This window comes from Ectothiorhodospira marina (assembly GCF_900109495.1).
Lineage (GTDB): Bacteria > Pseudomonadota > Gammaproteobacteria > Ectothiorhodospirales > Ectothiorhodospiraceae > Ectothiorhodospira > Ectothiorhodospira marina.
The window spans coordinates 1-56,566 of sequence record NZ_FOAA01000013.1 but is presented as its reverse complement, the minus strand read 5'-3'; the positions used below and the strand labels follow the sequence as shown (position 1 = coordinate 56,566).

Sequence of the window (56,566 nt, the reverse complement as noted above, 5' to 3'; positions counted from 1 at the left end):
CACCATCCGTCACGGTAGCCTGGCGCTGGGTGCCACCAAGGCGGAGACCCTGTGGAAGGTGGTGGTGCCCCTGGCCACGCCGGCCATGATGACGGGGTTGATCCTGGCCATTGCCCGGGCGGCGGGCGAGGTGGCGCCACTGATGCTCGTGGGGGTGGTCAAGCTGGCCCCGACCCTGCCCATCGACGGCCACTTCCCCTTCATCCACCTGGAACGCAAGATCATGCACCTGGGCTTCCACATTTATGACGTGGGCTTCCAGAGCCCCAACGTGGAGGCGGCTCAGCCACTGGTCTATGCCACGGCCATGACTCTCGTGATACTCATCGTGATGCTGAACCTCACGGCCATCAGTATTCGCAACCGGCTGCGGGAGAAGTACCGCAGCGAATCCGATTGATCCACCGCCCCAGGTCCGATACATAAAGAGTGACTCCAATGGATGCCACAATGACCCAGACTGACAACAATGCCCCGGCCTCGAGCCATGGCATTGCCTCGAGCCTGTTCGAGAACCCGAACGCCAAGCGCCTCAGACTCTCGGATGAGCGTATTGCTCTGGAGGTGGAAAATCTCAACCTCTTTTACGGGGAAGAGCAGGCCCTCAAGAACATCTCCCTGAGACTGGCCGCCAACCGGGTGACCGCCTTCATTGGCCCTTCCGGCTGCGGCAAGTCCACCCTGCTGCGCTGCTTCAACCGCATGAATGATCTGGTGGACTCCTGCAGCATCGAGGGGGCCATTCGCCTGGAGGGCAAGGACATCTATGATCGCAAGGTGGATGTGGCCGAGTTGCGCCGCCGGGTGGGCATGGTGTTCCAGAAGCCTAACCCCTTCCCCAAGACGATCTATGAGAACGTGGCGTATGGTCTTCGCCTGCAGGGCGTGCGCAACCGCAAGGTACTCGACGAGGTGGTGGAACGTTCCCTGCGTGGGGCGGCCCTCTGGGACGAGGTCAAGGATCGTCTCAACCAGAATGCCTTCGGCCTCTCCGGTGGTCAGCAGCAGCGTCTGGTGATCGCCCGGGCCATCGCCATCGAGCCGGATGTGATCCTGTTGGACGAGCCGGCCTCGGCCCTGGACCCGATCTCCACGGCCAAGATCGAGGAGTTGATCTACGAGCTCAAGGAGGATTACACCATCTTGATCGTCACCCACAACATGCAGCAGGCCGCCCGCGTCTCCGATTACACGGCCTATATGTACCTGGGGGAAATGGTGGAATACGGCGATACCATGACCCTGTTCACCAATCCGAGCAAGAAGGCGACGGAAGATTACATCACCGGTCGCTACGGCTGATGACCCCGGTAGGGTCAACACATGACACAGCATTCTATTGAGGCATAAGGCGATGGATCAGAGCAGTCTGGGTGGTCACTACCTGGAAAAGTACAACGAAGAGTTGGAGACCCTGCGTCTTCGGGTGCTCAACATGGGGGCCTTGGTAGAGCAGCAGGTGGCCAACGCCGTGAAGGCCCTGGCCACGGCGGACACGGCCCTGGCTGACGAGGTGATCCAGGAAGATGTGCGGGTGAACAGCCTGGAGGTGGTGATCGACGAGCATTGCTCGGAGATCCTGGCGCGGCACCAGCCGGCGGCCAGTGACCTGAGGTTCATCCTGGCCATCATCAAGACCATCACTGACCTGGAGCGCATCGGCGACCAGGCCGAAAAGGTGGCTCGCATGGCATTGCACCTGGCGGAAAAGGATCGACCACGTAACCAGTACAATGATGTGAAGGCCCTGGGAGACAAGGTGACGCAGTTGGTGCACAACGCCGTGGATGCCTTTGCCCGCCTGGATGTGGACACCGCCGTGGCCACCGCACGGGAAGACATCAATGTGGACCGGGATTACGAGGCGGTGATGCGTCAGCACATCACCTTCATGATGGAAGACCCCCGCACCATTTCCCGCGCCCTGGATGTGGTCTGGGCCATCCGCGCCCTGGAGCGCGTCGGCGACCATGCCCGCAACATGTGCGAGTATGTGATCTACCTGGTCAAGGGCAAGGATGTCAGGCACATCAGTCTGGATGAGATGGAGCGCATCGCGCGGGGAGAGGATGTGAAGGACAAGAACGCGGAGTAGCTGAGACTTCTCTCTCCTGTGGGGAGAGGGGCGTTATTGCCCCTCTCCCGCAGGCGGGAGAGGGATTGGGGTGAGGGCGGTCATGGGCAGGGTGCCCGCGGTTCCCCTCATCCCCGCCCCTTCTCCCCCAAGGGGAGAAAGGAGTTCAGGAGAGAGGGGTTGGGGTGAGTGTGAGAGCGGGCGCCGGGTGCAGCGCCTCCTCCCGGCTATGGTTTGACCAGTGCAGTAGCCGGATATTGCCCTGAAAATCCTCTGTCAGTGCCGTGCAATGCTCCACCCAGTCGCCATCGTTGCAGTACAGCACCCCATCAATGCGCTCGATCCCCGCCTTGTGGATGTGGCCGCAGATATAGCCGTCATAGGCCCGCTCCGACGCCCGTCCGGCTGCTGCCTCCTCGAATCGCCGGATATACTCCCGAGCCTTGCCCACGCGGGTTTTGACGTGTCCGGACAATGACCAGTAGGGATGGCCCATGCGCATGCGCCAGGCGTTATAGGCCTGATTGATGCGCAGCAGCACCTGGTAGGCCCCGTCACCCAACGCCTTGGCCAATCGGTTGTGCTTCACCAGGGTGTCGAACTCGTCCCCATGGCTGACCAGGAAGCGACGACCATCGGCGGTGATATGTTCCGCCTGACGCTGCACGCTCACGCCCTGGAAAACGGTGCCCACAAAGGCCCGCAGGGCCTCATCATGGTTGCCGGGGATATAGATCACCTGCGTGCCTGCCTGAGCCTTGTCCAGGATGCTCTGGATCACGGCACTGTGATCGGCGCTCCAGTAGACGCTGCGTTTCATGCTCCACAGGTCAAAGATGTCCCCGACCAGGTAGAGGGATTCACACTCGGTGGACTCGAGAAAATCCAGCAGATAATCGGCGCGGGATTGACGTGTACCCAGGTGCACGTCGGAGAGGAAGATGCTGCGGCAGTGAATGCTACCCATGACAGGATGTCCCGTTTGAAACCTGCCCTGATTATCCTCGTGTCACATGACCACCGGATCAACGGCAGATGGCATCCGCGTGACGATCCAGGCGAGATGCGCTGACGGGTGATGCGCAGCCACTCCCAGGGGCCTGCTAAACCACCGGTCGGACGGTTGCAGTGGGGACGGCGCGCAGGAAATGGCGTTGATAGCGGGCGGGCAGGTCTTCCCGGTTCAGCAGGATGAAGACATCCGCCACCCGGAAGTCCGGATCCCAGCAGGGTTCACCGCCGATGCGGGCGCCCAGGCGCAGGTAGGCCTTGAGCAGGGGGGGCATGACGGTTTGACCGGGCCAGGTGGCCGTACCGGGCGGAAGCGGCAGTCGAGGCGCAACTCGCAGTGCTTCGGGAACCAGATGCTTTTCCCGCAACCGATCCATGATGGCACGGGCCTGGCGACCCCCGTCGTGCATGGGTATGCTGGCGCAGCCAATGAGATGATCCACGCGATGTCTCGACATGAACTGGGCCAGCCCTGACCAGAGCACGCCGATGGCGGCGCCGTTGCGATAATCGGGGTGGACGCAGGTGCGGCCGACTTCCATGACCCGGCCCTTCAGGTAAGCCACATCGCCCAGTTGAAACTCGTTCTCGGAATAGAAGCCACCAGCCAGACGAGCATGCTGATCCAGCAGGATTCGGGTACTGGCCACAGCCGCCCCCGTTTGGGTATCCCGGACCAGCAGATGGTGGCAGTAGCGGTCGTAGCGATCCTGATCCAGGCCGCAGGTCACCGAGGTTTGACTCAGTTCGGCCCCCATCTCCTCAGCAAACACCTGATAGCGCAGCCGCTGTGAGGCCATGATGTCGGCCTCATCCCGAGCCAGCTCGGCCCGAAGCTGATGCCGGGGTACGTTCCACTGACTGTCGTTGAGGATCGCCGTCTGCATATCGTCTGTTTTCCCAAGAGATCATGCGTGAGAGCGGAGCCGTGCCCCGCCCAGTGAGCCTGGTATCCCGGGTTGATCCCCAGGACAGGTTTCCATCCTGAATGAGGCATCTTTCAGGATGGTGAAGCTGCTGTGATCGTTCTGTTGCAAGCCCATAAAAAAGGCCCGGGGGTGAGACCGGGCCAGGATCGCCATACTTGCACTTGCAGAGGAGTGGGGCATCCCTGCCCCGATCACAGGGGGTGATCAGAAGTCGTAACGCATGCCCAGGGAGAAGGCGGTGGCGGTTTCGCCAGCCTCACCCGGGGGGGTTGCGGAGCGAGCCTGACCCCAGGGCGTGAGGGCGGCAGCGTCGTCGTTACTCACGGCTGCCAAGTTACCGTAGAAACGCAACGCCTTGTCCATGCGGTATTCCAGGCCAAGCGTGTACATATCGGCATCGCTATCGTCGCAGTCGGAGTCCAGCGTGAAGTAATGCGCCTTCAGGTACATGCTGGGGGAGAGCTGATATTGTCCACCCACGCCAAACACCTCGCCTTCGGGGCCATCCAGCCAAGGCCCGTTCTTTACCTCTTGAACCCTGCCCTCGGTGCTTTGGAAGAAGCCTGCGAGGGTGAACGCTGGTGTGACCTCGTAAGCTCCGGCGAGTCTCCAGCCATCTGGGTTCGGGCTGTCCTGGTAGTTTTGCCGTTCATAGGCAACGATCACGTTCATGGGGCCTTCCTCGAAACCCAGGGAAGTACTGAATGCACTATTTTCACTTTCTTCCTTGGTTTCTTCACTGGTGTTCTCGGGGGAATAGGAAATATCCCACACCATGCCGCCGAGCGCCGGACTTTGATAGTGCAGGGTGTTCCGGAAGCGATCATCGAAATTCCCGTTCGCCTTGGTCAGGTTGCGCATGTCACCGACCTGATCACCAAAGAAGTTGGCCGGGCCGCGTGCCTTCTTGAAGGGCGTGTCGAAGCGACCGATCCGGACCATACCCCAATCGCCCTTCAGGCCGGCGAATGTGTCACGGGTGGCAAAGTCTTCGCTGTTATCCTTGGTGTCGAAAAAAATCTCCTGCTCGATCTGGAAGATGGCAGTCAGGTTAGGGTTCACCTCATGCTGACCCTTGAACCCCAGGCGGCTGGAGTTACTGGAAATGTTCAGCTCGCTGTAATCAGCGCCATCGTCCAGCAGGTCAGTGGAAAGATGCGCCCGCCCGTACAGAGTCATATCGGCAACGGCCAGGGCCGGCATGGAGACACCTACGGCCACCATGGCCGCAATCAATTTCTTGTGATGCATGTGAATGACTCCCCAAGTCAATGAATGAAAAGGCCGTCCCAAGCCTGTCGGATCGAGGAGCAATATGGCGGTGCAGCGTTAAACCGCTGTGAAGGAATCATGAAGTTGTGATGAAATCACCACAGGTGTTGTATGGATACAACGCTGTTGGGCCTGTCGGATCCATCTCTTTGTCATTCAAGGCCGTTAGGATGGCGTCATCATTTCTCGACTCAGGAGTTTGCCGACTCATGCGAGTCATCATTGGCTATTCCATGCGCTCGGGCAGCACCCTGCTCGCCCACATCCTCTCCGGCCACTCACAGGCCCGGGCCTACAGCGATATCAGTTCCAATTGGGCCCTGGCTCGCATCGCCCTGGGGCTCCAGCCACCTGGCACGGTCTGCATCAAGCCCGTGGATCTCCTGTATCTGCAAAGAAGGCTGCGACTCTGGGAGCGCTATGACCGATGCATCTGGCTGGCGCGGGACCCTCGGGATGCCTATCTGTCCACCGTGGAGTCGGGCTATGCGTATCTGCTCTGGAGACGGGGGCGAATGGAGCAGGGGATCGATGTCGGTCTGCTGGCGCGTTGGCGGCGAATCTACGACAGCTATCTGGCCGATCCCGATCCCTGGTATCGGGTTCACTACGAGGACCTGGTGGCGGAGCCCGATGCCACGCTGGCGGGGCTATTGACCTATCTGGATCTGCCCCACGAGAAACTGTATCCCTTTCAGACCTTCGACATTCGCCACGGTGGCGACTACAAGATTGCCCGTTCCAACACCGTGCGCGACGACTCGCGCCACCGCTATCGGCGGGAACTGACGGCAGCGCAGATGGAGGTCTTCGACCGATATCTGGGCCCGCATATGAGGGCCTTGGGGTATCCACTGAGCGACGATATACCGCATTTCGTCGGAAAGTGTGAGGCGCTCCACAATCCCGCCCCCATTCAAGAGAACGTCAAATACGCTCAACCCATTCGTCATGAAGCACCCATAGGGTCGACCTGCGGCATGGATGAGTGATCGTCCCCTGTTTCTTGGGCGGGACGGCGTTCACCGCGCCGTATCCCCGGGCGGTGCCTTGGTCCGTCCGGATTCCAATGATCGGAACGACGATTGTCCAAGAGGTGATCCGTGATGGGTGTGCAGATGCGTTTTCGAACTTCAACCGTGGTGGCGGTTTCCACCGTCGCCCTCATGTGGGCCATGGCGCCGGCTCAGGCGGCGATGCCCAAGAACGTGATTGTGTTGATACCGGATGGCCAGTCCCAGTCGGTGGTGACGCTTGGGCGGATCTATCGGGGCGAGCCCCTGGCATTGGATGAGATTGCCACGGGCATGGTGAACACCAGCATGGCCAACTCGGTGATCACGGGTTCGGCAGCGGCAGGTACCGCGTTTGCCACGGGTTACAAGACCTCCGAACCCCACATCGGCATGGCACCGCGCAGCTACGATATCCTGAGCAACTATGAGTTGCCCGAGGGGGTGGACTGGGGCTGGTTTGAATACCGCCCCCTGGCCACGTTGCTGGAAGGTGCCCAATTGGCGGACAAGGCCACAGGAGTCGTGGCCACGGCGCGGGTCACCCACGCAACGCCGGCAACCTATACCGCGCATGTGGATGCCCGCGGCAAGGAAAACGAGATCATGAGACACATGGTCTACCAGGACCTGGATGTGGTCTTCGGCGGTGGCAGCCGGCATTTGTTGCCCAAAAGCATGGGTGGCGCGCGGGATGATGACGAGAACCTCCAGCAGGTGTTGCAGGATCGTGGTTACCAGGTCATCGATCATGCCGATGACCTTTATGGCATCCATTCCGGCCGCGTCTGGGGTCTGTTTGCCGCCAGTAGCATGATGCCGGAACTGGATCGCCAGTATTTGCGGGAGAACGGCCACGGTTACGATGACAGTCTGTATGAACAGGCTCTGGCGGAGCCTTCGTTGTCGGAGATGACGGCCAAGGCGCTGGATATCCTGTCTCAGGATCGGGATGGCTTCTTCCTGATGGTGGAGGGGAGTCAGGTTGACTGGGCGGGTCACTCCAATGACGTCGCTTACCATCTCCAGGATTTCCTGGAGTTTGACGACGCGGTTCGCCTGGCCCTGGATTTTGCCAAGCGCGACGGTCAGACCATGGTGGTGGTCATGCCGGATCACAACACGGGTGCCCTGGCGCTGGGTAACTGGGCCAGTAGCGGTAACTACACCCGCACATCGATCGAAAAGGTGATTGAACCGCTCCAGGGGATGCAGGTCACCGCTAACTTCATCAGCGCCCAATTGCCACAGGATCCGTCCGATCAGGATATCCGTGACACGGTGGCGAAGTACTGGGATATCCAGTTATCGGATGATGACCTGACGACCATCCGCGAAGAGGAGTCCATCCGCGGGCTGCAGCGGGCCATCATCAAGGTGGTCAATGACAACCACACCATCTTCGGCTGGACCACCCATGGGCATTCTGCTGAGGATGTGCCCCTGTGGAGCTATGGCCCCGGTGCCCCGACCGGTTATGTGGACAATGCCGAGATCGCTCAGATCATGGCCAGGGCCATGCGTCTGGATCTTTCCCTGACCCATCCCGACGGACTCAATCAGCGCCTGTTCGTGGATGTTCAGGAGCATTTCCCCGAAGCCGTGGTGGATGCGTCCGGTGCGACGCTGGGTGAGTGGCGTTTGCTGAACGGCACCGACGTGCTGCAGCGTGGCGACGAGTCCTGTCAGCTGGAAGGGTTGGTGGTGCATTCTCCGCTGGCGGCGGGTGGTGAGGGCCGCACCTTTGTGCCTGCCCAGGCCATCGAGATCATGCAGCGTCCGATGATGTGGAATCGCCACTGCGATTCCGGCCGACCCTCCAACCTGGGTCAGGACATTCGCGATCGTGTGCATGAGCGGCTGGAACGGGCCTTCAGCGAGCGGGGAATTCGGTAGATAAAGCCGAGACAACGTCCAGGGAAGAGAAGGGCGGCCTGATTCAGGCCGCCCTTTTTGCTTATTGAGCCAGGTATTCTTCCATGGTTTCGTTATCCAGGGCCTTGAGCGTCGTGCGCTGAGGGCCTGCGGCGATGCGTGTGACATGCTTTTCACTCATCTCCTGGCCCGGCTTGAGGATCCAGAGGCGGCCTTCCACCATCTTCACCTCAAAGCCCGGCTTGGTGGCCACGTACTCCAGGGCGGTTTCCCGGTCCAGTGCCTTGACACTCATGCCTTCGGGGCCTGCGGCAATCAGCGTGGCGTGCTTTTCGCTTTTTTCCTGGCCGGGTCTGAGCACCCACAGACGGCCATCTTCCACCTCGGTGTGGAAGCCGGGCTTGTCATACGAGGCGTTCTGCGCTGAAGCCTGCTGGCCATCCGCGTCAACCCCTTCATGGGAAGGGCCCGTCTGGCAGCCGGTTGCAACGATCGAGGCGACCAGGCCGGCGAGCAGTAAGGAGCTTGTGCGTGTCATATGTTGATTTCTCCAGGTCATGGAATGGGTCGGATGATTGTTTGGCGCTTGATCCTGGGATCCTAAGGCAGCTGTGTGACGTTTTGTTGAACATGCCACGGATTCCGCTTCGTGGTCATGTCGCTGTCATGGAGGCGTCATGGAGTTTTGTTATCTCTTGCAGATAGCCATCCCCTACGATCCCGGCTCTCCCGGGACGGATTCTCACGGTCATCCGCCATGCCCGATCCCGTATCCCACATCCCGCTCACATCGACACCTGTCGGTGATGGAGCGGCTTCCCCCTCTACGCCAGGCGCGGGCGATGCCCCGCGAACAGACAGCCTGGAAGGACTGAGAGACGCCCTGTTCGGCCTGCGTGCCGAGGTGCTGCTTGGGGGGCAGCGACGTCTACAGCGATTCTCCCAGGACTATCCTGGTGATATCCCCCTTTCGGCGCGGAATCTGGCCCATTACCTGGCCTTACGGTCGCTGGATCTGCGCCCCATACAGCGGGGCCTGGCCCGTCAGGGGCTGTCCTCCCTGGGGCGAACCGAGGCGCATGTGCTGGCCAGTATCAACCAGGTGACCCGGCGGCTGGCACAACTGACCGGCCATGAGATCGGGGCCTTGAATGAAGAACCTGCCATCGACTACGACACCGGAGAGACCACCCTCCAGGACAATGCCGATCAACTCTTCGGCGCCCCCTCCGGGGCACGTCAGGTGCGCATCATGGTCACTCTGCCCAGCGCGGCGGCGGTGAATCCCCAACTGGTGGAGGAACTCATGGAGGAGGGCATGGACTGTGCGCGTATCAACTGTGCCCATGATGGCCCCCAGGCATGGGCGGCCATGCTCAAGCACCTGCGCGCCGCCGAGGCAGCGCTGGGGCGTCCTTGCACGGTGTTGATGGACCTGGCCGGCCACAAGTTGCGCACCGGCCCGCTGGACTTCAAGCCGGCCATCACCCATATCAAACCCCTTCGAAACCTGTTGGGTCGGGTCACCGAGCCAGCGCACGTTCATTTGCTGCCCGAGGGTTCGGCCCAGGATCCGGTGCAGACACGCGGGCAATATGCCTTTTCCCTGCCGAAGGCGACGCTGGAGGGACTGCAATCCGTGGATGAGTTGCGCTTTCGCGATACGCGAGGCAAGGCCCGGGTGCTCAGGCTGAGGGAGCCCCTGCCAGGAGGCGGCTGGCTGGCCACCCTGGACCAGGGGGCCTATGTCAGTGATGAGACTGAGTTGGTGCTCGAACGCCCGGATGCCAACGGTCGGCGAGCCCGACTGGAATCTCTGCGCTTGGGATGGTTGACTCGGGAATCCGTCAATATCCGTCTTTACAAGGGATGTCGGCTCCACCTGACCCGTGCCTCCCTGCCGGGGCGACCGGCGCAGGTGAGTGACGCGGGGCAGGTCATACGCTGCGCTCACATCGCCTGCTCCACGCCGGAAGCCCTGGATCTGCTGGAGGTGGGGCAGCCGGTGTGGATTGATGATGGCAAGATCGGTGGGCAGGTGGAGTCGGTGGATGAAGGCGGCGTGCACGTTCGCATCACCCACTGTCGCCCTCAGGGCAGTCGCCTGCGGGCGGATAAGGGGCTCAACTTCCCCGGTGCCCGGTTGAATCTGCCGCCGCTAAGCGCGCAGGATCTCCAGGATCTGGACTTCGTGGCGGCCCATGCGGACCTGGTGGGCTATTCCTTCGTGGAATCCCGTCAGGATATGGTCGCCCTCATGGACGCACTGGCCTGCCGGGGGGGCGCCGGCCTTGGGGTCGTGGCCAAGATCGAAACGCGTCGCGCCCTGGAAAACCTCTCCGAGATCATCCTGGCCACCCTGGGTCGCCATCGCCTGGGGGTGATGATCGCCCGCGGGGATCTGGCCGTGGAGATCGGCGGCGAGCGGCTGGCGGAGATCCAGGAGGAGATCCTGTGGCTGTGCGAGGCCGCTCATGTGCCGGTGATCTGGGCCACTCAGGTATTGGAAACCCTGGCGAAGACCGGGACCATCTCCCGCCCGGAACTCACCGATGCCGCCATGGCCGGTCGTGCCGAATGCGTCATGCTCAACAAGGGGCCTTATATTCTGGAGGCGGTACGCACCCTCAACGACATCCTGGTGCGCATGCAGGCTCACCAACACAAAAAGAGCTCGCAGTTGCGAGCCCTTCGGTTGTGTGCGGACTGAACGGCAGGTATTAAAGGATCAGGCTGGCGAACGCCACCCCGGCGCCGATGGCTGCACCCGCCAGTACATCGCTGGGATAGTGCAGGCCCAGCACCAGTCGGGACAGGGCGATCATCACCGTGAAGGGCACCACCAGCCAGGCCCAGGCCGGCAGATAGGCCACCAGGATGATGGTGAAGGCCACCGCATGCATGGTGTGGCCGGAGGGAAAACTGAAGCGGTCCAGGGCCGGTACGTTCTGCAGGATGTCCTGGTTCTGGGTGTAGGGGCGGTCGCGAACGGTGGTGCGTTTCAGGAGTTTGTAGATAGGCAGGCACAGCAGGCCCACCAGTGCCATGTGCAGGCTCACCTGCAGGGCCCACAGGCCATGCAGGACGGGGAGGGCCAGCATCAATACATACCAGAAGACCCCATTGCCCAATCGGCTGACCACGGCAAAGAGCCGGTGGGACAGCCATTGGTGGTTGGCCCGGTTGAAGGCCAGGCACAGGGGGAGTTCAGCTTCGGTCATTCGCTGCATCATGCGCATGGGGAACACCTCACTTGGCTTGGGCGTACTCTAGGAAAAGGGCTTCCAGCCGGTCGTGCTCACAACGCCAGTCCACCGTTTCGGCCTCGGCCCGTGCCTGGATGCCGAGGTGTTTCCAGGTGTGGGGTTCGGCCACCAGTTCGGCGGCCAATGCCTTGAAATGCTCGGCGTCATCGAAACGAGCCAGCATGCCGCTCTCGCCGTGGCGCAGGTGCTGACGTCCCGCGGCATAGTCATATGAGACCACCGCCAGACCCGAGGCCATGGCCTCCAGGACCACATTGCCAAAGGTGTCTGAAGTGGAGGGAAACAGGAAGATGTCACCACTGGCGTAATAGCCTGCCAGGTCCTCGCCGATGTGCACGCCTGCCAGGATCAGGTCCGGGTGGTGTTCGCGCAGTTCGGCGGCGGCGGGGCCATCCCCCACCAGGATGAATCGGGCCTTGGGCTGGCGGGCCTGCATGGCACGGAAGGCCTCCACGGCCAGGTCCAGATTCTTTTCTGCCGCCAGGCGGCCCACGTAGATCACCGCAGGCTCGTTTTCCTCAAGCCCCCATTGGGCGCGCAGATCGGTTCGGCGGCGGGCTGGGTTGAACAATCGGGTGTCCACACCCCGGGCCAGTACCCGGCAGGTCCCAAAGCCCTGAGCCTGAAGTTCATCCCGTAGACTATCCGTAGGCACCAGGGTGCAGTGGGTACGATGATGAAAGCGACGCAGGAACCTGCTGATGACTGGTGCCATGAATCCCAGGCCGTAATACTGACTATAGCGATGGAAGTTGGTGTGAAAGCCGCTGATCACCGGGATGCCCATGGACCGGGCCGCGGACAGTACGGAACCGCCCAGCAACCCTTCGGTGGCCACATAGACCACGTCCGGGGGGTTGTCTTTCCAGGCCTTGCGGATGGCGCCACGGGCTGGCAGGCCAAAATGCAGGCCGGGATAGCCCGGGATCGGCAGGCCATGGGTGAGTTGCTCATGCAGGCCTTCCCGGGGTGTCAGCGTTCCCTGATCCGCCTTGCCCTGCCGGGGGCGGATCAGGTGAACTTCATGACCCCGCTCCAGCATGCTTTTCACCATCTGGTGCAGGGTGTGGGCAACACCATTGATCTCGGGAGGAAAGGTCTCCGTGATCATGGCGATGCGCAGGCGTTGTTGGGGCACTGCGGCCAGGTTGGGGGTGGTGTTCAGTTCCGAGGCCGGGGTTGGCGCGACCGGATCCGGTTCCCGGGTGTTCTGGGCAGTCTGCATGGGGCTTCCACTATGGACAGGTTGCCCCGATGCTAGGCGGGTTGGTTTTCAGCCGGGTGAAGAAGGCGTGACGTTTAGGTGAATCTCCGGGGATGAGGGGCGGGTGGCCCCGTGGCCCATTACTTCACACCCGGCTGCAGAAGTCCTCGCTGTGGATCTGGGTCAGCGACATGAGCCAGCCAATGCCTTCATCGATGGATCGGGTGTGGATCTGGATGGCCGTCTTCCTCCGGGAGCAGGATGGCCTGGTTGTCGGCACGCAGGGTCTGATAGGTCGTGTTCAAGGTGGCACGGATCTCCGGTTCCTGTTCGATGGCGAAGGCCAGGAAGGTACGGGCCAGGGTGGACAGTTCCCGGCCCTTGGGATGCACCAGATACCAGGCCCGATCCACCGGGAAGCCCTCCACGTCCAGCATGGCCAGTCGGCCGCCGCCCCAGTCCAGGTTCAGGGAGTGCAGCGACAGGGCCGAGATTCCCAGGCCAGCGACAATGGCGTGCTTGATGGCTTCGTTGCTCCCCAACTCCATGCGCACCCGTGGGCGCAGCCCCTTCTCCTGAAACCGCCGCACCAGGGAATCGCGGATACCCGACCCCGTCTCCCGAAGCAGGAAGTTCTCTTCGGCCAGTCGCTCCAGGGGGATGCGTCTTTCCTGCGTCAGGGGATGGTCATTCCGGGCGACGATCACCAGTGGATTAGGTGCCAGGTAGGTGGCCTCCACGTCCATGCCGGCGCTCTTGGGCTCGCCAAAGATGTACAGATCATCCTCGTGGGCGGCCATGCGCTCGATGATGCGGTCGCGATTGGTGATCTTGAGGGATACCTCGATGCCCGGGAATTTTTCGCAGAAGGCCCCCAGGATCTCCGGGGCAAAGTATTTGGCAGTGGTGATCACCGCCAGCCGCAGTCGGCCACTTTTGAGGCCCTTCAGGTCGGCCAGCTTGGTCTCCAGGTCACTCAGGGTACGCAGGATGGTCCGCACGGCGGCATGGACCTCGCGACCGGCATCGGTGGGCACCACCTGACGGCCCGCGGTGAGAAACAGGGGCATGCCCACGGTGTCGGAGAGTTTCTTGATCTGCATGGACACCGTGGGCTGGGTGAGGAACATCTCCTCCGCCGCCCGGGTGAAACTGCCCAGACGCACGATGGCCTCCAGCAACTGCATCTGACGCAGCGTGGCATGACGAATGAAGCGGTTGGCGGTGCCGGATGGACCGCTGGGGTGTTCCCGGGCCTCATCGCCGGGGTGGGGCGTGGTCTTGCTGGATGTTTCATGAGGGGGCATCGGCATTCCTCGGACCATGACGCGAATCCATGACGTGACCCAACCCGATCGGGCCTGTGGGTGAACCCGTCAGTCGGGCCATACGCGTGGGCGAGTGGGGAGGGCCGGGAGGTCGGGTGTGGACGCCTTCTGCTTGCGACGGGTTGCCGAGCGCGAGCTTTGGTTCCGGGGGCTGGTGCGGCGCTTGGGTGTGGCCGATTGACTGGGCGCGGCGGTCCCGGAGGTGGGTTTGTCGGGAGGGGAGGCCGGGCTGCCCGACGCCGGATCGGATTCCTTCGCGGCCGATGTGTGTGCGCCCGAGTCAGGGTCGGGGGATGTCTCGGTGTGACTTGATTCGCTCATGCATCCTCCTGAGTCGGCGCCAGGGTATCCAGGGCGCGAGCAAAATCCCGCTGCGCCTGGCTCAGGGCTTGTGCCCCTTCTTCGGCGTGCAGGGTGATGTTGACATAGGTCCGTCCGAAACTGATATCCGGATGAATGCCGCTGTGCTCGGACAACTCCGCCGCCTGTTCCAGAAAGTGGCGAGTGCCCTCGTAATCTTCAAAGGCGAGCCGGCGCTCCAGTCGCGGTGGCTTTTGCCGCTCGATCCATTCCGGGCTCATGGTCATTTTCCCCCGTCAGAAGTAGATGCGGTCACTGTCATGGCCGCGCTGGGGAACGCCCAGGGAGGCCAGCCAGTGTTCGATATCATGGGCATGCGCCATTTCCTCCTGGTGCAGCCGTTGAAAAAAGGCGCCGTTGTCGCCGTCGCCCACCCGTTGGCAGAAGGTGAAGGCATCCTGGTAGATGGCAATGATCTCGCCCTCCAGGATCGCATCCTGGCGCAGCAGGTCCACCAGGGTTCGCCCCACGCCCGCAGGTCGCAACTGCGAGGCATTGGGGGCTGCCCCCAGGGACAGCATCCGCTGGGTGATCCGCTCCGCGTGACGCATTTCCTCGACGGTTTCCTCCCGCAGGCGCGCCGCGGCCTCCGGCAGTCCCCAGGCCTCGACCAGCGAGGCCTGGGTCATGTACTGCTGCACCGCCGAGAGCTCCAGGCTGAGCGCTCGCCCAAGGTAACCCAGAATACGAGGATGGACTCGTGTGTGTCTCATGCATGATGACCCCTGCCGCCCGCGTCGGGCGGCTCAGGTTTCAGGCAAAGGGGTTTCAGGCGCCAGGCTCGGCCTTGCTCAGAATCGGCTCCACCTCTCGGTGCGGACGGGCAATGATGTGTGCCGCCACCAGACCGTCACCCACCCGTTCGCAGGCATCGGCGCCAGCGCGCACCGCGGCATTCACCGCCCCGGTCTCGCCGCGCACCAGCACGGTCACGTAACCGCCGCCGACGAATTCCCGGCCAATCAGCCGCACTTCAGCGGCCTTGGTCATGGCGTCTGCCGCCTCGATGGCGGGCACGAGTCCGCGGGTTTCGATCATCCCCAGTGCAATACCGTAGTTTTCAGTGGCCATCTGTCTTCTCCGAGTGACTCAGTGGTTGTTAATGATTCAATTGGGCCGTTAACCGGCCCGGTATTCCCCGCGGTTGCGGACGGCCTCGAAGGTGCCCGCGGGGGCTAAAAATCGTTTCAAGGCCCATTTTTTCATGTGTCCGGTTCCCAGTGATCAATGATCCCGCCCACCGTCAGGTCGGTGAGGATGCGGGCATCGCCCATGGCGTAGCGGGCGGCGGAGCCGCTGACCACGAACACCCAGTTACCCGGGCGCGCGCCCACCGGGTCGGTGGCCACCACGCGCTTGCCCCTGGCATCCCGCAGCACCCTCAGATTCACGTGATGGAGTCCGGGGATGCGTTGTGTGCAGACCACGGATCCTTCCACCTGTTGAATCTCCATGGATGGCCTCCTAGGTCTCGGCGCCGGAGGCTTCTTCCGGCGGCGGCCAGTGATCGATGATCCCGACAATGGTCAGATCGCTGGGGAATTCCTTGCTGCCCGCGGCTTCACGGGCGGCGGAACTGCCCACGCAGATCACCCAGTCACCGGGCACGCAGCCCACCGAATCCACCGCTACCTGCAGGGCGCTGCCGTCACGGACCACCTGCAGGTGCTTGTGTTCGAAGCCGGGAATCCGGTTGGTGGCCACCAGGGGCCTTACCACCTGGCAGATCTTCATCAGTGTTCTCCTGCCGGTGGCGGCATCACGGAGGTGGAGATCACCTCCAGTCCGGCGCCGGCATCGCAGTCCCGCACCACCAGCATGCGGTGCAATAATCCCTGCTCGACACGGGTGCGGAAACGATCCGCCAGGGCCCGGTCCAGGCGATGTACTCGTTCCACCGCCCGCGCCCGTGCACCTGGCACGCGGCCGTGGTAGTCAAAGCGCACCACCACCGGGATGGGCAGGCCGTGGCGGACGTTCAGGCCATCAAAGATGTGACAACCCACGTCCAGGTCCGGCGCGCCTTCCTCCACCGTGTGCAGGTAGGCAAAATAGGTCAGGTTGCGCAATTGGATTTCCTCGAAACCGATGCCTACCGCCATGAAGCGTTCGGCATGGCCTGCATCCTGGTAGCCGCCCCCTTGCAGGGTGCGCACGTATTCGATCTGCGACAGGTTGTTCTCCACCAGTCGCGCCACCAGACGCACCATGCCCTCGTCGGCGGTGTCCGGCGCGGCGGCACAGACTGCCTCCAGGATGCCCTGCCGGGCGGCCTCAGGTGTGAGGTTGTGTGTCTGGTCATACAGCGCTTGCGCATCCACCGACTGGTTCAGGTCCATCTCGCCCCGTTCATCCGGCAGGTGTACACGGATGGCGTCGGTGTCCGTATCCAGTCCGATCAGCAGCAGGGCCACGGACGCGCCACAACAGAAACTGTTCTCGATGGCCTGGCGAAAATGGTGCAGGCGCTCCAGTCCGGCCCGGGCCGCCTGGGCATCGTCGGAGCCATGGGCGGCACAGCCCTGGTGCTGGGGATCCAGGCTGCTGAAGTGGTACATCACCACCTTGAGATAGCGGGTGGCGGTATCGGCGGTATTGGGCCGGCCTTCACGGAAGCGCTGGTGCTCCACCTCCACCCATTTCTCCACCGTGTCCTCCACATCGAACAGGGTGCCGGCGTAGGACTTGCGGCGCACCGCGCTGATGGGCAGACGCAGCACGTAACTGATGGCATGGGCCAGGCGGCCATCGGCGCAGGGCGTGATGTCCATCAGGTGAAAGCCGCAGGACTGCAGGAACGTATCAAAGGTCGTCGTCTCCCGGCCGCGCAGGGGGTCGCGGGCAAAGAAGTCATCGGCCATGCGCCGGTAGGTCTCGAACACCGACCAGGCGTACAGGCGTCGCAGATCCAGGCCGGCGATCCAGGCATCGTCCAGGATACCGTTGGGCAACTCGAAACCCAGTTCCCGCTGCGCCAGTTGCTGGGCCCGCTGGGTGAAATCCGGTTCGCAGTGCAGGGCAGAGATCTGTTTGAGTGTGGGGACGATCTGGTCGAAGGCAGCTCGCACGCCCTGATCATAGGTCCGCAGTTGCTCGTTGGTTGAGCGGTTTGTCAGCGGATGCGGTTGGGTCACTGTGCCCGGCACGTGACGTCGTGCCCGATGCGGCGGACGACGCTCCCGGCTCGGCGCCAGGGGAGCGGTGTCCTGCACGGACGGGCGGCTGACTGTGTCCTCGGTACGAGGGGCCGCGGGCGCAGGCTCCCATCCCCCAAGCTTGCGGGGGGACGCCTGGCGCGCATCCCCGACCGTGGCCGCCGGGCTCGGCGCGGCGCCGGCCCCCGAGGCCCAGATCAGGTTGTTGCGATGTGCGTGGCGTCGAATCATGTCGTGGGTCCGATCTCTGTGGTCTGGTTTTCAGCGTCAGCCGCGGGCGCCGCCGGAGTAGGTCACCAGCGAGCCGCGGTCCGTGTTGCCGCTCCCCCCCGTCACCCGGCTCACGGGGGGCGGAGTGTCTTCGTTACGCTTGCGTTCCACACTGGGCATGGCACTCACGGAGCCCACACGCGTGGGGTTGCGGCGGCGGGCGGAACTGCCCTCGGTGCCCGTGACGCGCTCACCCCGTTCCCAGTCGTCTCCCGTGATCCGGGTGCCGGTGGATTGCCCCTCGCCGGTGACTCGAGAGCGCATCGCGTCAGTGACGGAGGGCTGTGCTTCCGGATCATTCGGGACGGGCGCCGGAACGACCGGCTCGAAGCGGGCACGGCGATCAAAACGGGCCTCCTCGGTGCCGGTGATCTTGCCGCCGGCCATGCCAAAGGGGCCGGTGATGCGTCCGCCCTGTTCATAGGCGGTCCCCGTCACGCCGTCTTTCTTGTGTGTCTGATGGGCCTGGCGGGCCGGGGAGGCCACACTGAAGTGCTGCCAGGGGGCGCCATCCAGGGCCTGGGGAAAGTCCGGTTGCCCTGGCAGGGCCGCGGTATCGCAGGCCTCGGCAAACTGGTCGACGCCAAAGTAAGGTGTACCCGATATGGCCTCGCAGGCTCCCCGGTCATCCCCGGTGACGTCGCCACCGATGCCCGGCTGGAGACCCGTGGCCCGTGGGCCAGGGGTTGAAGCGCGTGGATGCACCCGTTCGGTGATGCGTTCCCGCGCCTCGGGAGGGCAGAAGGCCACCGCCTGCTCGAGGCCCGCGTAAGGCGTGCCGGTCACGCTCCTGCAGGTGCCGGGCTCGTTGCCGGTGACCCGGGTTGAACGATCGGTGCGGGTCCCCGACACCCGCTGCCCGCTCAGGGTGGTGGATTGGCCGGTACGCTCCGGTTCCAGGGGCTCCGGTCTGGAGCCACAGAAGGTTTCGAACTGTTCGCTGCCCAGGTATTCATCCCCGGTCACCATGCGGCAGGTGCCTGGCTCGTCGCCGGTGACACGGGAGCTGCGACCCACCTGAGCGCCGGTCACATGCTGACCGTGCAGTGTCTCGGACTGGCCCACCTTGGGGGGGGCGTTGCCGGGACGCTGGCCTTTCGTGCCAGCGCTCTCGGAGGAGGGGGCACAGAATGTCCCGAAGTGCTCCGCAGACAGGTACTGGTTGCCCGTCACTGCACTGCAGCTGCCGGATTCGTCCCCCGTGACCCGTTCCGAGCGACCGGTACGGCTGCCGGTGATCACGGAGCCCTCGCCGGTATGGCTGCGTCCCACCTTCATGGGGCCTCGAGGGGCCTCGGTCTGGCAGAATTCCCGAAAGATTTCAGCACCCAGGTACTCGGTCCCCGTGACGGCTCGGCAGGTGCTGGCCTCGTCGCCGGTGACGGACTGGCTGTGGCCCACCCGGGTACCGGTCAGGTGCTGACCGTGGGCAGTTTCCATCACCCCCACTTTCCAGGGCTGATCCTGTGCCCCGGCCGGCGCCGGGCGTTGTCGCCCCGTGGGGGCGGATTTGCGGGTGCCCACGCCGCCGGCGCGGCTGCGCTGATCACGCACTGCCTGAGCCAGTTCACGCCCCGAGAGTCGGGGGTTGGCCTGGCGGGCCAGACTGGCCGCCGAGGGTGGCGAGTGCGCGGCGGCCTTGCCACGTCCTGCCTGGGCCTGGCGGCGGGCCATGGCCTGCAGACGGCCCTGGGACTGATTCACGGTGGGCCGTCGGCGGCTGTTGCCGCGCCGAGCACCGCTGGTGTCGCTCCGGCCCATGGAAGTTGCCGGCGAGCGTGCAGATGGGACCGTAGCCCCCGGCGCTTCAGTGGACCGGCCCAGGTCTTGCCCCATGGACTCCGGGTGGCGGTCCTGATCCCGACAGGCGCCGCCGCAGCGGCACTCGCCCTGTCCGGATTCGGTCTTCGCGCCGCCACCGGCCGGTCGAGCCATGGAGGGGGCGACGTCTTGGCGGGTGCGGTCGCCGGAGCGGTCGGCCCGCTTGCCGGCACTGGCCAGGGCCTGGCGACGGGCCTGCGCCTTGGCACGGGTGTCGGAGGCAGGGGACTGGGCACCCGCCCGGGTGTGCCGGGAAGGGGATGCCGGGGCCGCGCTTCGGGCCGGGGGCGTCTCTGGCCAAGGCACAGCCGACACCGCGGGTGGCTGCGGTGCCTGAGGCGTAGCGGCAGCCGCCGACGCACGGTTCCGCCCCTCGGTCCGCGATGCGCCCAGGGCCGCCTTGCCTCCGGCGGCCTGCGCCCGGCGCCGGGCTTGGGATGCCGCCCGTCCGGTCAGTGTCTGCTGCTCATGATGTGTCATGATGACCCCCTACCTTGTGATCCGCGTCTTAGCGACGACCCTCGAACACCACGAATGCCGAGCCCTGGCTCTGGGTGTAGTTGTCGTAGCCGGTGAAACGGATGTGGTGATCCGGGTAGGCCCGATGGCAGGCCTCCAGCTCACTGATCACCTGCTGCAGATCCACACTGCCGAAGAAGGGCAGCTTCCACATGGTCCAGTAGTGGTTCATGGCCTGACTGGGGTGAATATGCTCGATACTGGGCGTCCAGCCCTGGGCGATGACATAGGCGATCTGATCGAAGATCTCCTCCTGAGTGAGGGGAGGCAGGAAACCGAAGGTCTCCAGGGTCTGGCGGGTCTGGTAGTCACCCATGGTGTTCTGGAATGGCATGGTCTAGGTTCCTCGTTGCGTCTGGGCCGATTGCGGTGAAAGCGGGGCGGTTCAGCCCTGGTCCAGCTTGTCCACGGTCTCGAACTCGAACTTGATCTCTTTCCAGGTTTCCAGGGCGATGGCCAGTTCCGGGCTGTTGCGGGCCGCCTCGGTGAGCACGTCGCGGGCCTCCTTCTCGATCTCCCGGCCCTCGTTGCGGGCCTTGACGCAGGCCTCCAGTGCCACACGGTTGGCGGCGGCACCGGCGGCATTGCCCCAGGGGTGACCCTGGGTGCCGCCGCCGAACTGCAGCACCGAGTCGTCACCGAAGATGGTGACCAGCGCGGGCATGTGCCATACATGGATGCCACCGGAGGCCACGGCGAAGACGCCGGGCAGGGAGCCCCAGTCCTGGTCGAAGAAGATGCCGCGGGCGCGGTCTTCGGGGATGAAGGACTCGCGCAACAGGTCCACGAAGCCCAGGGTGGAACCCCGATCGCCCTCCAGCTTGCCCACCACGGTGCCGGTGTGCAGGTGGTCGCCACCGGAGAGGCGCAGGCACTTGGCCAGCACGCGGAAGTGGATGCCGTGCTTGGGATGACGGTCGATGACCGCGTGCATGGCGCGGTGGATGTGCAGCAGCATGCCGTTCTTGCGGCACCACTTGGCCAGGCCGGTATTGGCGCAAAAGCCGCCGGTGATGTAGTCATGCATGATGATGGGCTGCCCCAGTTCCTTGGCGAACTCGGCCCGGGCGTACATCTCCTCCGGATCGGGGGCGGTCACGTTCAGGTAGTGCCCCTTGCGCTCACCGGTCTCCTGCTGAGAGGCCGCTACCGCCTCGGCCACGAACTCGAAGCGATTCTGCCAGCGCATGAACGGCTGGGAGTTCACGTTCTCATCGTCCTTGGTGAAGTCCAGCCCGCCGCGCAGGCACTCGTAAACGGCGCGGCCGTAGTTCTTGGCGGAGAGCCCCAGCTTGGGCTTGATGGTGCAGCCCAGCAGTGGGCGACCGTATTTGTTGAGCTTGTCCCGCTCCACCTGGATGCCGCTGGGTGGGCCCAGGCAGGTCTTGACGTAGGCGATGGGGAAGCGGATGTCCTCCAGACGTAGATGACGCAGGGCCTTGAAGCCGAACACGTTACCCACCAGGGAGGTCAGGACGTTGACGATGGAGCCTTCCTCGAAGAGGTCGATGGGATAGGCCACGAAGGCGTAAAAGGATTCCTTGTCGCCGGGCACGTCTTCAATGCGGTAGGCGCGGCCCTTGTAAAACTCCAGATCGGTGAGCAGCTCCGACCACACCGTACTCCAGGTGCCGGTGGAAGACTCCGCCGCCACGGCGGCCGCCACCTCCTCCCGCGGCACGCCGGGCTGGCCGGTCACCTTGAAACAGGCCAGCAGGTCCGTGTCCAGGGGGACATAGTCCGGTGTCCAGTACATGTCTCGGTATTCTTTAACACCCGCGTCGTACGTCTTGCTCATGGTCGGCTCCTGTGGTGTGTGCCCTGTCCGCCGTGCAGGGCGGGAGATGCGTTTTCCACAAGAAGCTACACCAAGCAGGGAGATTGAAATAAATCATTTGTTTCGATCGAATCCATCGATAGGAGTCTATGGGTTACCTATAGATCCTTATCAATGCCTTCCTTAGGAAACTTCGATTATTGCCCTGGTCATAGTGCGTCGATAATGACACCCATCCCCAAAGCGGAGTCCGCGATGCGAGTATTCAACGAGATCCGCTTCAATCATCTGCGAGGCGATCTGTTTGGTGGTGTGACGGCGGCTGTGGTGGCGCTGCCCATGGCCCTGGCCTTTGGCGTGGCCTCCGGGGCCGGCCCCGAGGCGGGGCTGTATGGCGCAGTGCTCATCGGCCTGTTCGCCGCCTTGTTCGGCGGCACGCCCACCCTGATCTCCGAACCCACCGGTCCCATGACGGTGGTGTTCACTGCCGTGATTGCCTCCTTGATCGCCGCCGATCCGGAGCAGGGGCTGGCCATGGCCTTCACGGTGGTGATGCTTGCCGGGGTGTTCCAGATCGCCTTCGGTGCCATGCGGCTGGGGCGCTACGTCACCATGATGCCCTACACGGTGGTTTCCGGATTCATGTCCGGGATCGGTATCATATTGATCATTCTCCAGTTCCCGGGTTTGCTGGGCCATGCGACTCCGGAGGGCGGAGTGCTCGGTAGCCTGAGTGCATTTCCGGATCTGCTGATGGCGGCGGATCCCTGGGAGCTGCTGCTGGCCGGGCTGACCCTGGCGGTACTGTTTCTCATGCCGGCGCGGATCAAGCGGTTCGTACCCGCCCCGCTGGTGGCCCTGGTGCTGGGCACGGCGGTGGCGGTGTATTGGCTGGGGGATCAGGATCTGCGGGTGATCGGGGAGATCCCCACCGGTCTGCCACAATTGCAGTTGCCCGTGTTCAGTGTGGACCAGTGGCAGATCATCCTGGTGGACGCCTTGGTGCTGGCCCTCCTGGGGTCCGTGGATGCCCTGCTCACCTCGGTGATTGCCTCCAACCTGACCCGCAAGGACAGCAACTCCGACAAGGAGCTGGTAGGGCAGGGCCTGGGCAATATGGTTTCCGGTTTGTTCGGTGGCCTGCCCGGCGCCGGTGCCACCATGGGCACCGTGGTCAATATCCAGTCAGGCGGTCGCACGGCCCTGTCGGGGATCGTGCGGGCGGGGTTGCTGGCGGTGGTAGTGATCTGGGCAGCCAGTCTGACCGCGAGCATCCCCCTGGCGGTGCTGGCGGGCATCGCCGTCAAGGTGGGCGTGGACATCATTGACTGGCGTTTCCTCAGGCGTGCTCATCGGGTGTCGCTCAAGGGGGCCTTCATCCTCTACGGGGTGATCGCCGTGACCGTGTTCGTTGATCTGATCATGGCGGTGGCCATCGGTCTGTTCGTGGCCAATGTCCTCACCATTCGTCGGCTGGCGGATGTGCAGTCGGAATGGGTCTGTACCCTGCCGCCCAGCCGCGAGGGGGACGACGATACGGCTCGCAGTAACATCACCACCGAGGAACGGGCCCTGCTGGCCCTGGGCGGGGGCCGAGTCAAGATGCTTCATCTGAGTGGGCCACTGGTCTTCGGGGCGGCGGCATCCATTCGGCGACAACAGCACAAGCTGGAGGAAGCGCAGGCCGTGGTGGTGGACTTGAGCCGTGTACCGCACCTGGGCGTGACCACCTCGGTGGCCCTGGATGCCGCCCTGAGAGACATGCTGAGGCGGGATGTGCCCTTGTACGTGGCGGGTGCCCGCGGGCAGCCCAGGGAGCGGCTGGAAAAGCTGGGATTCGGCGAGCTGGTGGGCACCGATGGGTGGGTGGATGAACGCAAACAGGCCCTTGAAAGGGCATTGGCGGCAGTCAATGGGGGCGGGTTATCGAAAAACGGATGAACGACGACCTAACTCTCATGCATCAAGGTGGTGAGCCACCCCCGACGATGAAAGATACACTTCAAGCCCCTCTCCCCTGCGGGGAGAGGGGTTGGGGTGAGGGGCGAGGGCTGGCACAGTGCATGCTTCACCCCCCCCCTCATCCCCGGCCCTTCTCCCCCCCGAGGGGGAGAAGGGAGTGTTTGTAGCCGAACCTTGGTTCTTTCACGTTAACGCGGGGGATGCTCCACCTGCTTGAGCATCATGGCCTGGATGCGTTCACCGGGTACGGCGGCACTGAACAGAAAGCCCTGGCCGATGCGGCAGCCATGTTCAAGCAGGAACTCGCGCTGAGCCAGGGTCTCGACGCCCTCGGCAATCACCTCGAGACCCAGCGTATGCCCCAGGCCGATGATGGCCCGAATGATGGCCGCATCTTCTGGATGCTGTTCCGGGTTGTCCTGCAGGTCGAGAACGAAGGACTGATCGATCTTGATGGCCTGTACCGGCAGGCGCTTGAGGTAGTTCAGGGATGAATAGGCAGTGCCGAAGTCATCGATGGAGAAATGAAAACCCCGGGCATTCATCTGCGCGAGGGTCTCGATGGTGCGCTCGACGGAACTCATGGCGGCACTTTCCGTGATCTCGAACTCGATGCGGCCTGGCTCGATACCCGTCTGCTGCAGGGTGGACAGGGTGCGCTCCAGGATGTCGGGCTGGTGAAACTCCCGTGCCGATAAATTCACTGCCACGGGCACGACGGGCATGCCTTGCTCATCCCACTGCCGTATCTGCAGGCAGGCCAGACGCAGCACCTCCGGGCCCAGGGCCAGGATGAAGCCGGTCTCCTCGGCCAGTGGAATGAAGCGGCCCGGCGATACCGGGCCCCACTGGGGATGGTTCCAGCGCACCAGGGCCTCCAGACTCATGATGCGGCCGGTGCTCAACTCCACCCGCGGCTGGTAGCAGAGATAGAACTCCTGATTCTCCAGGCCCAGGCGCATGGCCTGCTCCAGTTGCATGCGATCCTGAAGCTGCTGGTCCAGCTCCCGGGTGTAGAAATTGTAGGAACGTCGCCCCTGGGTCTTGGCCCGGTGCAGGGCCGCATCGGCATGGCGGACCAATTCTTCCGGTCGCTCGCTGTCGTGGGGGAACACGGCCATGCCGATGCTGAAGCTGATGACCACCGGGGTCTCCCCGAGGGTGAAAGGCTCGGAGAAGGCCTCCTGCAGGTGTTCCACCACCGGGATGACATCCTGGGCCTTGTGCAGATGGCCCAGCAGCAGCAGGAATTCGTCGCCGCCGAAACGGGCCACTGTGTCGCCCTCGCGCAGGTACTCACGCAGTCGCCGTGACACCTGAACCAGCAACTCGTCGCCCCGCTCGTGACCCAGTGAATCATTGATCACCTTGAAGTCATCCAGGTCCAGGAAGGCCACTGCCAGGGCATGGTGATCCCGCCGCGCCACGGCCATGGCCTGAGTGAGCCGATCGATCAGCAGTTCCCGGTTGGGCAGGCCGGTGAGCGGGTCGTGGAAGGCCAGAAAATCCAGGCGTTCGCTGAGTTCCTTTTTGTCGGTGATATCCTCGGCCAGCTTGATGTAATGGGTGACTTCCCCCTGGGTGTTGCGGATGGGATAGATGCGGGCCTGCTCCCAGTAAGGCTCCCCGTTCTTCTTGAGGTTGCGAAATTGCCCCTCCCACAGGCCCTTTTGGGAGAGTACGGGAAACACCCGGCTTGCCTCGTCTCCCGCGGGGTAGGTGTTGCCCAGATCCTGGGCGGACAGACCCGAGACATCCTCCGGGCGGAAGCCCGTGACATTGCAGAACTGATGGTTCACGTACTGGATGTGGCCCTGAGTGTCGGTGATCACCACGATGCTCGGACTCTGATCCACGGCAAAGGCCAGACGCTGCAGGCTATCCTCCGTCGCGTGGCGCTCGGTGATGTCCAGATGGGACCCCACCATGTGGGCCGGTTGGCCGTCGGCGCCAATGACCAGGGAGGACTGGGCCAGGATCCAGCGATACGAGCCATCCTTGTGACGCATGCGTATTTCGTTGGTGAGACGACCGTGAGGGTTGGTCAAGAACTCGCGCACCCTTTGCTCCGCAGCGTCCTTGTCCTCCGGGTGCAGTCGAGTGCTCCATTCCTCGAACGTATCGCCGATCTCATCGTCTTCGTGGCCCAGTTGCTGTTTCCACTCACGGGAATAGAAGACCTTGCCGGTGTTGAGGTCCCAGTCGAACAGGCCGATGTTGCCAGCCTGAATGGCCTCCTGGAGCCGCAGTTGATCGCGGTTCTTCTTGGTCAAATCCACGTCCATGCAGAACAGACGCAGGTCATTCGTGCCCGTTTCCAGGGTGGTATGCACGGAGTAGACCTGCACCGGGGTGCCATCCTTGCGCTTAAGGGTGAGTGGCCCTGAGGGGGGTGTGGGGCCGCCGGCCTTGACCAACCGCAGGGCCTTGCGCGTCTGGGCCTGCATGGACTCGGGAATGATCAGATCCAGCAGATTGCCCTGCATCGCCTCCTCAGCGGTGTAGCCATACATGAGTTCGCTGGCCTTGTTCCAGTAGAACACGCTGCCGTCCATGCAATAGCCCTGGATGGCGATATCCGGCACCTTTTCCAGCAGGTTTTCGAAGATGGCATCCTTTTCCCGGGCCGCCTGTTCGGCGCGCTTGCGGTCGGTCACATCCCGCAGATACACGGCCGATACCGTGTCCGTCCCCATCTGCATGGGCACGGTGCGCACATCCACGGAGATCACGCCGCGCCGGCGATGGGGTATCTCGATCTCGGTGGGTTCATCGGGGACCACCACGAAGCCGAAGTCGTAGCCCAGCAGTTGATCCCGTGTTTGCTCGAACAGGCGGGCCGCGGAGGGATTCGCGTAACGGATGGTGCCGTTCGTATCCAGCAGCAGGATGGCGTCGGAGGCCTCCTCGACGATCTGCTGAAAATGTTCATGCCACAGTTGCATCGGGGAAAGCATCCGGGAGAAGGGCCTGAGTGGTTGGGTTGCGTTTCCAGGGCAGTGAGGCGCACTGACCCAGGCGAGGTTGCCCCATGGGGTCGACTCCTGTCACGGAAATGGCGCGGTGTCCCAGGGCGGCCGAATCAGGTTCCGAATGTTATCATGAGTGCCCTTTGTCTTTTGCCAGCAGGCAAATTTTTCATGTCTGATCCCTCTGCGACCACCTTGATCCGCAACCGCCGCCGCCAGCAGTCTCTGTTTCGTGAGCTGATCAGGAACCGGGCCCTGCTCACCATGACCGGCACGCCACGGCGTCTGCAGGGGGTGACACAGTTGCTGGATACTGCCCCGGACAGCAGCAAGCTGGCCCTGGAGGCGCCCAATAACGAAGAGTTGGTCCAGCAGTTGGTCCCGGGCATGCCACTGCGGGTGCGGGGCTCGTTGCGCGGCGTGCCGGTGTATTTCGAGGTCATTCTCGAACGGCTGGTGCAGGATGAAGACCTGCAAGCCCTCGTGTGCGAATGGCCCGAGGAGGTGGATTATCGTCAGCGGCGCGGGGCCTTCCGCATGAACATCCCGCTGAGCATGGCGGCACAGGTGACATGGGCCCAGCGCAACGAGGAGACGGGGGAAGAGTCTCTTCATGAGGGCCGGCCGGTGGACCTGTCCATCCAGGGCATGGGCCTGGACTGGGAGCCGGACGAGCAGCCAGCACCGGTGACGGGGGGCGCCGTGGTGATTCAGTCTCTGGTGATCGGCCCCCATCGCTGGCGGGACATCGATGCCGTGCTGCGCAACTGCCAGCGCCATACCGGGCGGGATGACCTCTACCGAGTGGGGCTGGAGTTCGGGTTTTTGAGTCCGAGTGCGGAGCGGATGCTCAACCGGTTCATCATGGATCTGCAATGCGAGGCCGCCAAGCGCACCTGAGGGCCACTACTGTCGATCCTGCGTGGGGAAATGCAACAGTCGCGTGGTGCTGGCATGGAAAACATGCATGCCATTGCGCCCCGTCTTCTTCACCTGGTACATGGCCTGATCGGCCCGCCGCATGAGTTCCTCCACGTCCAGACGTCGGCCATGGAAGAGGCTGATGCCAATGCTGGGGGTGCAGCGATACGCCATGCCATCCAGGTCATAGGGTTGCCCCAGGGCGTCCAGGATCTTCTGCCCCACCTGCCGCGCTTGCTGCAGGGCCTCTTCCTCGGCCAGTTCCAGATCCTCCAGCATCACCACGAATTCATCCCCACCCAGGCGGGCCACCGTGTCCGCTTCCCTCACTGCCTCGCGCAAACGCCTGGCCACTTGCTGTAGCAATAGATCGCCGATGGCATGCCCATGGGTGTCGTTCAGGGCCTTGAAATGATCCAGGTCCAGGAACAGGAGGGCGCCATGCTGTCCCGAGCGCTGGCCCACCGCCATGGCATGGCGAATGTTTTCCATCAGCAGGCGGCGGTTGGGTAGGTGGGTGAGGGTATCGCAGTAGGCCAACTGGTTGATGCGCTCGGCCGCCTGCTTCTGGGTGGTGATATCGCGCACGACCGCCAACACCTCATCGTCGTTGAGCTTGACCAGCCGGGCCTCGAAGTGGTGAGTGGCGGGGCCGATCTCCAGGGCGTATTCCACCCGGCGCATGCGCCCGTGGAGCAGCACGGAATGGATGCCCTCGTAGAGGGTCCAGGCCGCCTGGTCCGGCAGGACCTGGCTGAGGGTTTTGCCAATGAACCGCTGTGGCTGGGCGTAAAGCAGTGCACTGTTGCCGGAGTGCCAGTCCAGATAGCGCCCTTCGGCGTTGAACCGCAGCACCAGGTCCGGCATGGCCTCCAGCAAGGCGCGATTCTGCCGTTCACTCTGTGCCAGGGCCTGCTCCATCTCCTTGAGGCGAGTCTGGTCAAACAGATAACCGCGAATGCGTTGCATCCGACCGGTCTCGTCCCGCTCCGGTCGCGTGATGTCGTAGAACCAGCGATAATGGCCGCCCCTGTGGCGCAGTCGGTAGGATTGTTCAAACTGATGGACCTCGCTTCGGGCGTGATCCTGGTGTTCGTTCAGAACCCGGGCCACATCCTCGGGATGGATCAGATCCGCGTAGTTGAAGTCCGGGGACATCAGCTCTCCCTGGGCGTACCCCAGCAGGTCCTGGACGTTCTCCGAGGCGTAGAGTACCCGACCACTATCCACCGTATCCCAGATGAACAGGGCGACCGGGCCGGTGGCAAACAACTGACGTTCTTCGTAAAGGGATTTTTCCACCCGTTTGCGCTGGGAGATGTCCTCCTGGATGCCGATCATGCGGATGGGCTTGCCATTGGAGGTGCGCTCAATCACCTGGCCCCGGTCGTGGATCCACACGTGGTGTCCCTCCCGGTGGCGCATGCGGTATTCCGCCTCGAAGAGGGGGGTTTCGCCACGTAGATGGGCGTTCAGGCGGCCGTTCACCCTGAGCAGATCATCGGGGTGGATGCGTTCCTCCCGGGTGCGCAGGAGCGGGGCCAGCTCCGGGGATTCGTGCCCCAGCATCCTGGCCCATCGGGGCGCGTAGTACACCTGGCCGGTGATCATGTCCCAGTCCCAGAGGCCCTGGCCACTGCCCTCCAGGGCAAAGCGCCAGCGCAGTTCATTGTCGCGTATCACCCCGCGCTGGGACTCGGCCTGCTGGCGCAGCCGGAAATTCTCCTCGAAACTGCTCTGGATCCGCCCGGTCATGAGGGCGAGGAAAAGCAGAAACAGCAACACGATGGCGCCGGCCATGGGGGACAGGCCGTTGCCTGGCAAGACCAGGGCAAGCCCCAGCGTGAGGAGCATGGGCCCGATGATCAGCAGGGCGGAGAGGCGGTCGGTGGCCAGGGCGATCATGACCCCGGAACTGATGCCCGCCATGGCAAAGGCAAGGAAGAACTCGGAAAGGGGGTCGCCGGACTGACTGAGAACGCCGGCGCCCGTGGCCCAGGCGAGGCCCATGGCCAGGGCGCCGCGCCGAAAACGGATCAACCAGATTCTGCTGCGATCCTGGCCCTGGCGTTCAGCCCGTCGGAAATACAGCAGCAGGGTGGCGCGTAGGGCCGTGGCGCTGGCCAGAAGAAACAGCCAGAGCAGGATCAGCACCTGGGGCACCAGGCTCCAATGCACCCAGGCCAGCGCCACGGCCGCCAGCAGGCTGATGGGAAGCGAGGCGCTCAACCCGTTGTAAAGAAAACGCGTCCGCTCTACCTGAGGGTCGATGGTGTTCATGCCATCGACCCCATGGGGAGGGGGTGTCTATCCCTTGAATCTCGCATCCTGGAGAGTCCTGGCCGAAATCTGACCCTCGGAGTTTGGCACAAAGCCTCGCACTTCTCCATCGGTGGTCACCGCCGTTGGGCGGATAGAGGGGCCCTTACAGGGTCTTCTCCTTGAAATCACACAGATCGGCAATCAGGCAGTCACCACAGCGGGGCGCCCGGGCGGTACAGGTATAGCGGCCATGGAGGATCAGCCAGTGATGGGCGTCGCGACGGAACTCGGCGGGCACCACCTTGAGCAGGCGCTGCTCCACCGCCAACGGGGTCTTCCCCGGGGCCAGGCCGGTGCGGTTGGCCACCCGGAAGATATGGGTGTCCACGGCAATGGTGGGTTCACCAAAGGCGGTATTCAGGATGACATTGGCGGTCTTGCGGCCCACGCCGGGCAGGGCTTCCAGGGCGGTGCGTTCGCGGGGCACCTGACTGCCATGGTGTGCTACCAGGATGCGACAGGTCTTGAGGATGTTCTCTGCCTTGGCGTTGTACAGGCCGATGGTGCGGATATGCGCCTTCAGCCCCTCCAGCCCCAGGGCGAGAATGGCCTCCGGGGTATTGGCCACCGGGAACAGGCGGGCTGTGGCCTTATTCACCCCCTTGTCGGTGGCCTGTGCCGACAGGATGACGGCGATGAGCAGCTCGAAGGGGGTGGTGTAGTCAAGCTCGGTGGTGGGCTTGGGGTTGGCTTCACGCCAGCGCGTGAAGATTTCCCGGCGTTTCTGATTGTTCATGTGAGTTGGTGTATGACGATGGCGCGAGATCTATGCCTCTGCCTCCTTGAGGGTGACTGCCTGGCGGCGTCGGGCTTCGCGGCGCTCCAGCCGGTCATCGATCCAGTTTTTCAGCGCCAGCAGCAGGCCCAGGCCGATGAAGGCGCCCGGGGGCAGGATGGCCAGCAGAAAGCCCCGGTAGTCCTCCACCAGGGTGATGGTGAGTCCGCGCGCGGCCTCTCCAAACATGAGGTGCGCCTGATCGAACAGAGTGCCATGGCCCAGAGCCTCGCGCATGGCCCCCAGGGCCACCAGCACCCCCGTGAAGCCCAGGCCCATGGTGAGGCCATCCACGAAGGCCCGGGGCAGGGTGTTTTTGGACGCGAAGGCCTCGGCGCGCCCGATGATGGCGCAGTTGGTGACGATCAGGGGAATGAAGATCCCCAGGATGAGGTAAAGCTCGTGAAAATACGCATTCATGGACAACTCGATGGCCGTGACCACCGAGGCAATGATGAGCACGTAGACCGGGATACGGATCTCGGGACGCACCCAGTTGCGGATGGTGGACACCGCAAGATTGGAGGCGATCAGCGTCAGCGTGGTGGCCAGGCCCAGCCCCAGGGCGTTGACCACAGTCCCGGAAATGGCCAGCAACGGGCACAGCCCCAGCAACTGAACCATACCCGGATTGTTATGCCAAAGACCATCGACAATGATCTGACGATAGGAAATATCACTCATCGATCTCGCCCTGCACTGTGTCGTCGGTGTGTGGGGTGTCGTCGGCGGCCTGCTCCGCTTCCGGCAAGGGTTCAAAGACCTGTTCCCGGTGGTCCTCGAAATACATCAGGGTATTACGCACGGCGTGCACCACGGCCCGGGGGGTGACGGTGGCACCCGTGAACTGGTCGAAGATGCCACCATCGCGTCGCACCGCCCAGTCTTCCCGAGGTGGATTCCCCAGGGAGCGCCCGTCAAAGTCCAGGATCCAGTCGGACCGGGCCGCCTCAATGTCATCCCCCAGGCCCGGTGTTTCCCGGTGGCTGATCACGCGCACACCGGCCACTTCGCCATCGGCCTGTACACCCACCAGCATGTGGATATCGCCCGCATAGCCCTCCCGGGCCACCACCGTGAACACGGCCGCCACTGGTTCACCTTCCCGGCGGGCCCGATACACCCGTTGGTCGTCTCCACCCAGCAGGGGGTCGGAGAGGTCCACCGTGTCCTCCAGAATGGCGTTGTCATAGCGCTCCGCCGGCAGGATCTCATTGAGATTGGCCAGTGTGGCTGCCTCGATGTTGGCGGCAATGCGATCCTGTGTGCCCTCGAAGACCAGGGCCACCAGGGCGGTGCCCACCAGACCGAACAGGGCCAGCAGGACAGTGGAGATGATGATGTTGCGTGCCATCCCCTCAGCCCTCCTTGCGTGCCGGCGTCTTGCCGAAGACCCGGGGCTGGGTGTAGTGGTCGATGGTGGGCGCCATCATGTTCATGAGCAGGATGGCAAAGGCCACCCCATCGGCATAGCTGCCCCAGGCACGAATCACGTAGGCGAGAAGCCCCACCCCGGCACCGAACACGAGTCGCCCCATGGGGGTGGTGCTGCCGGATACCGGGTCGGTGGCAATAAAGAAGGCGCCCAAAATGGCCGCCCCGCTGAACAGGTGAAACAGGGGCGAGGCGTACACCTCCGGATTGATCAGCCAGAACAGTCCGGAGATCAGCGCCAGCGAACCCAGCATGGCCACTGGTGCGTGCCAGGTGATCACGCGCCGCTGGATCAACCACAGGCCACCCAGCAGGAAGATCAGGTTGACCCACTCCCAGCCTCGTCCAGCCACGGCCCCGAAAAAGGGAGACGCCTGGATCTCGCTGAGGCTGCGATCCATGGCCAGTTCCGTCTGGATGCGGTCCAGTGGGGTGGCGCCGGTGATCATGTCCCAGGTCAGGCCCGCCGGCAGTTGTCCCAGGAAGATCACCTGCAGGGTCTGGGGCAGGTTGAAGGCCATCTCCGCCAGGGTCTCGGGCGGCAGCCACAGGGTCATCTCCCGAGGGAAGGAGATCACCATGGCCACGTAGCCCACCATGGCGGGGTTGAAGGGGTTGTAACCCAGGCCGCCATACAGATGCTTGGCCACCACAATGGCAAAGCCCACGCCGATCAGGGTGATCCACCAGGGGGTGAGTGGTGGCACGGCGAGGGCGAACAGCCATCCACAGACCACGGCGGACAGATCGGTGACGAATGGCTTCACAGGCCGCCGACGCGCCATCAGCATCAAGGTCTCGGCGGCCAGGGCCACGGTGACTGCCAGCAGCACGTTGACCAGCACCCCCCAGCCGAAGAACCAGGCGATGGCCACGGTACCGGGCACCAGGGCATACAGTACCTGTCGCATCACCCGGTTGACGCTGCGGGCCGGGCTCATGTGGGGGGATGTAAAGGTCTTGAAACGCATCAGTGGCCGTCTTGTTCAATGGGGCGGCCCGATCTCCCCCGGGCCCGGGCGGAGGCCGCGGGGGACATCGGGCCGTGGTTCACCGGGTTTTTTCCTGTGTCCCGATGTCTGAGGGAGGCTTTGCCTGATCAGTCTGGGTGGTGTCGGCACCCTGGGTGGCCTTTTTCGCCTGGGCCCGCTCCAGGGCCGCCTGGATGGCTGCCTTCTTGGGATCGCCGCCCGCAGTGGCGGGCTTGTCCGCGGTGGAGTCATCGTTCAGGGCCTGCTTCTTGCGGTTCATGCGTTCGGCCTTTTCCCGTTTTTCCCGGGCCAGGCGTTCCTGACGCATCTCGTGGCGCAGGCGGGCGGCATCGGCCTCCTGTTTTTCCCGCTCCTGGGACCAGATCTCGTTCTTGGCGAAGCGGTAGAACTGCACCAGGGGGATGTTGCTGGGGCACACATGGGCGCAGCAGCCGCATTCAATGCAGTCGAACAGGCTGTAGTCCTGGGCCTTGTCGAAATCCCGTGCCCGGGTAAACCAGTACAACTGCTGGGGCAGCAGGTTGGCGGGGCACACCCGGACGCATTCGCCACAGCGGATGCAGGGCATCACCGGGCCAGGAGGGTCCACCTCCTCGCTCCGGGCCGCCAGGATGCAGTTGGTGCCCTTGATGATGGGCACCTGGTCGCTGGCCAGGGCAAACCCCATCATGGGGCCGCCCATGATGAGGCGTTCCACATCGTCGCTGTAGCCACCGGCGTGGGCCACCAGGTGGCTGATGGGGGTGCCAAAGGGCACGCGCAGATTGCGTGGCCGCTGCACGCCGCTGCCGGTGACGGTGACGATGCGGGAAATCAAAGGTTCGCCGCGGATCACCGCCCGATAGATGTTGGCCAGGGTGCCCACGTTGTGACAGACCACACCCACGTCGGCGGGCAGCCCCTCGCTGGGCACCTCGCGACCGGTGAGCACCCGGATGAGCTGTCGCTCGCCCCCGGTCGGATACCGGCTGGGCAGGGCGACGATGCGGATATTGTCGTTTTCCTCGCCCCCCAGGGCCTCGGTCATTGCACGTAGCGCTTCGGGCTTGTTGTCCTCGATGCCGATCAGACACTGGCGAGGCTGCAGGGCGCGCTTGACCAGCAGCAACCCCTGGATCACCGCGTCAGCCCGGGTACGCATGAGCATGTCGTCGCAGGTGATATAGGGCTCGCACTCGGCACCGTTGACCACCACGGTGTCGACGGTCTGCTGCGGTCGGGGGTTGAGCTTGACCGCCGAGGGGAAGGCGGCGCCGCCCATGCCCACCAGCCCCCCCTCGCGCACCCGGTGGCGCAGGCGTGCCGGGTCCAGATTCTGCAAATCCTCAATGGGGGGCATGCGGTGCTCGCCCCAGTCCTCGTCACCATCGACCTCGATCACCACACAGGGTGCCGTGAGGCCGGAGGGGTGTGGTACCGGGTGGTCCTCGATGCCGCGCACGCGACCGGACGTGGGCGCGTGAATATGGGCGCCCACGTAGGTGTCGCAACGGGCAATGATCTGTCCCTTGTAGACCTTGTCGCCGGCCTTCACCACCGGCTGTGCCAGCTCGCCGATATGCTGCCGCAGGGGCAGCGTCAGGCAGTCGGCCAGCGGTGGCTTGAACACGGTCTCCTGGGTGCTCTCGGCCTTGTGATCGGGCAGCTTGAGGCCGCCGTTGAAACGCCAGAGTTTGTGCGGGGTTGCTGTCATCGGGTGCAATTGTAACCGAAACGGGGTGTCGGTCCGGGCTCAGACGCCGGAGGCCGATTGTTGAGCCAGGTCTGCCAGGCGAATGCGTCCATCGGGACGCTCCAGGGGCAGGGGCCACTTCCAGCTGCTCAGGTCCTTGGGAATGGGCTCCATCCGAATGCAATCCACCGGGCAGGGGTTGATGCACAGCTCACAGCCGGTGCATTGCGGGCCAATCACCGTATGCAGTTGCTTGGGGGCACCCACGATGGCATCCACCGGGCAGGCCTGCAGGCACAGGGTGCAGCCGATGCAGGTATTCTCATCGATCACCGCACGCGCCTTCTCCTTGACGTCGCCCTCCACGGGCTTGGCGTCCCGGCCCAGCAGATCGGCCAGGGCCAGTACGGTGTTGTTGCCCCCCGGTGGGCACAGGTTGATGTCTGCCGTCCCTTCGGCAATGGCCTCGGCGTAGGGTCGGCAGCCGGGATAGCCGCACTGGCCGCACTGGGTCTGCGGCAGTATATCGTCGATCTGGTCGACCACTGGGTCGCTTTCCACGCGAAAGCGCACCGCGGAATAGCCCAGGATGAGCCCGAAGACGGCGGACAGTGAACTGATGACAAGAACGGCAGCGAGCATAGGCGGTTACCTGTCTTGAAGGGGCGCGGCGGGCGCCTCAGGGGGTCAGGCCGATGAATCCCATGAAGGCCAGGGACATGAGCCCGGCGGTCACCAGGGCGATGGCACTGCCCTTGAATGGCTTGGGTACGTCGGCCGCGGCGATGCGCTCGCGCATGGCCGCGAACAGCACCAGTACCACCGAGAAACCGATGGCAGCACCCAGGCCGTACAGCACCGATTCCACGAAGCCATGCATTTCCTGCACATTCAGCAGTGCGACGCCCAGTACAGCACAGTTAGTGGTGATCAGGGGCAAAAAGATCCCCAAAACGTTATAAAGCAGGGGGCTGGTCTTGTGCACCACCATCTCGGTGAACTGCACCACCGCCGCGATCACCAGGATGAATGAGATGGTGCGCAGGTATTCCAGGCCGAACGGTGCCAGCAGATACTCATTCACCAGGAAGCTGCACACCGACGACAGGGTGAGCACGAAGGTGGTGGCCAGCCCCATGCCGGCGGCGGTCTCCACCTTGCGGGAAACGCCCATGAACGGGCACAGCCCCAGGAACTTCACCAGGACGAAGTTGTTGACCAGTACCGTGCTGACCAGGATGAGTGCGTACTCGGACATGGGTCTCCCGCCGTTCAGTGAGTATCAATCACCGGCGTGGTCGGCTTCAACCGGGCGGACACTGGGGTCTCCGTTCACCTCCACCCCGTAAAAGTCGGTTGCACAAGGATGACCGCCGGCGTCACGTGGGTCATCGGCGCGGCGGATGCACGTGGTGCGCAGGCCGGCGGAGCCGGCGGCATCCAGCTCGTCCACCGTGTCGGACAGGAACAGGATGCGCCCCGGCGGTATGGCGATGCGCTCGGCAATGGTCTTGTAGGCGGCAATCTGTTTCTTGCCGCCCACGCGGGTATCGAAATGGTCGGTGAACAGGGGGCGCAGGTCGCCGGCCTGGCTGTGCCCCAGGAGCATCTGCTGGGTGTGCACGGAGCCGGAGGAGAACACATACAAGGCCATCCCGCTGTCGTGCCAGCGGCGCAGGCAGTCCACCGCGTCGGCGTGGACATGGCCGGTAAAGTCGCCGCGCCCAAAGCCTTCCTCCCAGATCAGCCCCTGCAGGGCCTTGAGTGGGGTGATCTTCTGGTCCACCTCCATCCAGGCCAGCATGCGTTCGATCAGGGCCTCGTCATCCAGGGAGCGGCCGGCGTAGGCGCGCACGTCGGCCAGCAGGCGTTTGACCTCCGGTTCGCGGCCGTTCTCCCGCACGAAGTCGGGCAGCCGGCGTGCGGCATAGGGGAACAGCACCTCGCGGGTAAAGCTGAGGCTGGACAGTGTCCCTTCGATATCGGTGAGAATGGCTTGGATCATGGGGTCAGTCTGCGCATGTTCAGTTCACACTCAAACAGGAATTCAAAGGCCTCCGCATGGTGCCGGGCCTGGGCGATGTCCTCACCCCAGGTGTAGAAGCCGTGCCCTTCGATCAGGTAGCCCAGCAATTCCGGGTGATGGCTCATGTGCTCATCCACCCGGGCGGCCAGTTGCGGGATGTCCTGATCGTTGCCGAAGACGGGGACGATTACCTCGGCGTCATGGGAAGTCACGCCCGGCAGGGCCTTGAGCAGTTCGTAGTCCCGCAACTGGATCTGCCCCCCCTGAGCGCAGCGGGAGAGCACCGTGGTATTCACCGAGTGGGTATGGACCACGGCGCCGATCCGGGGCCAGCGCCGGTACAGAATGATATGCAGGAAGGTCTCGGCCGAGGGCTGTTTGTCGGGGGAGAGCACGTTGCCCTCCAGGTCCACCAGCATCAGCCCGTCCTGGTCCAGCAGGCCCTTGTGCTGGCCGGCCTCGGTGATCAGCATGCGATCATCGTCCAGGCGAGCCGAAAGATTGCCGGCGGCGGCTGGCATCCAGCCCCGTTCAAAGGAGAAACGGGCCGCCGAGATCAATGCGTCGGCAGTGTCACCGTGGTGCTCGTTAAGTTCGTGCATACCTGTGGGATCATAGGGAAAAGCAGCCGGCTAATGTACGCGAGGGGGACACGCGCGTCCATCCCGCAGCGCCAGGTGGGAGCGGCCCCTGGCCGCGAATGGACAGCCCGGTCGCCGGGTTCTTCGGCTGACATCGGGGGTCGGACATTCTTGTGGTGGTTGGCGGGAAAGCCTTCGCGGCCGAGGGCCGCTCCCACGGGCTCAAGACCAGGCGGGTTGTCCTGTGGGGAGGTCGGTGTTGGCGAAGAGGCGTTCCACCGCCTCCGGATCCAGTTCCTGAACGGCGCTGGCCACCTGTTCGTGAGTGAGGTGCGGGGCCAGCAGGGTGATGAAGTCGAACATGTAGGTGCGCATCCAGGCGCCGCGGCGGAAGCCGATGCGGGTGATGTTCTCGGAAAAGGCTGGCTGCGTCTCCAGGGGAACCAGGTCATCGTCATGACCTGCCTCCAGGGCGATGCGGGCGATGATGCCCACCCCCATGCCGTGACGGACGTAGGTCTTGATCACGTCCGCGTCGGCGGCGGTGAGGACGATGTCCGGGGTGAGGCCTGCGCGGCGGAAATCCGAGTCCATCTTGGTGCGTCCGCTGAATCCATCCAGGTAGGTCACGATGGGGTAATCCGCCAGTCGCTCCAGCGGGATGGCCTTTTCGTGCGCCAGTTCGTGTCCCGTGGGCACGACCACGCAATGGGTCCAGCGATAGGCGGGGAGCATGATCACTTGCCCGGAGGCGAGCAGGGGTTCGGTGCCGATGATGAAGTCCACCTCGTCGTGACTGAGCATCTCGGCGATCTGGCGCGGCGTGCCCTGGTGAATTTGCACCCGCACCTTGGGGAATCGGTGCTTGAAGGCATCCACGATCGGGGGCAGGATGTAGCGGGCCTGGGCGTGGGTGGTGGCAATGCGCAGATCCCCGGCCTGTTCGTCCCGGGCCTCTTCGGCGGCGCTACGGATGTTCTCCACCTCCCTCAGGATGGTGTCGCTGTAGGCCAGGATGCGCCGTCCCACCGGGGTCATGCCCGACAGGTGTTTGCCGTTGCGCTGGAACAGCGGCACGCCCAGTTCCTCCTCCAGCAGACGAATCTGCTTGCTGATGCCCGGCTGCGAGGTCATCAAACGGTCCGCCGCCTCGGAGATGTTCAGGTTATAACGGGCGATGGCCTGCAGATAGCGGAGTTGCTGGAGTTTCATGAAAATGGGATCCTGTGACGCCGTGATGCCGGTCGCGCGGAATGCATGTCCCTGCAATTATACATATGCAAATAATTTCGTGTTATGGGGTCGTGGTTGCGTATTCAATGCACCGGTAAGGTCACGCCAGCGAAGAGGGCGTCCACGGCTTCCTGATTCCGCGCCGACAGGGCTTTTTCCAGGCTGGGCTGGTCCAGGTGTGGCGCGATCAGCGACATGAAGTATCCCATATAACGGCGCAGATACATGCCCTGCCGGAACCCCACCCGGGTGATGTGCTCGCTGAACAGCCCTTCCGCCGGTAGATAGGTCAGGTCCGTGTCTGTGGCCTCCTCGAAGGCCATGTGGGCAATGATGCCCACCCCCAGCCCCAGCCGCACATAGGTCTTGATCACGTCCGAGTCCGCTGCGCTCAGGACGATCTCCGGGGTGAGCCCCTGTTGTTGAAAGTCCTGTTCCAGCCGGCCGCGTCCGGTGAAGCCGTGTACGTAGGTGACGATGGGGTGCTCGGCCACGGCCCCCAGGGTGAGCGGCTTCGCGGTGGCCAGGGGGTGTTCCGGAGTGACCACCACGCCATGGCGCCACCGATAGGCTGGCACCATGATCAGTTCCCGATGCAGGGCGATGGCCTCGGTGGCGATGGCAAAGTCCACCTGACCTGAGGCGGCCATCTGGGCGATCTGTTCCGGGTTGCCCTGGTGAATCAGCAGGTGCACCCGGGGGTAGCGCTCGCGAAAGCGGGTGATCAGGGGGGGCAGGAAGTAGCGGGCCTGGGTGTGGGTGGTGGCAATGCTCAGACTGCCCCGATCCTCGTCACGAAACTCCTCGGCCATGGCGCGGATATTTTCCACCTCCTTGAGGATGTTCTCCGCCCGCGCCAGGATCTTCTGTCCCGCCGGCGTCACGTGCGCGAAGTGCTTGCCAGTGCGGTGAAAGATTTCCAGCCCCAGCTCTTGTTCCAGTAATTTGACCTGCTTGCTCACCCCGGGCTGGGAGGTGAACAGCCGTTCGGCTGCCTCGGTGACGTTGAGGTTATTCTCGACGATGGCCTGCAGGTAGCGGAATTGCTGGAGTTTCATGGGCGGGGGCTCTTGGGTGCCGATGGCGTCGGATCCGTCACTCGGGCATCCGCTTATCCTGGGGGAGGGGTTTATGCCCTGGGGTGATTGATGAAGAATTTAATATTCTTTCAAAGGAGTCTATCGGACTGCTAGGTTTGAGTCATCATTATTGATAAAACGCAAGAGGTGACCCGTCATGAGCCACGCAAATCCAGTATCCGGGCAGGAATACAGCACCATCCAACGCGAAGCGGCCCTGCGTCGGCGGATGGTGAGTCTGGAGCGGGAGCTCAAAAAGGTGGAGGCAGAACTGGACGGCGTACGCCAGTCCCGTTCCCGGCAGGGGGTGGGGGCCGGCGCGGCGTTCCCGTCGCAGCCTCGTTTTGATCATCCGCTGCCGGTCGCCGCAGGGTGAATTACTTCACCCTCATCCCCGGCTCGGCCCCCTCATCCGGCGAGAGGATGAACAGATCCTTGCCCCCCGGACCAGCCGCCAGCACCATCCCCTCCGAGACGCCGAACTTCATCTTGCGCGGCGCCAGGTTGGCCACCATGACGGTCAGCCGGCCCTCCAGATCGGCCGGGTCATAGGCCGACTTGATCCCGGCAAAGACCTGACGCGTCTCGCCCCCCAGGTCCAGGGTGAGACGCAGCAGCTTGTCCGCCCCCTTCACATGCTCCGCCTGAGCGATGCGGGCGATGCGCAGGTCCACCTTGGCAAAATCATCAAAGCTGATCTCGTCGCGGATCGGGTCCTTCGCCAGCGGCCCGGTGGGCTTTGACGGGGTAGGCTCCAGGCTCTCCTTGGAGGCCTCCAGCAGGGCCTTGACAGCCTCTGGGTCCACCCGGGTCATCAGCGGCTCGTAGGGCTTGATACGCGCGCCGGTCAGGGGCTTGGCCACCGCATCCCAGGTCAGCGGTTCCACATCCAGGAAGGCCTCGGCCCGTTCGGCCATGGCCGGCAGCACCGGCTTGAGGTAGGTCATCAGCACCCGGAACAGGTTGATCCCCTGGGTGCAGATGCCCTGAACCTGGGGCAGGGTGTCCTCCTGCTTGGCCAGCACCCAGGGCTTTTGCTCATCCACGTACTGATTGGCGGTGTCCGCCAGGGACATGATCACCCGCATGGCCTGGCCGAATTCCCGGCGCTCGTACAACTCGGCAATCTCCTCGCCGGCGCGGTGGAAACGGTCGTACAGGTCAGCGTCGGGCAGTGTCTCCGCCAGGCGTCCCTCGAATCGCTTGTGAATGAACCCGGCGCAGCGGGAGGCGATGTTCACCACCTTGCCCACCAGGTCGCTGTTCACCCGGGCGATGAAGTCGTCCAGGGAGAGGTCGATGTCATCCACGCCGGGGCCCAGCTTGGCGGCAAAGTAGTAGCGCAGGTATTCCGGTTGCAGGTGCTCCAGATAGGTGCTGGCCTTGATGAAGGTACCCCGGGACTTGGACATCTTCTGACCGTTCACGGTGAGAAAGCCGTGGCAGTGCACCGCCGTGGGGGCGCGAAAGCCGGCACCATGCAGCATGGCCGGCCAGAACAAGGTATGGAAGTAGGCGATGTCCTTGCCGATGAAGTGGTGCAGTTCCGTGTCGCTGTCCGGGTTCCACCAGGCGTTGAAGTCCAGGCCGTGCTGATCGCAGTAGTTCTGGAAGCTGGCCATGTAACCGATGGGGGCGTCCAGCCACACATAAAAGAACTTGCCCGGGGCATCGGGGATCTCGAAGCCCCAGTAGGGGGCGTCCCGGGAGATGTCCCAATCATTCAGGCCCGCCTCGAACCACTCCCGCAGCTTGTTGCGGATCTCCCCCTGCAGGCTGCCCGAGCCGGTCCAGTCCCGCAGCATCTTGTGAAAGTCCGCCAGTTGGAAGAAGTAGTGCTCGGACTCCTTCTCCACGGGGGTGGCGCCGGAGATGGCGGACACCGGATTCTTCAGGTCCGTGGGGGTATAGGTGGCGCCGCAGGCCTCGCAGGAGTCGCCGTATTGGTCGGCCGCTCCGCAGCGGGGGCATTCGCCCTTGATGAAGCGGTCGGGCAGGAACATGCCCGCCTCGGGGTCGTAGGCCTGGCGGATGGTGCGCCGGGCGATATGACCCTTTTCCTTGAGGCGGCCATAGATGAGTTCGGCGAAATGCCGATTCTCCGGGGAATGGGTGCTGTGGTAGTTGTCGAAATTCACCAGAAAGCCGGCGAAGTCCTGGCGGTGTTCCTGACCGATGCGTTCGATGAGTTCATCCGGCGTGATGCCCTCGCTGCGGGCCTTGAGCATGATGGGGGTGCCGTGGGCGTCATCGGCACACACGTACAGGCAGCGATGGCCACGGGTCTTTTGAAAGCGCACCCAGATGTCGGTCTGGATGTATTCCACCAGATGCCCCAGGTGGATGGGCCCGTTGGCATAGGGCAGGGCACTGGTGACGAGGATGTTGCGGGTGTGGGATGTCATGATCGGGACGCTACGGGGAAAACCGTTGAAGTTAACAGTTTCCCGGCGGGCGGGCCAGCGAACGTGCCCGCCGCCTCCCCTCATCCCCAGCCCTTCTCCCCCGAGGGGAGAAGGGAGTTGTAGCCCCTCTCCCTCGGGGGGAGAGAGGGGGGTTGTAGCCCCTCTCCCTCGGGGGAGAGAGGGGGGTTGTAGCCCCTCTCCCTCGGGGGAGAGAGGGGGGTTGTAGCCCCTCTCCCTCGGGGGAGAGAGGGGGGTTGTAGCCCCTCTCCCGCTGGCGGGAGAGGGGTTGGGGTGAGGGCCGTCGGGGCATAGGGGTTGGGGTCAGGCTGCCATCGTGTAGAATCCCGGGGATTGCAAGATTGCGGAGTGAAGAACATGGCGGAACTGTCTCGGCTCAAGATTGAAACGGCCCTCAAGGAGATTCAGGATCCTCACCTGGACAAGGACCTTGTGTCCGCCAACGAGGTGAAGGACATCCAGATCGACGGTGCCTCGGTGACCGTGCAACTCACCCTGGGCTATCCGGCCGCGGGCTGGCATGGCGAGCTCACCCGTTTGGTGGAGGAGAAGCTCAAGGCCATCGACGGCGTTGATCAGGTGGCGGTGAACATCACCACCCGTATTGTGGCCCATGCGGTGCAGCGCACCCTCAAGCCCCTGGGAGGCATCAAGAACATCATCGCCGTGGCCTCCGGCAAAGGCGGCGTGGGCAAGTCCACCACCGCCGTCAACCTGGCCCTGGCCCTGAAGGCCGAAGGCGCCACGGTGGGCATCCTGGACGCGGACATCTATGGCCCCAGCCAGCCGCGCATGCTGGGCATCTCCGGCAAGCCGGAGACCAAGGACGGCAAGACCATGCAGCCCATGGAGAATCATGGTCTGCAGGCCATGTCCATCGGGTTCCTCATCGAAGAGGATACCCCCATGATCTGGCGTGGCCCCATGGTCACCCAGGCCCTGGAGCAGTTGCTGCGCGATACCAACTGGTCGGAACTGGATTACCTGATCATCGACCTGCCCCCGGGCACCGGTGACACCCAGCTCACCCTGGCCCAGAAGATCCCGGTGAGTGGCGCCATCATCGTCACCACCCCCCAGGACATCGCCCTGCTGGATGCCCGCAAGGGCCTGAAGATGTTCGAGAAGGTGGACGTGCCCGTGCTGGGTGTGGTGGAGAACATGAGCATCCACATCTGCTCCAATTGCGGCCACGAAGAGCATATCTTCGGCCAGGGCGGCGGCGAGCGCATGGCCGAGGAATACGGCGCCGAGTTCCTGGGCGCCCTGCCGCTGGACATGCATATCCGTGAGCAGGTGGATGGAGGCAATCCCACCGTGGTGGCCGATCCGGAAGGCCGCGTGGCCGAGATCTACCGGGAGATCGCCCGCCGCTCCGCCGCGCGCCTGGCCACCCAGGCCAAGGACTTCAGTTCCAAGTTCCCCAACATCGTCATCCAGAACACCTGACCCATGTCCATCAAATCCGACCACTGGATCCGCCGCATGGCGGAAGAACACGGCATGATCGAGCCCTTCGAGCCGGGCCAGGTGCGCTATGTCGGAGATGAACGCATCATCTCCTACGGCACCTCCAGCTACGGCTACGACGTGCGCTGCGCTGATGAATTCAAGGTGTTCACCAACATCAACTCCACCATCGTCGATCCCAAGCACTTCGACGAGCGCAGCTTCGTGGATGTGAAGTCGGACGTCTGCATCATCCCGCCCAACTCCTTTGCGCTGGCGCATACCCTTGAATACTTTCGTATTCCACGCTCAATCCTGACTATTTGTCTCGGAAAAAGTACGTACGCAAGGTGCGGTTTGATCGTCAATGTAACGCCCTTGGAGCCGGAGTGGGAGGGGCATGTGACGTTGGAGTTTTCCAATACCACGCCGCTGCCGGCGCGGATCTACGCCAACGAAGGCGTGGCGCAGATGCTGTTCCTGGAGTCCGATGAGGTGTGTGATGTGTCGTACAAGGATAGGGGCGGGAAGTATCAGGGGCAGCGGGGGGTCACGTTGCCCAAGACGTAAGGATCTTCGAAAGAAGGGCTTGGCGCTTCCGGTCAGGGGTCGAGGGGAGGCAAACGATTATTGAAGCGGGCAGGCGGAGCACATCCTCGATGTGGATGAACTTCAACACGGCAAACAGCACGTTTCGCCAACTGCTGGGTAATGGTCTGAGCTATCGGGTTCCCCCTTTTCAGCGTGACTATTCGTGGTCCGATGATGAGTGGGATGACCTCTGGCAAGATATCGTTGCGCTATTTGAGGAGGATGGAGAGCTTGCCCACTACATGGGCTATTTGGTGTTGCAGTCCTCCGACAGCAAACGCTTCGATATCATCGACGGGCAGCAGCGGATCACAACCATCAGTGTGATGATCCTTGCCGGGCTGGCCTATCTCCAGGATCTGGTGGCGGCGGGTCATGATGCCGAGGATAATCTGCGCCGAAAGGAGTTTCTCCGTAATGCCTACATCGGTTACGTGGACCCTGTGACGCTGATCCCGCGTTCCAAGCTGGAACTGAACCGTCATAACAACCGCTTTTACCAGACTTATCTCGTGCCTTTGGAGCAGCTGCCGCAGAGAAATCTGCATGCCTCCGAACATCAGCTGCGCAAGGCATTTGTCTGGTTCAAGGAGCGATTTCTCCAGCGCTTTGGTCGCACTCCGGACAGTGGGCGGGAGTTCGCAGCCATGCTGGATGGCCTGGTGGACAAGCTATTCTTCACCGTCATCACGGTGACGGACGAACTGAACGCCTTCAAGGTCTTCGAGACCCTGAATGCCCGTGGTGTGCGTCTTTCTGCTACTGATTTGCTCAAAAACTATCTGTTCTCGTTGATCAGTAGTGGGGAGTTGCACGAGACAGAGATGAAGGCGCTGGAAGACCGTTGGGAGCGCATCGTGGGCTTACTGGGGAGCGAAAGTTTCCCCGAGTTCCTGCGGGTATTCTGGAATAGCCAAAACAAGCTGGTGCGTAAATCGGAGTTGTTCAAGACCATTCGCCGTCGCGTGACGACACGAGACCATGCCTTTGAGTTGGTGCGCCAGCTGGATCATTCAGCCGAAACCTATGCGGCGCTGCGGGACCCCATGCATCAGGGCTGGCAGCGTGAAGAGCGCGAAGCGCTTCAGCAGTTGTTGATGTTCAATGTTCGTCAGCCGCTGGCCATGCTCATGGCGTGTTATCGCTGTTTCCACGATGCGGACCGCGCGAGCTTTACCCGGATCCTGAGGGCTGTGTCGGTGGTATCACTGCGCTATAACGTGATCTGCAGTCTGCAAACCCATGAGCAGGAGCGCGTCTACAATGAGATGGCCCGCAAGCTAAGTGGGGGTGAATACACAGGGCTCAATCATGTGCTCATGGCATTGAATGAGGTTTATCCTGATGACAGGGCGTTCAAGGCCGCGTTTACCGTCAAGGCACTGAAAACCACGAATACGCGTAACAAGAAGGTCGTGCGGTATATCCTGTTCGAGTTGGAGAGGCAGCGCTCGGGGCTGGATCTGGATTTCGAGAGTAGCGCCTACAATCTGGAGCACATCCTGCCAGAGAGCCCCTCTGAAGCCTGGAATGCCATGGATGATCATCAGCGGGAGCGCTGCGTTTATCGTCTAGGCAACATGACGCCGCTGGAGGCGACTGCAAATCGGGATCTTGGCAATGATGGTTTTGCGGTCAAACGAGAGGCCTATCTCAAGAGTCAATTCACGATCACTCGCGCCATTGCGGAGCGATATGATGAATGGGACGAAGCGAGGATAGAAGCACGGCAAAGAAAACTGGCTGACTTGGCCGCGACCATCTGGAAAATCAACTGAGTCGATGGCGAGGTGAACTGCTCAAGCCCATGGCTGACCTTCGGGAACCAGCGGTGGGGTGCGGCGGCGCGGGGCGTTGACCCGATGGATTTCCATCAGCAAATCATCCAGACAGGGGGCCTGCCACGAGCTTATCCTCCATCAGGGGCATGACAGCGCCCCCATACTTGAGGTTTAATGTAGGCTTTCCCGGCACACCTGCGCCGCGGTCGGCGGGGCGGGTTTTCAGCCGCCCGGACCGCATGCCACAGAGGTTCTATACGACATGCAACAGACGGCCAACCACCACGACGCCGAACGCGTGGTGGGCTACACGCTACACGGGCGCCGTTACCTGAATGTGACCAATCGCTGCACGCTGCGCTGCGCCTTCTGCCCCAAGTTCAACAAGACCTGGGACGTGCAGGGCTACGGCCTGCGCATGCACGCCGACCCCACCGTGGCCGAGATGATCGAGGCCGTGGGCGACCCGGCCCAGTGGGATGCGGTGGTCTTCTGCGGTCTGGGCGAGCCCACCTTGCGACTGGAAGACATCCTCGAAGTGGCCCGTGAGGTCAAGGCGCGGGGTGCCCGCAGCGTGCGCATCAACACCGATGGCCTGGCCAACCTGGTCCACGACCGTGACGTGACCCCGGAGATGGCCGGCTGCATCGATGCCCTGTCCATCTCGCTGAACGCACAGGACGAACTCACCTACGAGCGCCACTGCCGCCCCAAACTCCCTGGCAGCCATGCTGCCCTGCTGGACTTCGCCCGCAAGGCCCGGGCCCATGTGCCCGAGGTCACCCTCACCGCCGTGGATGGCCTGGCAGGCGTGGACATCGCTGCCTGCGAGGCCATCGCCCGGGATCTGGGCGTGGGTTTCCGGCGCCGTGTGCTGGACAAGGTGGGTTGACCCGTGGGGTTGAGTGACCGCGTCAACACCCTGGGCCGTGACCTCAAGGCCCGTTTCGGCCAGCGAGTACACAAGCTCACCGTGAGCGCCGGGTTCGTCTGTCCCAACATGGATGGCACCCGCGGCCGCGGTGGCTGCACCTTCTGCAACAACGACAGCTTTGCACCCCAGGGGCAGGACGGTGGCGAGGTGGCCCGTCAACTCCAGGCCGGCCGCGAGATCATTGTCCGGCGCAACGGCGCCAGCCTGTATCTGGCCTATTTTCAGGCCTACACCAACACCTATGCCGAGGTGGATCGCCTCAAGCACCTCTATGATGCCGCCCTGGAACAACCCGGCGTGGTGGGGCTGGCCATCGGCACACGCCCCGACTGCGTGCCGGACAAGGTGCTGGACCTGCTGTGCGCCTACCGGGATCAGGGCTATCTCATCTGGCTGGAACTGGGTCTGCAGACCGCCTTTGACGAGACCCTCAACCGGGTTAACCGGGGTCATGGCTTCGGCGAATACAAGGACGCCGTGCGCCGTGCCCGCCGTCGCGGACTGCTGGTGTGCACCCACCTGATCCACGGCCTGCCCGGCGAGACGCCCTGGCACCAGCGCGAGACCCTGAGCCGGGTGCTCAACGAGGGCACCGATGGCCTCAAGCTCCACCCCCTGCACGTGGTGCGCGGCACGCAACTGGCCCGTCAGTGGCGCGCCGGAGAGTACCGCCCCTGGAGCCTGAACGAATACGTGAACACCGCCGTGGACCTTATCGAGATGACCCCACCGGAGGTGGTGTTCCACCGCCTCACCGCCACCGCCCGCGAACCCCTGCTGCTGGCCCCTGACTGGTGCGCCAGCAAGTGGAACGCGATCAATGGCATCGAACAGGAACTCACGCGCCGGGGCACCCGTCAGGGTGCGCGCCATCCCTACCCAGACAGTCACCTTCCCGGAACCCAGGAGAGTTGTTGATGAACCCACAACGTATGGAGCTGGTCTGCCCTGCCGGTGGCCTGCCCGCGCTGCGTACAGCGGTGGACCACGGCGCCGACGCCGTCTACCTGAGCCTGCGCGGCGAGACCAATGCCCGTAACTTTCCGGGCCTGAATTTCGACCGCAAGGCACTGGCCAAGGGCATCGCCTATGCTCATGGCAAGGGCACCAAGGTGTACATGGCCCTGAACACCTATCCGCAACCGGATATCTGGAAGGCTGCCACCGAGGCGGTGGATGCCGCCGCCGCCGAGGGTGTGGATGCCGTCATCCTGGCGGATCTGGGCCTGATGCGTCATGCCGCTGACAACCATCCGGATCTCACCTTGCACCTGTCCGTGCAGGGCTCGGCCACCACCGCCGAGGCCCTCAACTTCTACCACGATCGCTATGGCGTGCGTCGCGCTGTGCTGCCGCGGGTGCTGTCCCTGTCCCAGGTGGCCCAGGTGATCGAACGCACCAAGGTGGATATCGAGGTGTTCGGCTTCGGCAGCCTGTGCGTGATGGTGGAGGGCCGCTGCATGCTCTCTTCGTATGCCACCGGTGACTCCCCCAACACCAAGGGGGCCTGCTCTCCGGCCCACTCCGTGCGCTGGATCGAGACCGATCGTGGCCGCGAGGCCCGCCTCAACGGCGTGCTCATCGACACCTTCCGGGAAGGCGAGAGCGCCGGATATCCGGTGATCTGCAAGGGCCGCTATCACGTGGGCGACGGCGAGGACACCGTGTATGCCATCGAGGAGCCCACCAGCCTGAGCACCCTGGACATCCTGCCCGACCTGCTCAAGGCGGGCGTCAAGGCCATCAAGCTGGAAGGCCGCCAGCGCAGCCCCGCCTACGTGGGCAAGGCCACACAGGTGATGCGTCAGGCCCTGGATGCCGTACACGCCAACCCCGACAACTACACGCCGAAGCCGGAATGGGCCCAGCAGCTCGCCGGCATGTCCGAAGGACGCACCCAGACCCTGGGTGCCTTGCACAGAGCCTGGCAATGAAACTTTCTCTGGGACCGATTCAATATTACTGGCCCCGCGAACGGGTCATGGACTTCTACAAGGCCGTGGAGGCCGCCCCGGTGGACATCGTCTACCTGGGCGAGACGGTGTGCTCCAAGCGCCGCGAACTGCGCCCTGCCGACTGGCTGGAACTGGCCGATCGCCTGAGCGCAGCCAGCAAGACGGTGGTCATGTCCACTCTGGCCCTGATGGAAGCGGAATCCGAGCAGTTGGCCCTTGAGCGCCTGGTGAACAACGGCCGCTACATGATCGAGGCCAACGACGCCACCGGCCTGGGCCTGTCCACGGGCAAGCCCTTCGTGGCCGGCCCCCACATCAACACCTACAACGCCGGGACCCTCAAGGAACTGGCCGATGTGGGTGCGGTGCGTTGGGTGATGCCCGTGGAACTGTCCCGGGACATCCTGGCGGCCATGCATGCAGCCCGCCCTCAGGGGCTGGAGACCGAGGTGTGGGGCTTCGGGCGTCTGCCCCTGGCCTTTTCCGCCCGTTGCTTCACCGCCCGGGCTCGCAACCTGCCCAAGGACAACTGCGAGCTGGCCTGCATCGACTATCCCGGCGGGCTGTCCATGTCCACCCAGGACGGCAACGATTTTCTCAACATCAACGGCATTCAGTTGCAGTCGGCCGATCCCGCCAATCTGATCCACGCCGTGCCGGAACTGCTGGACATGGGCGTGGAGGTGCTGCGCATCTCCCCGGAACCCGAGGGCACCGAGCAGGTGATCCAGGCCTTCCGCGACTGCATCGAGGGCACCCGCTCCTCGGCCCAGGCCATGGAACAGATCAAGGGCCTGTATCCGAGATTTTCCAATGGTTACTGGAAGGGCGAGGCCGGCATGAACTGGCAGGAGAGCTTATCGGCATGAGCACCCGGCCCTGCCGGGTGTGGAGCGAGCCCACTGCGCCGGGTTCCGTGCAGGCTGCGCGAGATCGTCTCCATCTTGAGGGCTGCGTGGCGGCGGACGAGGCGCGGCTGCGGTTTCACCGCTATCAGCCCACCGCCAGTCTGGGGCGGTTCGAGGCGGTATGCCAAGCCGTGCGCGAGGACTACTGCGCCGATGCCGGCATCCCCGTGGTGCGCCGCCTCACGGGTGGCGGTGCCCTGTATCTGGCCCCCGAACAGTGCTGCCTGAGCCTGAGCCTGCCCCGGCATTGGTTGGGGGAAGGGGATACCCTCACCGCCCTGATGGCCCGTCTCAACCGGGCCCTGGCCCGCGCCCTGCAAAGCCTGGGCGTACCCGCGCGCACGGCGTTTCCCAATGACCTGGAAGTGGACGGCCGCAAGCTGGGGTCGGGCTTCCTGGCCATGGATGCCGAGGCGGTGCTCTACCAGGCGGTGCTGCTGGAAGACCTGGATACGGAAGTGCTGCTTAAGGTGCTGCGCGCCCCCCGGGAGAAGCTCAGCAGTCAGGGCATCCTCAGCGCCCGTCAGCGCTTCATCACCCTGCAGGAACTCTCTGATGCGGCCCCCCATATGGAGGCCGCCAAGGCGGCAGTGACCGAGGCCCTGATGAAAGAGCTGGCCCTGGAGCCGGTGGCCGCGCCGCCTGATCGCTGGATGGCTCTGGATCAGGGCCGATCACCTCCGGCGGTGGATCCGGGGCTGCTGGAGGACTGGTCCGATCAGCACCAGGATCATTGGGAGGCCTTCCTGTCCACCGCCGGTGGCGTGTTGAACCTGCGACTCACGCCGGATGCAGAAGGCCGTGTGATCGAGAAGGCCGTCTTCGCCGGTGCCGTGCATGTCTCACCCCCCGACCTGTTCCGCTCCCTGGCCGATGCCCTCACCGGTGCCCCGCTGGACGCCGCCGAGGTGCGTCTGATCCGCCGTCTTCGCACCGAAGCGGGGCAGACGCCGGGTTTTGGGCCCGATGAGTTGTCCTTGCTGCTGCGCCTGGCCCTGGGGCGTCGCTCCGAGCAGGCCCTGGGGCTGTCCAACTGGCAGGCCAATCGTTTGATGGTGCACCGGGTGACCGGCAACGAGACCGCCCGGCAGATCCTGGATCGTGCCACGGTGATGCTGGTGCCTTATTGCGCCAAGCCGGCCTGGTGTCGATGGCGTCACGAGGACGGCTGCCCCGAGTGCGGGGCCTGCGAAGTCGGTGAAGCCTATCGTTTGGCCCGGGAGCGCGGGCTGGAGGTGGTGACCATTACCCAGTATGAGCATCTCTGTGATGTACTGGAACAGATGCGGGCCCGGGGTGTGCCAGCCTACGTGGGCATGTGCTGCCGCCACTTTTACCTCAAGCGCATCCACGCCTTTCGTCATGCGGGTATGCCGGCGGTGCTCATGGATATCAGCGGTTCCAACTGTTATGAGCTGGGGCAGGAGGACGAGGCCTATGAAGGTCGTTTCACTGCCGAGGCCCAACTGGACGGGGAACTGCTGGAGAAGGTGATGGTGTGGGTGCCGAAGCTACCCGATTCGTCGTGACTGTTCAGTCGTTTTCACGACGCACGGTCACTTCCAGTTCGCCATCCATGGTTTCCTGGATATGGAATTCGATGGGACTGCAGCAGGTGGGGCAGTCCTCCACGTAGCTGTCACCCATCTCCAGGATATCCACGCGGGTTTCGAAGGTCTCGCCGCAGTGGGGGCACTGGGTGGTAATGAATTCGAGCGGATGGGTCATGTTTATCGGCTCCTCTTGCCCCTCACCCCAACCCCTCTCCCCTCTGGGGAGAGGGGTTCAAAGTTTTTCTGGTCTCCCTTCTCCCCTTGGGGGAGAAGGGGCGGGGATGAGGGGGGAGCGGTGGGCAAATCCCCCATCACCCCTCCAAAAACATCCCCACCAGATCGTTGAGATACCGCCGCCCCAACTCTGTGGCCACCAGCCGATCAGAAAGGTCCGCCAGCAACCCCCTCTCCACCGCCCGGCCTCGCACGGGTTCCAGAACCCCCGATTCAAGCCCGGTGTGGGCGGTGAACATCTCCACCGCAACCCCCTCCCTCAAGCGTAGCCCATTGAGCATGAATTCAAAGGCCGCGTCCGCCACCGTGAGGGCGCGCTCCCCGGCGACAGCAGATCCCGCTCGGGCCTCGTCCATGAACGCCTGGGGCTGACGTTGCTTCCAGCGACGGAGGATTCGCCCCTCGCCAGGCAGTGTGAGCTTGCCATGGGCGCCGGCGCCGATGCCCAGGTAATCGCCGAAGTGCCAGTAATTCAGGTTGTGGATGCATTCCCGCCCGGGCAGGGCATGGGCCGACACTTCGTAATGGGCATACCCTGCCGCCTGGAGTCGCTCATCCCCCGCTTGCTGCATATCCCACTGGGTGTCTTCATCCGGCAACGTGGGCGGCGGATGGGTCGCGAAGCGGGTGTTGGGCTCCAGGGTCAGCTCATACCAGCTCAGGTGTTCGGGGCGCAGCGTCAGGGCAGTGTCCAGATCCTGCAGGGCCTGAGCCAGGCTCTGCCCCGGCAACCCGAACATCAGATCCAGGTTCAGGTTGTCAAAGCCCGCCGCCCGGGCCGCTGCCACGGCCCGATGGGCCTCATCCCCGGTATGAATCCGCTCCAGCCGCTGCAGCAGCCCATCATCGAAGCTCTGCACGCCGATGGAGAGCCGGTTCACCCCGGCCTCGCGATAGCCCCGGAAACGGTCCTGTTCCACCGTGCCGGGGTTGGCCTCCATGGTGATCTCGATCCCCGGGCGGCAGGTGAGCCGGGCGCGGATGGCGCTCAACAGACCGTCGATGGCCTCGGGGCTGAACAGGCTGGGGGTGCCTCCGCCCAGAAAAATGCTCTCCAGGCGCCGACCCCATACCAGCGGCAGGTCCGCCTCCAGGTCGGCGACCAGGGCATCCACGTAATCGGCCTCGGGGATGGACTGCGCCGCATGGGAGTTGAAGTCACAATAGGGGCATTTGCGCACACACCAGGGCAGGTGAATGTACAAGGACAACGGCGGCGAGGGGTGGGAGGCGAACATCAGGCCATCCCGGTCAGTTCGGGCCCGACAGGGCCTCCAGTCGGGCCAGGAAGGCGCGCAGTGCCTGCCCCCGGTGACTGCGGCGATTCTTCTCATCACTGCTCATCTGCGCCGCCGTCATGCCCAGCTCGGCATCCAGGAAGATGGGGTCGTAACCATGCCCGCCCTCACCGGCGGGCCCGGGTGCGATCATGCCCTCCCAGCTGCCTTCGGCGATGATGGGTGAAGGATCCTCGGCGTGGCGCAAAAAGGCGATCACGCAGCGAAACCGGGCAATGCGGCCCGAAGCAGGGATTTCCCTCACGGCCTTGAGCAATTGCGTGTTGTTCTCCTCGGCTGAGGCGTTGGGACCGGCATAGCGGGCTGAATAGATCCCCGGAGCACCGTCCAGGGCATCCACTTCAATGCCGGAATCATCAGCCATGGCGGGCAGGCCGGTGTGGGCGGCGGCGTTGCGGGCCTTGAGGATGGCATTCTCCACAAAACTCAGGCCGGTTTCATCGGCCTCGGGGACCTGAAAGTCCGACTGAGGCACCACCTCGTGGCCGCTTTGGGCCAGGAGTTGCGCGAATTCCCGAACCTTGCCCGGATTGCCGGTGGCCAGCACGATCTTCATGTTGAACCTCTGGTCTGGATAAGGGGGACCTTACAGTGCCAGCGCTGCCTGCTGCGCGGCAATGATCTCGCCGATGCCCTTCTGAGCCAGTTGCAGCATGGACTGCAGCTCCTCCGGACGGAAGGCGTGGCCCTCGGCCGTGCCCTGCACCTCGATGAAGCCACCGGCCTCGTTCATCACCACGTTCATGTCGGTCTCGGCCTCGGAGTCTTCGGGGTAATCCAGGTCCAGCACCGGCGTGCCCTTGTAGATGCCTGCCGACACCGCGGCCACACTGCCGAACAGCGGGTTGCGCTTGAGCTGCCCCTTGGACTTCAGGGCTGCGATGGCGTCCACCAGGGCCACGTAACCGCCGCTGATGGAGGCGGTGCGGGTGCCGCCGTCGGCCTGGATCACGTCGCAGTCCACGGTGATCTGACGCTCACCCAGGGCCTCCAGGTTCACCGCCGCCCGCAAGCTGCGGCCGATCAGGCGCTGGATCTCCACGGTGCGGCCGCCCTGCTTGCCCCGGGCCGCCTCGCGGGGCACCCGGTCATGGGTGGCCCGGGGCAACATGCCGTATTCCGCTGTCACCCAGCCGCGCCCCTTGCCCTTGAGGAAGGGGGGCACCCGCTCACTCACCGACGCGGTGCAGATCACCCGGGTATTGCCGTACTCCACCAGCACCGAGCCTTCGGCGTGGGAGGTGAACCCTCGGGTAAAACGGACGGTTCGCAATTGATCCGGGGCGCGGCCGCTGGGTCGCATGGGGTGCTCCTGTTGGGAAATGGTGGGAGAGTATAACCGTCTTGGCGGGCTTACGTCGGGCAGTCGCCCGGGCTGTTTCCGAGCGGCCCGTAATCATCCCCAGGACAATCACGCAAAATTTGAACTGGTACGCTGTTTGTCGGCTGTATTGGCGCTTTAATCGGTAAGATCCATCGTCGATACAAGGATAGGAGATCCTCATGCGCTACAGACCCGTCAAGGAACAGGGAGCAGTCCTGATCGTTTCACTGGTGATGCTGTCACTGGCCACGCTGATTGGCGTGAGCGGGATGAGTTCGGCCCATCTTCAGGAACGCATCGCCGGTAATCAGAAGCAGGGCACGGATGCGTTCATGGCGGCAGAGACAGGGGTGGCTGAGGTGCTTCGGGCAAGCCGCGAGGTGGTGCATTGGCCCGATGTGGACGAACTCCTCACCCGGTTGAGTGGTGAAGGCCCCCATCCGTTACCCGACGGCCAGACCGCCCAATGGTGGATCCCTGAGCGCCCCGAGGCCAGTGGTAGCACCATGAGCGTGCTTGTGGCAGGAGGCGTGGGGAGCACCGCCGCCCAGCGAACCCTGAAGATCACCTTGGGGACTGGTTTCGGCGGACCTCATCCTGAGGGGGCCTATCATTGCTTTGGGCCTGCCTGCACCAGTCGTGCCGAAGAGAACTTCGACTTGGGTGACCTGGGGCTGGCTTTTGATGGTCGCCTCTGGCCGCTGCCTGACAGGGAAGACGGCTACACCTGCGAATCCGGTCAATGCCCCGAGGATCCACCTCATGCCGTGGAAGACGCCCTGCCTTTACCGGGATTGTTCGCGATTCTTGAGGGGAGCGGTGCCGACGGCGCGGCTCCGCGCGAGGTGGCGCATTCATCGGATCAGGTACAGGGCCAGCCAACCCCCATACTCGTCAGTGATGGCATGAGCACGGGAGGGGGCGGCGATGCTAATGGCACTCTGGCCGAGGATTGGCGGAATTATGTGAATCAACTCATCAGCCATCCAGACCGTAAGCATGTGATGCTGGATGGAGACACGGCCAATACAGTGAATGGTGTGTCAGTTAAGGGTGAAACGGTCTATGTGCAGGACTTCATGGGCAGCCACGAGGCACCGCGCATCCATTATGTGGAAGGGGAGGGGAGCATCGGCCTTGGTGGGCATGAACATGGCGCCGGCATCCTGGTGATTTCCGATGCGATCACACTCACCCCAAGCAGCGGAACCTCGGTAACCTTCGAGGGCTTGGTCATTCTGCTTGAAGGAGCGCAGTTGGAGGCGAATGAGGCAACGGTGAACATCTTCGGCTCGGTGGTTTCCCTGGCTGGTGAAGATGGCAACTTATTCGACGACCTCTCCGGCAACATCAACATCCGCTACAGCCCCGAAGCCATGGATAATCTGCGTGAACACGGCCTATGGGACGCCGCCGTTACACATCCGATGATCACCGCCTGGCAGGAGGTGATGTAGGGGCAAGCGGCAAAAAGGGGACAGATTTATTTTTACTCCGTTTTTCCGAGTAAAAATAAATCTGTCCCCTTTTTGCCCTTTTTGCCCTACCCAGGCGGCTGCAAAACCATTGTGGAACCCCGTATCTGGATGTCGAAGCGACTCAGGTAACTCATCCCCAGCAAGGCAAAATCCCCCTCCATTCCCGGCGTGATGACGCCGCGCACCGAGCGGGCCGCCAGATCACCCAGTCGCACATCGTCCAGCGTGGTGAGATGCCCCTGCACCCGGCCATTGGCCGTGTTGAACGTGGCCCGGTGTTCCCTGGGCAATCCCAACCGCTCAGCCAGGTGCGTGGGAACGGCCACGTAGGTGGCGCCGGTATCCAGCAGGAACTCCACGGGCTCCCCGTTGATCCGTCCGGTGGCCACAAAGTGCCCCGCCCGGTTGCGCTCCAGCGTGACACTGCCCTCTCCGTTACCCAGACTTTGCACCAGATGGGTGTTAGGGTTGCGTTGCCCGTCCAGCACGCCCTGATACACCCACGTGCCCGTGCCCAGGGCCAGCACCCAGAACAGGGTCAACATGATCAATCCGGCCCGACGGCCGGGGGGGGCCTGGTTCATCGGCGAAGGCCTGCGTATTCCATCGAGTACATCCCTGTTGGAGCGGACGGGACCACCGGATGTTCCCGCGCCATGAGGTGAATACCTGTCCCCTAAGAAAATGAGGTCTGTCCCCATTTTGACCCAGCGCGCGACAAGCCCCGCCGTTCAGGGCGGGGAAGGATAGCGCGGACGGCGTAGCCGTCTTTGGGTTTCAGTTAGGTGTCTGCTGCTG

General features: G+C 63.5%; 53 protein-coding genes (1 of these 53 cut by a window edge). 18 read left to right on the top strand and 35 right to left on the bottom strand.

Features of this window, described 5'->3' with window-relative positions; translation table 11 throughout:
- The 3 genes in view from pstA to phoU are tightly spaced (at most 52 nt apart) and all read left to right on the top strand, a layout consistent with a single transcriptional unit that may run on beyond the window.
- Positions 1-400, top strand: the final stretch of a protein-coding gene (pstA, locus tag BMY52_RS11350; RefSeq protein WP_090254581.1) for a phosphate ABC transporter permease PstA. It extends 1,274 nt beyond the left edge of the window; only the last 400 of its 1,674 coding nucleotides appear in the window; its start codon lies beyond the left edge, outside the window; its stop codon occupies positions 398-400.
- A 38-nt stretch (positions 401-438) separates the two neighbouring features.
- Positions 439-1,302 carry a phosphate ABC transporter ATP-binding protein PstB gene (gene pstB / locus BMY52_RS11345; protein ID WP_425429233.1) on the top strand — a complete coding sequence of 288 codons (864 nt, stop codon included), beginning with the start codon at positions 439-441 and terminating at the stop codon, positions 1,300-1,302.
- A gap of 52 nt (positions 1,303-1,354) precedes the next feature.
- The gene (gene phoU, locus BMY52_RS11340) at positions 1,355-2,095 is read left to right on the top strand and encodes a phosphate signaling complex protein PhoU (RefSeq protein WP_090254487.1); all 741 of its coding nucleotides are present in this window, start codon (positions 1,355-1,357) and stop codon (positions 2,093-2,095) included.
- Between the two features lie 145 nt (positions 2,096-2,240).
- Here phoU and BMY52_RS11335 read toward each other — a convergent pair whose 3' ends face one another.
- The 3 genes from BMY52_RS11335 to BMY52_RS11325 all read right to left on the bottom strand — a co-directional run bounded on the left by BMY52_RS11335 (position 2,241) and on the right by BMY52_RS11325 (position 5,265).
- Positions 2,241-3,041 (bottom strand): UDP-2,3-diacylglucosamine diphosphatase, encoded by an 801-nt coding sequence (locus BMY52_RS11335; protein WP_090254485.1) that lies wholly within the window; start codon positions 3,039-3,041, stop codon positions 2,241-2,243.
- 136 nt (positions 3,042-3,177) lie between these two features.
- The gene (locus BMY52_RS11330; protein ID WP_090254483.1) at positions 3,178-3,972 is read right to left on the bottom strand and encodes a GNAT family N-acetyltransferase; all 795 of its coding nucleotides are present in this window, start codon (positions 3,970-3,972) and stop codon (positions 3,178-3,180) included.
- Positions 3,973-4,218: 246 nt separating this feature from the next.
- Positions 4,219-5,265 (bottom strand): porin, encoded by a 1,047-nt coding sequence (locus BMY52_RS11325; protein WP_090254482.1) that lies wholly within the window; start codon positions 5,263-5,265, stop codon positions 4,219-4,221.
- Between the two features lie 230 nt (positions 5,266-5,495).
- Between BMY52_RS11325 and BMY52_RS11320 the strand changes: the two genes are divergently transcribed.
- Both BMY52_RS11320 and BMY52_RS11315 read left to right on the top strand, forming a co-directional pair.
- Positions 5,496-6,278: a sulfotransferase family protein gene (locus BMY52_RS11320; protein WP_177169940.1), complete on the top strand. Its 783-nt coding sequence runs from the start codon at positions 5,496-5,498 to the stop codon at positions 6,276-6,278.
- 114 nt (positions 6,279-6,392) lie between these two features.
- Positions 6,393-8,195 (top strand): alkaline phosphatase, encoded by a 1,803-nt coding sequence (locus tag BMY52_RS11315; protein ID WP_090254478.1) that lies wholly within the window; start codon positions 6,393-6,395, stop codon positions 8,193-8,195.
- A gap of 61 nt (positions 8,196-8,256) precedes the next feature.
- Here BMY52_RS11315 and BMY52_RS15425 read toward each other — a convergent pair whose 3' ends face one another.
- Positions 8,257-8,712 carry a hypothetical protein gene (locus BMY52_RS15425; protein WP_177169939.1) on the bottom strand — a complete coding sequence of 152 codons (456 nt, stop codon included), beginning with the start codon at positions 8,710-8,712 and terminating at the stop codon, positions 8,257-8,259.
- Between the two features lie 219 nt (positions 8,713-8,931).
- Between BMY52_RS15425 and BMY52_RS11305 the strand changes: the two genes are divergently transcribed.
- On the top strand, positions 8,932-10,884 hold the full coding sequence (locus tag BMY52_RS11305; protein ID WP_090254476.1) for a pyruvate kinase: 1,953 nt from the start codon (positions 8,932-8,934) through the stop codon (positions 10,882-10,884).
- A gap of 10 nt (positions 10,885-10,894) precedes the next feature.
- Here the strand turns inward: BMY52_RS11305 and BMY52_RS11300 are convergent, their stop codons facing one another.
- From BMY52_RS11300 to BMY52_RS11245, 12 genes are all read right to left on the bottom strand, one after another.
- Complete coding sequence (locus BMY52_RS11300) at positions 10,895-11,413, bottom strand: phosphatase PAP2 family protein (RefSeq protein WP_090254578.1); 519 nt, start codon at positions 11,411-11,413, stop codon at positions 10,895-10,897.
- Between the two features lie 10 nt (positions 11,414-11,423).
- A complete protein-coding gene (locus tag BMY52_RS11295) occupies positions 11,424-12,665 on the bottom strand; it encodes a glycosyltransferase family 4 protein (protein ID WP_090254474.1) in 1,242 nt (413 codons plus the stop codon).
- Between the two features lie 188 nt (positions 12,666-12,853).
- Entirely contained in the window at positions 12,854-13,831 is a 978-nt protein-coding gene (locus BMY52_RS11290) for a LysR family transcriptional regulator (protein ID WP_342707705.1), read from the bottom strand.
- 458 nt (positions 13,832-14,289) lie between these two features.
- A complete protein-coding gene (locus BMY52_RS11285) occupies positions 14,290-14,553 on the bottom strand; it encodes a 4a-hydroxytetrahydrobiopterin dehydratase (RefSeq protein ID WP_090254576.1) in 264 nt (87 codons plus the stop codon).
- Between the two features lie 15 nt (positions 14,554-14,568).
- Positions 14,569-15,045: a ferritin-like domain-containing protein gene (locus BMY52_RS11280; RefSeq protein WP_090254470.1), complete on the bottom strand. Its 477-nt coding sequence runs from the start codon at positions 15,043-15,045 to the stop codon at positions 14,569-14,571.
- 55 nt (positions 15,046-15,100) lie between these two features.
- A complete protein-coding gene (csoS1, locus tag BMY52_RS11275) occupies positions 15,101-15,403 on the bottom strand; it encodes an alpha-carboxysome major shell protein CsoS1 (protein WP_090254468.1) in 303 nt (100 codons plus the stop codon).
- A gap of 131 nt (positions 15,404-15,534) precedes the next feature.
- Positions 15,535-15,786: a carboxysome peptide B gene (locus tag BMY52_RS11270; protein ID WP_090254466.1), complete on the bottom strand. Its 252-nt coding sequence runs from the start codon at positions 15,784-15,786 to the stop codon at positions 15,535-15,537.
- Positions 15,787-15,796: 10 nt separating this feature from the next.
- Positions 15,797-16,066, bottom strand: coding sequence for an alpha-carboxysome shell vertex protein CsoS4 (gene csoS4, locus BMY52_RS11265; RefSeq protein ID WP_090254463.1), 270 nt, complete (start codon positions 16,064-16,066; stop codon positions 15,797-15,799).
- Positions 16,066-17,718, bottom strand: coding sequence for a carboxysome shell carbonic anhydrase (locus BMY52_RS11260; protein ID WP_090254461.1), 1,653 nt, complete (start codon positions 17,716-17,718; stop codon positions 16,066-16,068). The genes csoS4 and BMY52_RS11260 overlap by 1 nt, the downstream gene beginning before the upstream one ends.
- Before the next feature lie 36 nt (positions 17,719-17,754).
- Positions 17,755-20,058, bottom strand: coding sequence for an alpha-carboxysome scaffolding protein CsoS2 (locus BMY52_RS11255; RefSeq protein WP_090254459.1), 2,304 nt, complete (start codon positions 20,056-20,058; stop codon positions 17,755-17,757).
- A 28-nt stretch (positions 20,059-20,086) separates the two neighbouring features.
- Positions 20,087-20,431 (bottom strand): ribulose bisphosphate carboxylase small subunit, encoded by a 345-nt coding sequence (locus tag BMY52_RS11250; protein ID WP_090254457.1) that lies wholly within the window; start codon positions 20,429-20,431, stop codon positions 20,087-20,089.
- Between the two features lie 51 nt (positions 20,432-20,482).
- Positions 20,483-21,895 carry a form I ribulose bisphosphate carboxylase large subunit gene (locus tag BMY52_RS11245; protein WP_090254455.1) on the bottom strand — a complete coding sequence of 471 codons (1,413 nt, stop codon included), beginning with the start codon at positions 21,893-21,895 and terminating at the stop codon, positions 20,483-20,485.
- Between the two features lie 234 nt (positions 21,896-22,129).
- Between BMY52_RS11245 and BMY52_RS11240 the strand changes: the two genes are divergently transcribed.
- Complete coding sequence (locus tag BMY52_RS11240; RefSeq protein WP_090254453.1) at positions 22,130-23,815, top strand: SulP family inorganic anion transporter; 1,686 nt, start codon at positions 22,130-22,132, stop codon at positions 23,813-23,815.
- A gap of 209 nt (positions 23,816-24,024) precedes the next feature.
- Here BMY52_RS11240 and BMY52_RS11235 read toward each other — a convergent pair whose 3' ends face one another.
- The gene (locus BMY52_RS11235) at positions 24,025-26,781 is read right to left on the bottom strand and encodes a sensor domain-containing protein (protein WP_177169938.1); all 2,757 of its coding nucleotides are present in this window, start codon (positions 26,779-26,781) and stop codon (positions 24,025-24,027) included.
- A gap of 195 nt (positions 26,782-26,976) precedes the next feature.
- Here BMY52_RS11235 and BMY52_RS15205 point away from each other — a divergent pair, with 195 nt between their 5' ends.
- The gene (locus BMY52_RS15205; protein ID WP_177169937.1) at positions 26,977-27,705 is read left to right on the top strand and encodes a flagellar brake protein; all 729 of its coding nucleotides are present in this window, start codon (positions 26,977-26,979) and stop codon (positions 27,703-27,705) included.
- 6 nt (positions 27,706-27,711) lie between these two features.
- Here BMY52_RS15205 and BMY52_RS11220 read toward each other — a convergent pair whose 3' ends face one another.
- The 12 genes from BMY52_RS11220 to cysB all read right to left on the bottom strand — a co-directional run bounded on the left by BMY52_RS11220 (position 27,712) and on the right by cysB (position 39,819).
- Positions 27,712-30,006 carry a sensor domain-containing protein gene (locus tag BMY52_RS11220; RefSeq protein ID WP_090254449.1) on the bottom strand — a complete coding sequence of 765 codons (2,295 nt, stop codon included), beginning with the start codon at positions 30,004-30,006 and terminating at the stop codon, positions 27,712-27,714.
- Positions 30,007-30,151: 145 nt separating this feature from the next.
- The gene (gene nth, locus BMY52_RS11215) at positions 30,152-30,784 is read right to left on the bottom strand and encodes an endonuclease III (RefSeq protein WP_090254448.1); all 633 of its coding nucleotides are present in this window, start codon (positions 30,782-30,784) and stop codon (positions 30,152-30,154) included.
- 30 nt (positions 30,785-30,814) lie between these two features.
- Complete coding sequence (locus BMY52_RS11210) at positions 30,815-31,507, bottom strand: electron transport complex subunit E (RefSeq protein WP_090254446.1); 693 nt, start codon at positions 31,505-31,507, stop codon at positions 30,815-30,817.
- Positions 31,500-32,177, bottom strand: a complete 678-nt coding sequence (gene rsxG / locus BMY52_RS11205) for an electron transport complex subunit RsxG (protein ID WP_090254444.1) — start codon at positions 32,175-32,177, stop codon at positions 31,500-31,502. The genes BMY52_RS11210 and rsxG overlap by 8 nt, the downstream gene beginning before the upstream one ends.
- A gap of 4 nt (positions 32,178-32,181) precedes the next feature.
- On the bottom strand, positions 32,182-33,228 hold the full coding sequence (gene rsxD / locus BMY52_RS11200; protein WP_090254440.1) for an electron transport complex subunit RsxD: 1,047 nt from the start codon (positions 33,226-33,228) through the stop codon (positions 32,182-32,184).
- Positions 33,229-33,307: 79 nt separating this feature from the next.
- Positions 33,308-34,942, bottom strand: a complete 1,635-nt coding sequence (gene rsxC, locus BMY52_RS11195) for an electron transport complex subunit RsxC (protein ID WP_090254438.1) — start codon at positions 34,940-34,942, stop codon at positions 33,308-33,310.
- Between the two features lie 39 nt (positions 34,943-34,981).
- Positions 34,982-35,563, bottom strand: coding sequence for an electron transport complex subunit RsxB (rsxB, locus tag BMY52_RS11190; protein ID WP_090254435.1), 582 nt, complete (start codon positions 35,561-35,563; stop codon positions 34,982-34,984).
- A 37-nt stretch (positions 35,564-35,600) separates the two neighbouring features.
- Positions 35,601-36,179, bottom strand: coding sequence for an electron transport complex subunit RsxA (gene rsxA / locus BMY52_RS11185; RefSeq protein ID WP_090254433.1), 579 nt, complete (start codon positions 36,177-36,179; stop codon positions 35,601-35,603).
- A gap of 24 nt (positions 36,180-36,203) precedes the next feature.
- The gene (mtnC, locus tag BMY52_RS11180) at positions 36,204-36,926 is read right to left on the bottom strand and encodes an acireductone synthase (RefSeq protein ID WP_090254430.1); all 723 of its coding nucleotides are present in this window, start codon (positions 36,924-36,926) and stop codon (positions 36,204-36,206) included.
- Positions 36,923-37,549 (bottom strand): methylthioribulose 1-phosphate dehydratase, encoded by a 627-nt coding sequence (locus BMY52_RS11175; RefSeq protein WP_090254428.1) that lies wholly within the window; start codon positions 37,547-37,549, stop codon positions 36,923-36,925. Before BMY52_RS11175 ends, mtnC begins: the two co-directional genes overlap by 4 nt.
- 201 nt (positions 37,550-37,750) lie before the next feature.
- Complete coding sequence (locus tag BMY52_RS11170; protein ID WP_090254426.1) at positions 37,751-38,740, bottom strand: LysR substrate-binding domain-containing protein; 990 nt, start codon at positions 38,738-38,740, stop codon at positions 37,751-37,753.
- 104 nt (positions 38,741-38,844) lie between these two features.
- Positions 38,845-39,819 (bottom strand): HTH-type transcriptional regulator CysB, encoded by a 975-nt coding sequence (gene cysB, locus BMY52_RS11165; protein ID WP_090254424.1) that lies wholly within the window; start codon positions 39,817-39,819, stop codon positions 38,845-38,847.
- Between the two features lie 178 nt (positions 39,820-39,997).
- Here cysB and BMY52_RS11160 point away from each other — a divergent pair, with 178 nt between their 5' ends.
- Entirely contained in the window at positions 39,998-40,216 is a 219-nt protein-coding gene (locus BMY52_RS11160; RefSeq protein WP_090254422.1) for a hypothetical protein, read from the top strand.
- Position 40,217: 1 nt separating this feature from the next.
- Here the strand turns inward: BMY52_RS11160 and metG are convergent, their stop codons facing one another.
- Positions 40,218-42,245, bottom strand: a complete 2,028-nt coding sequence (gene metG / locus BMY52_RS11155) for a methionine--tRNA ligase (protein ID WP_090254420.1) — start codon at positions 42,243-42,245, stop codon at positions 40,218-40,220.
- A gap of 375 nt (positions 42,246-42,620) precedes the next feature.
- Here metG and apbC point away from each other — a divergent pair, with 375 nt between their 5' ends.
- The 8 genes from apbC to BMY52_RS11115 all read left to right on the top strand — a co-directional run bounded on the left by apbC (position 42,621) and on the right by BMY52_RS11115 (position 51,410).
- Positions 42,621-43,712 (top strand): iron-sulfur cluster carrier protein ApbC, encoded by a 1,092-nt coding sequence (apbC, locus tag BMY52_RS11150; protein ID WP_090254572.1) that lies wholly within the window; start codon positions 42,621-42,623, stop codon positions 43,710-43,712.
- A gap of 3 nt (positions 43,713-43,715) precedes the next feature.
- Positions 43,716-44,282 (top strand): dCTP deaminase, encoded by a 567-nt coding sequence (dcd, locus tag BMY52_RS11145; protein WP_090254418.1) that lies wholly within the window; start codon positions 43,716-43,718, stop codon positions 44,280-44,282.
- 89 nt (positions 44,283-44,371) lie between these two features.
- Complete coding sequence (locus BMY52_RS11140; protein WP_218140428.1) at positions 44,372-46,081, top strand: DUF262 domain-containing protein; 1,710 nt, start codon at positions 44,372-44,374, stop codon at positions 46,079-46,081.
- A gap of 265 nt (positions 46,082-46,346) precedes the next feature.
- The gene (locus tag BMY52_RS11135) at positions 46,347-46,976 is read left to right on the top strand and encodes a TatD family nuclease-associated radical SAM protein (protein WP_090254413.1); all 630 of its coding nucleotides are present in this window, start codon (positions 46,347-46,349) and stop codon (positions 46,974-46,976) included.
- A 3-nt stretch (positions 46,977-46,979) separates the two neighbouring features.
- Complete coding sequence (mnmL, locus tag BMY52_RS11130) at positions 46,980-47,936, top strand: tRNA modification radical SAM protein MnmL/YtqA (RefSeq protein WP_090254411.1); 957 nt, start codon at positions 46,980-46,982, stop codon at positions 47,934-47,936.
- A gap of 14 nt (positions 47,937-47,950) precedes the next feature.
- A complete protein-coding gene (gene ubiU / locus BMY52_RS11125; RefSeq protein ID WP_425429235.1) occupies positions 47,951-48,952 on the top strand; it encodes a ubiquinone anaerobic biosynthesis protein UbiU in 1,002 nt (333 codons plus the stop codon).
- A complete protein-coding gene (gene ubiV, locus BMY52_RS11120; protein ID WP_090254407.1) occupies positions 48,949-49,842 on the top strand; it encodes a ubiquinone anaerobic biosynthesis protein UbiV in 894 nt (297 codons plus the stop codon). Before ubiU ends, ubiV begins: the two co-directional genes overlap by 4 nt.
- On the top strand, positions 49,839-51,410 hold the full coding sequence (locus BMY52_RS11115; RefSeq protein WP_090254405.1) for a lipoyl protein ligase domain-containing protein: 1,572 nt from the start codon (positions 49,839-49,841) through the stop codon (positions 51,408-51,410). The genes ubiV and BMY52_RS11115 overlap by 4 nt, the downstream gene beginning before the upstream one ends.
- 4 nt (positions 51,411-51,414) lie before the next feature.
- On the opposite strand, the gene BMY52_RS11110 is transcribed toward BMY52_RS11115, so the two are convergent.
- The 4 genes from BMY52_RS11110 to rph form a co-directional block, all read right to left on the bottom strand.
- Positions 51,415-51,609: a CPXCG motif-containing cysteine-rich protein gene (locus tag BMY52_RS11110; protein ID WP_090254403.1), complete on the bottom strand. Its 195-nt coding sequence runs from the start codon at positions 51,607-51,609 to the stop codon at positions 51,415-51,417.
- A gap of 136 nt (positions 51,610-51,745) precedes the next feature.
- Complete coding sequence (hemW, locus tag BMY52_RS11105) at positions 51,746-52,906, bottom strand: radical SAM family heme chaperone HemW (RefSeq protein ID WP_090254401.1); 1,161 nt, start codon at positions 52,904-52,906, stop codon at positions 51,746-51,748.
- A gap of 13 nt (positions 52,907-52,919) precedes the next feature.
- Entirely contained in the window at positions 52,920-53,522 is a 603-nt protein-coding gene (rdgB, locus tag BMY52_RS11100) for an RdgB/HAM1 family non-canonical purine NTP pyrophosphatase (protein WP_090254400.1), read from the bottom strand.
- 30 nt (positions 53,523-53,552) lie between these two features.
- Entirely contained in the window at positions 53,553-54,269 is a 717-nt protein-coding gene (gene rph, locus BMY52_RS11095; RefSeq protein ID WP_090254398.1) for a ribonuclease PH, read from the bottom strand.
- Positions 54,270-54,469: 200 nt separating this feature from the next.
- Between rph and BMY52_RS11090 the strand changes: the two genes are divergently transcribed.
- Positions 54,470-55,747 (top strand): pilus assembly PilX family protein, encoded by a 1,278-nt coding sequence (locus tag BMY52_RS11090; RefSeq protein ID WP_090254396.1) that lies wholly within the window; start codon positions 54,470-54,472, stop codon positions 55,745-55,747.
- Between the two features lie 86 nt (positions 55,748-55,833).
- On the opposite strand, the gene BMY52_RS11085 is transcribed toward BMY52_RS11090, so the two are convergent.
- Complete coding sequence (locus tag BMY52_RS11085; protein WP_090254394.1) at positions 55,834-56,352, bottom strand: retropepsin-like aspartic protease family protein; 519 nt, start codon at positions 56,350-56,352, stop codon at positions 55,834-55,836.
- Positions 56,353-56,566 lie beyond the last annotated feature (214 nt).

Coding starts and splice junctions, on each gene's coding strand:
- pstB (WP_425429233.1), top strand. CDS start 439: ATGGATGCCACAATGACCCAGACTGACAACAATGCCCCGGCCTCGAGC.
- phoU (WP_090254487.1), top strand. CDS start 1,355: ATGGATCAGAGCAGTCTGGGTGGTCACTACCTGGAAAAGTACAACGAA.
- BMY52_RS11335 (WP_090254485.1), bottom strand. CDS start 3,041: ATGGGTAGCATTCACTGCCGCAGCATCTTCCTCTCCGACGTGCACCTG.
- BMY52_RS11330 (WP_090254483.1), bottom strand. CDS start 3,972: ATGCAGACGGCGATCCTCAACGACAGTCAGTGGAACGTACCCCGGCAT.
- BMY52_RS11325 (WP_090254482.1), bottom strand. CDS start 5,265: ATGCATCACAAGAAATTGATTGCGGCCATGGTGGCCGTAGGTGTCTCC.
- BMY52_RS11320 (WP_177169940.1), top strand. CDS start 5,496: ATGCGAGTCATCATTGGCTATTCCATGCGCTCGGGCAGCACCCTGCTC.
- BMY52_RS11315 (WP_090254478.1), top strand. CDS start 6,393: ATGGGTGTGCAGATGCGTTTTCGAACTTCAACCGTGGTGGCGGTTTCC.
- BMY52_RS15425 (WP_177169939.1), bottom strand. CDS start 8,712: ATGACACGCACAAGCTCCTTACTGCTCGCCGGCCTGGTCGCCTCGATC.
- BMY52_RS11305 (WP_090254476.1), top strand. CDS start 8,932: ATGCCCGATCCCGTATCCCACATCCCGCTCACATCGACACCTGTCGGT.
- BMY52_RS11300 (WP_090254578.1), bottom strand. CDS start 11,413: ATGCGCATGATGCAGCGAATGACCGAAGCTGAACTCCCCCTGTGCCTG.
- BMY52_RS11295 (WP_090254474.1), bottom strand. CDS start 12,665: ATGCAGACTGCCCAGAACACCCGGGAACCGGATCCGGTCGCGCCAACC.
- BMY52_RS11290 (WP_342707705.1), bottom strand. CDS start 13,831: ATGCAGTTGCTGGAGGCCATCGTGCGTCTGGGCAGTTTCACCCGGGCG.
- BMY52_RS11285 (WP_090254576.1), bottom strand. CDS start 14,553: ATGAGCCCGGAATGGATCGAGCGGCAAAAGCCACCGCGACTGGAGCGC.
- BMY52_RS11280 (WP_090254470.1), bottom strand. CDS start 15,045: ATGAGACACACACGAGTCCATCCTCGTATTCTGGGTTACCTTGGGCGA.
- csoS1 (WP_090254468.1), bottom strand. CDS start 15,403: ATGGCCACTGAAAACTACGGTATTGCACTGGGGATGATCGAAACCCGC.
- BMY52_RS11270 (WP_090254466.1), bottom strand. CDS start 15,786: ATGGAGATTCAACAGGTGGAAGGATCCGTGGTCTGCACACAACGCATC.
- csoS4 (WP_090254463.1), bottom strand. CDS start 16,066: ATGAAGATCTGCCAGGTGGTAAGGCCCCTGGTGGCCACCAACCGGATT.
- BMY52_RS11260 (WP_090254461.1), bottom strand. CDS start 17,718: ATGATTCGACGCCACGCACATCGCAACAACCTGATCTGGGCCTCGGGG.
- BMY52_RS11255 (WP_090254459.1), bottom strand. CDS start 20,058: ATGACACATCATGAGCAGCAGACACTGACCGGACGGGCGGCATCCCAA.
- BMY52_RS11250 (WP_090254457.1), bottom strand. CDS start 20,431: ATGCCATTCCAGAACACCATGGGTGACTACCAGACCCGCCAGACCCTG.
- BMY52_RS11245 (WP_090254455.1), bottom strand. CDS start 21,895: ATGAGCAAGACGTACGACGCGGGTGTTAAAGAATACCGAGACATGTAC.
- BMY52_RS11240 (WP_090254453.1), top strand. CDS start 22,130: ATGCGAGTATTCAACGAGATCCGCTTCAATCATCTGCGAGGCGATCTG.
- BMY52_RS11235 (WP_177169938.1), bottom strand. CDS start 26,781: ATGCAACTGTGGCATGAACATTTTCAGCAGATCGTCGAGGAGGCCTCC.
- BMY52_RS15205 (WP_177169937.1), top strand. CDS start 26,977: ATGTCTGATCCCTCTGCGACCACCTTGATCCGCAACCGCCGCCGCCAG.
- BMY52_RS11220 (WP_090254449.1), bottom strand. CDS start 30,006: ATGAACACCATCGACCCTCAGGTAGAGCGGACGCGTTTTCTTTACAAC.
- nth (WP_090254448.1), bottom strand. CDS start 30,784: ATGAACAATCAGAAACGCCGGGAAATCTTCACGCGCTGGCGTGAAGCC.
- BMY52_RS11210 (WP_090254446.1), bottom strand. CDS start 31,507: ATGAGTGATATTTCCTATCGTCAGATCATTGTCGATGGTCTTTGGCAT.
- rsxG (WP_090254444.1), bottom strand. CDS start 32,177: ATGGCACGCAACATCATCATCTCCACTGTCCTGCTGGCCCTGTTCGGT.
- rsxD (WP_090254440.1), bottom strand. CDS start 33,228: ATGCGTTTCAAGACCTTTACATCCCCCCACATGAGCCCGGCCCGCAGC.
- rsxC (WP_090254438.1), bottom strand. CDS start 34,942: ATGACAGCAACCCCGCACAAACTCTGGCGTTTCAACGGCGGCCTCAAG.
- rsxB (WP_090254435.1), bottom strand. CDS start 35,563: ATGCTCGCTGCCGTTCTTGTCATCAGTTCACTGTCCGCCGTCTTCGGG.
- rsxA (WP_090254433.1), bottom strand. CDS start 36,179: ATGTCCGAGTACGCACTCATCCTGGTCAGCACGGTACTGGTCAACAAC.
- mtnC (WP_090254430.1), bottom strand. CDS start 36,926: ATGATCCAAGCCATTCTCACCGATATCGAAGGGACACTGTCCAGCCTC.
- BMY52_RS11175 (WP_090254428.1), bottom strand. CDS start 37,549: ATGCACGAACTTAACGAGCACCACGGTGACACTGCCGACGCATTGATC.
- BMY52_RS11170 (WP_090254426.1), bottom strand. CDS start 38,740: ATGAAACTCCAGCAACTCCGCTATCTGCAGGCCATCGCCCGTTATAAC.
- cysB (WP_090254424.1), bottom strand. CDS start 39,819: ATGAAACTCCAGCAATTCCGCTACCTGCAGGCCATCGTCGAGAATAAC.
- BMY52_RS11160 (WP_090254422.1), top strand. CDS start 39,998: ATGAGCCACGCAAATCCAGTATCCGGGCAGGAATACAGCACCATCCAA.
- metG (WP_090254420.1), bottom strand. CDS start 42,245: ATGACATCCCACACCCGCAACATCCTCGTCACCAGTGCCCTGCCCTAT.
- apbC (WP_090254572.1), top strand. CDS start 42,621: ATGGCGGAACTGTCTCGGCTCAAGATTGAAACGGCCCTCAAGGAGATT.
- dcd (WP_090254418.1), top strand. CDS start 43,716: ATGTCCATCAAATCCGACCACTGGATCCGCCGCATGGCGGAAGAACAC.
- BMY52_RS11140 (WP_218140428.1), top strand. CDS start 44,372: ATGTGGATGAACTTCAACACGGCAAACAGCACGTTTCGCCAACTGCTG.
- BMY52_RS11135 (WP_090254413.1), top strand. CDS start 46,347: ATGCAACAGACGGCCAACCACCACGACGCCGAACGCGTGGTGGGCTAC.
- ubiU (WP_425429235.1), top strand. CDS start 47,951: ATGGAGCTGGTCTGCCCTGCCGGTGGCCTGCCCGCGCTGCGTACAGCG.
- ubiV (WP_090254407.1), top strand. CDS start 48,949: ATGAAACTTTCTCTGGGACCGATTCAATATTACTGGCCCCGCGAACGG.
- BMY52_RS11115 (WP_090254405.1), top strand. CDS start 49,839: ATGAGCACCCGGCCCTGCCGGGTGTGGAGCGAGCCCACTGCGCCGGGT.
- BMY52_RS11110 (WP_090254403.1), bottom strand. CDS start 51,609: ATGACCCATCCGCTCGAATTCATTACCACCCAGTGCCCCCACTGCGGC.
- hemW (WP_090254401.1), bottom strand. CDS start 52,906: ATGTTCGCCTCCCACCCCTCGCCGCCGTTGTCCTTGTACATTCACCTG.
- rdgB (WP_090254400.1), bottom strand. CDS start 53,522: ATGAAGATCGTGCTGGCCACCGGCAATCCGGGCAAGGTTCGGGAATTC.
- rph (WP_090254398.1), bottom strand. CDS start 54,269: ATGCGACCCAGCGGCCGCGCCCCGGATCAATTGCGAACCGTCCGTTTT.
- BMY52_RS11090 (WP_090254396.1), top strand. CDS start 54,470: ATGCGCTACAGACCCGTCAAGGAACAGGGAGCAGTCCTGATCGTTTCA.
- BMY52_RS11085 (WP_090254394.1), bottom strand. CDS start 56,352: ATGAACCAGGCCCCCCCCGGCCGTCGGGCCGGATTGATCATGTTGACC.